This is a genomic window from Shewanella waksmanii ATCC BAA-643 (assembly GCF_000518805.1).
GTDB classification, from domain to species: domain Bacteria; phylum Pseudomonadota; class Gammaproteobacteria; order Enterobacterales; family Shewanellaceae; genus Shewanella; species Shewanella waksmanii.
On record NZ_JAEH01000045.1, the window covers coordinates 1 to 44,926 of the forward strand.

Here is a 44,926-nt window from a genome sequence, read left to right on the forward strand (position 1 = left end):
ACTAGACAGGGCTCTATCTTGGCAAAAAAATGTACTAAGTCTTTACGCTTAATCACCTTTTTTCTGACTAACTTTCCAGCCTGATTCACGCCAACAAAATGAAAAACAGACTTTGCGATATCTAAACCAACTGTAGTAATCTTCATAGTGGAACCGTCCTCTTTCTGATGAGTTGTAGCAACTACATCGTGGCCCATTGCGAGGCCGATTTAAAGTGGATGGGTCCATTCCATTATCCCTCGCTGGAGGCGCAGTTTTTCGACTTATCATCAGCATGATGATTGTAAGATCTCGTTGGAGGCGATAACTCCAACCAATCATTGGCACGATAACCTGCTAACCCTCTGCATTCAAAAACCGATCAATACGCTGATAGGTTGTTTGGCACTCTTCACTGACTAAATCCTGCAACAACATGTAGGCGTGGATCATGCCGTCTAAATGGCAGTGTTCAACGCTCGCACCGGCATCTTGCATAGCATTAACATAGGCGATGCCTTCATCACGCAACGGGTCGCATCCGGCTGTGAATACCAAGGTGGCGGGCATATCGGCATCGAAGGCGCCAAACAGTGGTGAGGCACGTTTGACTTCCTCTTCGTTGGCTAAGGCATGACGGAAGTATTGTTGAAAGTACCAACGTACCCGCGCTTGTTCTAGTAAGAAACCTTGGCCATTGCTGCTTATCGATGCGCTACTCATGGTGTAGTCGACACTGGGGTAGATTAATATCTGTTTGTCGATACGTATGGCGGGATTTTTAAGGCGGTTCATGGTTAGGGTGGTACAAATAGCGCCGCCGGCACTGTCGCCCATAATGGCGATACTGCCGTCATGGGCAATGCCCGATAGTACGTCTTGATAATGAATGAGTGCATGTTGGCAATCGTGTATTCCCGCAGGGTAGGGGTGCTCGGGGGCGAGGCGGTATTCAACACAAATCACCACACACTGTGCCGTGTGGGCCAGCTGACGGCTCACCGGGTCGTATAGAGCTACACTTCCGCACATATGACCGCCGCCGTGAAAGTGCATCACTACAGGCAAGGGCTTGGTTGGATTGGGGCTGTACACTCTGGCCTGCAAGCTACGGCCATCGGCCATTGTAAAGGCCCTGTCTTCAATAAAATCTATGCTGGGTTTTACATTCATCAATGCGGCAAGCTTGTCTAAGTTGGCTCTTACCTGCGTTGGGGTGTATTGAATACCTTGCGCTTTTGCGTCGGCAATGGCTTTGTTGGTGGCAGCTAAAAAATCCTCCAGCTTAGGGGAAACTATGCCTCGCATGGTGATAACTCCTTAGTTTTACCTGTTTCAGGTAACAAATATCCGCCAATGAAAAAAGTGCAACTGAGCAAGGCTATCATCATAAATGACAGGCGATAGTCTCCCTGGTTAATATCCACTAACTTGCCAAAGACCCATAAGATGATGGTAGAGAACAGGTAGCTAATTGAGTAGAACAGGCTGAATGTCACCGTGATGCGCTCGCCTGTCATGTTGGGGAGCTCATGGGGAATAGACACTAAGGCCGTTACGGGGAAGAAGATAAAGAACCCCAACACAATCGCCGACAGGGTTTGCAGCCAAGGTAGCTCAATAAAGGATAAACCAATGATGTTAAGGGTGATCATGACACCCGAAAACCGGATCACCGGCAGACGCAGCGGCTGGCGCTTGCTATAGATGATGCCAGCGATGGTGCCAATAATACCAAAGCCAATCACCCACTTGCTTTGGCTGATGCCAGCTTCGGGATAAAAGGTAAATAGGCAGATGTAAAACGTTAGCAAGCCCGAGTAAGTAAAACCGTAAACCCAATTAAAACGGTCTTTTAGCCCCTGCCAGTAAGGTTGACTGCTAGCGCTGTTTTGCCCATCGGCACTGTTATTAGCGCTTTGAGTCTGTGGCTGAAACTGTACCGTTAACCACAGTAATGCTAGCACTAAACTGGCCAGTGAAAATCCAATTAATGTGGTCTGCCAGCTGCCGGTAAGCTGGTTAATATCTGCCATCATCCACAGCACAATGGCGGTACCTACGTTAAACGCCACGGCATTAATGCCATTGATCACCGGGCGCTCTTCAAGGCTAAAGAACTGCATCACAATGGGATTAAAATACACAATCATGAATGCTCCGCCTAATCCCATTAGAAAGCGGCTTAGCAGTAATAGCTCGTAGTTGGGGGCGTAGGGGGTCAATAGCCCCATCACTATCAACAATGAAGCGATGAAAAAGGCGTATTTGACGCCGTACTTTATGGATATCCATGCCGCGCCGAAGGTACCGACAATTTTGGCGAGTGTCACCGCGCCGCTAATAAAGCTGGCTGAGGCTAGGCTGTCTATCTGCATGGATGCCATAATTTGGCTCATGCTTGCTGTGCCTCCCACCCACGCCATTGCAAACAGAACATAGCTGAAGAACACAAGAGTTTCGACCACATATTTGTTGGTTATTTTCATGGTGAAGTGCTTCAAATCCGTTGAAAGAGAGAGTTATTAGGTTATCCAAAGGCGCGGCATAAATAAGTACTACCTTAGTGCACTACTTCATTGATTTAGCCGTGTTATGCTGGCTTTATTAACTAGTTAAATTTCTGTAGCTTACCCAGTAGTGAGTCACCGATTTTTGCCGTTGGAGATTGTGCTTGTTAGCGTGGTTATCATTAGATACTTGGTTGATTACCGGTTTGTCTATCGCCTACCTGGGGCTACTGTTTGTTGTGGCGCAATGGGGGCAAGGGCAAGCCAAAAAGAAGTGGCTGAGCCGACCTTGGGTTTATAGCTTATCCCTTGGGGTAAGCTGCTCGTCGTGGGCGTTTTATGGCACCGTTGGCCAAGCGGCAACCACTGGCGCTTGGCTGGCGCCTATTTATATTGGCTCGATTGCTTGCCTGATATTGGCATGGCCAATGCTGCTGCGCATGTTGCGGATCATTAAAGCTGAAAACCTCACTTCAATCGCTGACTTTATTGCTTGCCGTTACGACCGCTCACAAACCATTGCCGCTACCGTGGCTGTGGTGTCTATGCTGGGCACCATTCCCTATATTGCATTGCAGCTAAGGGCGATCAGTACCAGTTTTGATTTGCTAACCGGCACCTTTCAATCGGGTATTAGCACCGCATTTGTGGTGACCTTAGTATTGATTGTATTCAGCATCTTATTCGGCGCACGCCAAGTGGCAGCCAATAAGCAAAATCAAGGCTTAGTATTAGCGATTGCGTTTAGCTCAGTGGTGAAGCTGTTTGCATTGACGGCGGTGGGTATTTTTGCCACGTACTTTGTATTTGATGGCTTTGGTGCGCTACTCGACCAGCAACAAACCTTGCCGCAAGTGAGTTCACCAAACTCGCTGTATTTTGTTGTTACTCAAGTCATCCTTGGTGCCATCACTATCTTTATCTTGCCACAAGAGTTCCACATGATGATGATTGAAAATCATCATGAAAAAGAGCTCAAAGCCGCACGTTGGCTGTTTCCACTGTATCTGATTTTAATCAACGTGTTTATCTTGCCCATTGCGATTGCCGGCCAGTTAAGCTTTCCCGGTGGCAGTGTTGATGCCGACACTTACGTGCTGACGCTGCCGCTGTTTTATCAGCAAGCTTGGCTAGCGGTGGTGGTGTTTATTGGCGGTCTAGCTGCTGCGACTAGCATGGTGATTATGGCGGCCATTGTACTCAGCACCATGATATCGACCGAGATCCTCACGCCATTATTGTTAAAGCTACCTAAATTTCAGGCCCGCCAAACGCCGCAGCTGGCGGGCGTGTCATTAAACTTACGCCGGGTATCGATAGCCGTTATCTTATTATTTGCCTTCGCCTTTGAGCGTTTTGTGGACCATCAACATCACTTGGCAGGCATTGGTTTACTGTCGTTTGTATTGTTGTCGCAGTTTGCGCCCGCGGCCGTGGGAGCGCTATTTTGGCGCCAAGCGACGGCAAAGGGCGCATTGATTGGTCTCATTGTCGGTAGCTTGCTATGGCTTTATACCTTGCTGTTACCGGCTATTTTTGCCGATGCCAATTGGGTGGTGTATGGACCATTTGCGCTGAGCTGGTTAACGCCGACCGCACTGTTTGGCCTCGACTGGTTTGACCCTGTTACCCATGGGGTGTTCTATAGTTTGTCTGCAAACTTAGTGTGCTATGTGGTGATATCCCTCGTGTCGCTGCGCAGTGTCGGTGAGACTATCCAAGCTGAATTGTTTTTGAATCGACAGCAAACACAGTTCGAGCGTCATCTCAGCGCCAATGATTTATATAGCTTGCTGCATCGATTTATCGATAAGCAGGAAGCCGATGAAATGTTGCGTTTTGCCCAGCAGCAGACTCAATATGAGCCTGGCAGCATTAAGCACCAACAACAACTCATCGATTATACGCGCTTAAAACTGGCCGGAGTGTTGGGGTCGGCGTCTACCCGCATGGTGATGAAAGCGGCATCGTTCTCTCAAGATGTGCCGCTTGAAGATGTGGTGAGCATTGTTGACGAAGCCAGCCAGATTTTAGAGTTTAATCGCGAGCTATTACAATCGGGTGTCGAAAACATTGAACAAGGGATCAGTGTGGTTGATGCCGACATGCGTTTGGTGGCGTGGAACCAACGCTATATCGAGCTGCTGGATTACCCAGCCCATCTCGTGCGTGCGGGTATTGGGGTAGATGAGCTGATTCGCTTTAATGTGACCCGCGGCGTGATCACCGGTGATGAAGTCGACAGCTTAGTGGCCAAACGTATTGCCCATATGCGCTCAGGCCATGGACACCATTTTCAGCGAACCTTACCCAGTGGCATTGTGTTAGAGATACGCGGTCAAGCCATGCCTGGTGGTGGTTTTGTCAGTACCTTTTCTGATATTACTCGCCACGTTGAAGCAGAGAAAGCCTTGCAGCAAGCCAACGAAACTCTAGAAAAGCGGGTTGCCAGTCGCACCCATGAACTGGCTAAGGCCAAGGCGCAAGCTGAAGCTGCCAACAGTTCTAAGACACGCTTTTTAGCCGCTGCCAGTCACGATTTAATGCAGCCTTTTAACGCGCTAACCCTGTTTACTGACATGCTAAAACAGCGGGTGAAATCTCCCGAATTGGTTGATTTAGCCACTCACATTGAGGATTCCCTTAATGTAGTAGAAAACCTGTTATCTGACTTGGTTGAGATATCGCGCTTAGATGGCAGTTCCAGCAAAGTCGACAAACATGATTTTGCCATAGATGAACTATTAGCCACGTTAACCAATGAGTTTAGTGTGATTGCTAAGCAGGAGCAGATTGATTTTTGCTATCAGTACAGTGGTTGCATGGTCAATAGTGATCAGCAGATGCTGCGGCGAGTGATTCAGAACTTCTTATCGAATGCCTGCCATTATGCACCTGCTAAGCAGCGCCCTAATGGCGAGCGAGCCAAAGTCCTGCTGGGCGTGCGGCGTGATAAAAACAGTGTCACCATTGAAGTGTGGGACAATGGTCCGGGCATTCCTGCTGACAAACAACACAGCATTTTTGCCGAATTTGCCCGTTTAGAACAAACCCGTGAAATACCGGGTTTGGGCTTAGGATTAGCCATATCCGACAGAATAGCTAAACTACTGGGCCACCGGATTAAGGTGCGTTCAGAAGTGGGCAAGGGCACGTGCTTTTCTATTCAAGTTGACCGAGTCGCTGGGCAGCAGCGGCCGCGCAATGTGGTGTCATTTCCCCGTGAGGAAATCGTTGCCACAGCAACGCAATTTAATATCGATGTGCTGGTAATCGACAACGATGAATTAATCTTAACCGCCATGACGTCGCAATTATCGCAGTGGGGCTGTCGTGTCTTGGCCGCGAAAGATGAAGCGGCAGCATTGCAGTTATTACAGGGCGATGCCAAGCCGAAACTCATTATTGCTGATTATCATTTAGATGATGATAAAAATGGCGTCGATTTGGTGGCGTTGCTGTTAAGTAAACAACCATTGCTGAATTTAGACCATGCCAGCTGTATTATCTGCTCGGCTGACCCTTCTGAGCAAGTGCGTCAGCATACCAGCCAAGCGGGATTTGCCTTTGTTCGTAAGCCGCTTAAAGCGATAGCGCTCAAACGAATGATAAAAAAGCTGGCCTAGAGGCGAGGAAACGCTAGCAATATGTATTTCCATCGTGCTGGAAAGTGAGCGATTCATCATGATTGACTTGAAAAGTTGCCTAAATTGGATTCAATCAGTAGCAAGGTGGCTATTTTCGTAGCACAATCTTGGTAAATTTATGCCGGGTTGATTATGAAAATTAGTGATACAGAGAAAGAAGCGCTATACAAGGTTATCTATGCTCGCCGAGATGTACGGAAAGACTTCCTTGCAGATGAAATTCCTAATGATGTGTTAGCGCGAATATTGCAAGCTGGACACCATGCGCCAAGCGTTGGGTTTATGCAACCATGGGACTTCGTCTTGGTTACCGAGGAAGATACAAAGCATGCTATTAAGCAAGGTTATGAACAAGCCCGGATTGAATCTGCAGAGCAGTTCTCTGCAGACAAAAAAGTGACTATCAGCGTTTCAAATTAGAAGGCATTCTTGAGGCACCATTGGGAATTTGTGTCACTTGTGACCGTAGCCGCAATGGTCCTGTTGTCATCGGTCGCACCATCAAGCCTGAAATGGATCTCTACAGCACAGTGTGCGCTATTCAAAATATGTGGCTAGCAGCAAGAGCTGAAAACATCGGTTTAGGCTGGGTGAGCATCATTCATGACGAAGTGTTAAGGGCGGCATTGGATATCCCAGAGCAGATAGAAATCGTCGGCTATTTATGTCTCGGCTATGTGTCTCAATTCGAGACAAAACCTGAGTTGGAATCTTTCGGGTGGTTACAAAGAGAAGATATTACGCAGTTGATCCATCGGGAGAAATGGCGTCCGAAAACCTAGCGATACTAGTACTAGCTTCGCTTAATATGGTTTAAGTATTAGTCATGGTTGGCTAGCATTCGCGGCTTTGCTAACTCTTCCACCCAGTTAAGCACTAATCACTTCATTTTCTGGCGAGGTGATCATCAGCTGTTGATAGACTAAGCCAGCTTGGGTGCGGTTGTAGACCTCAAGTTTAACTAAGATTGCTGATACGTGTTTTTTCACTGTGGTTTCTTTAATATCGAGATCATAAGCAATTTGCTTATTCAGTTGGCCGTCGGCAATGCAGGCTAGTACGGTATATTGCTGAGGAGTTAGCTGGGCTAATTGCTTGGCTAAGCGCTGGTGTTCAGCCGCACTTTGCTGGTCGATATTAATGTCGGTGTGCTCTGGTAGCCAAATTTCACCATCTAATACCTGATCTATCGCTTCACCAATCACTGTTAGGTTGGCAGATTTAGGGATAAAGGCACTGGCACCGAAATCGATGGCTTTGCGCATTATCTCAACCTGATCATCCGATGAAACCATAATAACCACTAGATCGGGAAAGTGATTTTGCAATAAAGTCAGCCCTGTGAAACCGTCATTTCCCGGCATGTGCAAATCTAAAAAAACCACCTCCAAACTGGGGGTGGCTTTTACCAACTCAAGTAACTGCTCAAAGGTCTCAGCCTCTAAAATGTCAGTTTGTGCAAAGCTCTGTTCTACCGCTTGCTTTAGGGCAGCGCGAAACAGTGGATGATCATCGGCGATGGCAACTTTGGCATATGACATGGGCAACTCCTTTAGCACTCATTAAGTAGTTAACTCTATACTACTGGGTTAATGACTGAACACAAGCGATTGAAATCTAAATTCTTATCGCCTGTATTCAGTCGTTTACATTGGTTTAGAAGGTGTAACCAACAGTCAGTGAAATGGTCTGTGGATCACCATAGTAACCAATTAAGGTATTATCACCACCTAGCCCTGGTAGGTAGCCGCCATCATCGGTTGGCGTGACAAAGGCATAGGTACCGACTATGTATTCTTCATCGGTGACATTCTTCCAATGTAGACCGGCAGTCCAATTGCCTTCATTGCCGTACCAATTTAGGCCGAAGTTCAGCAAGCCGTAGCCTTCTTGGGTCAGCAAACTGTCTGTTACGGTGAGGTCATACTCGCTGCGGTAGTAGTAGTTACCGTTAAAGACAAACGCACCAATGTCGGTATCGAGGTTGTAGTTAAAGCCAACATTGGCCGTAGTATCAGGGGTGTTGGCAACGGTATAGCTGTCACTAATATCAATTTGGTTGCCATCTTCATCGTATGAGATCACCTCTTCGAACGAGGAGTCAATTAAACCTAGGGTACCAAACAGGTTAAGGGATTCGGTTGCTGCATATTGTAGCTCTAGCTCGATACCTTGAGCCGTAGAGGTACCGATGTTACCTAAGCGCTGATTCAGATCCGCGGCATCTTCCCCCGGTAATACTGTGACAAACTGTCTATCTTTATGGTCGAGGTAAAATGCAGTGAGGTTAACGCGTAAATTGTTGTTCCACTCACTTTTAACCCCAACTTCATAGGAGTCGACCACCTCTGGATCTACCGCGGGCTCTGGCCCCTGTGCTCTGGGGTTGAAGGTACCGGACTTAAAGCCTTGTGAGTAACTGGCAAAGAACATCATATCTTGGTCGTACTGGTATTCGAAGCCGACACGCGGGGTGAAGCGTGACCAATCTTCACTGTCATCAAGTACCGTTGGAATACTCGCCTCAATTAAGTCTTCATCACGGACAAAACCTGGGTACCAACCAGTTTTAGGATAGATACTGTCGAAGATAACGCCGTTGTTCACTGTGGCTTGTTTCTCTTCTTGGGTGTAACGGGCACCCAAGGTTAGCGAGAATTTGTCAGTAAAATTGTATGAGCCTTGTAGGTAGGCAGCGTAGCTCTCGCTATTATTGCAACCACTGACTTCTCGAGTGAGTCCACCATAAGCAATAAAGGCTTCTTCTAAAATGGCATCAAACTGGCCGCAAGAGTCACCTTTAAAGTAATACAGTCCAGAGACTAATGTTAGGTTGTCAGAGTCGTAGTTAACCTGAAATTCTTGTGATACTTGCTCATCTTCATAAATGGCGGGTACATCGAATATGCGCAGATCGGTATTATCAAAATCGATATTAGTAGGCGAGTAGCTTTCGCGTGATGCGGTAACAGACTTAAAGGTCCAGTTGTCGTTTATGAAATACTCTAAGGTAAAGCTAAGTCCTTCGGTTTCGACCTTATTCCAGGTTGGCATACTGGTGTAAGAATCGTAAACGCTGTCGGGAACCGGGGCATCGGTTAGCAGGCTAGGCAATAAACGGTAGCCGCCTTTGGCATTGGACTCATCTTCGGTTTTGTCATAGTTCAGTCGCATGAACAGGTTGTCTGTGGGGGTGTACTCTAAGGTTAATCTGCCTGCTAGCACATCTTTGTTATAGTTCTCTTTATCTTGATCTGGTAGCGCAGATTTTAGAAATTCGCCGTAACCGTCGCGTTGCAGACTAGCAAGCGCAAACCCGATGTAGAGTTTATCTTCGATTAATGGATATTGGCCGGCCACTTTAAAATCTGTTTGTGCATAGCTACCAAACGTACCTTGTAAGTTAAGCTCGGCATCACCACTCATTTTGCGGGTCACATATTTGATGGCACCGCCTATGGTATTTTTACCGTATAGGGTTCCCTGTGGTCCACGTAATACCTCGACACGCTCAACATCAAGAATATCTAGTACAGCCCCTTGAGGGCGGGCAACGTAAACATCATCAATATAGATACCGACACCAGGCTCATATCCCCATAATGGATCTTCTTGGCCAACACCACGAATAAAAGCGGTTAAGGTCGAGTTGGTACCACGGCTGCGCTGCAATGTCGTGTTAGGGGAAAACTGTTGGACCTCTATGACTTCGGTTATGCCGCTTTCAGCTAACTGTTCGGCATTGATTGAGGTTACCGCTACTGGCACATTTTGTAAGCTCTCAGCGGTTTTACGCGCGGTGACTTCAATACGCTCCAGTGTGGCTTCATTCACGATGATTTCTTCATCTTGAGCGTGCAATACTGGGCTGGTTAGCGCGGTAGATATGGCCAGTGCGAGGCTGCTCAATTTAACTATTTTCTTGTCCATAGAGGTTCCCTGTTTAGTACTTGTAATTGGTTAGGTACTACTTGGTCTTAGTTAGCAATGACTCTATAGCAATGGTTAATTAAATTAATCGGTACTATAGTAGTATATGTTATTAAGTTGTTGTTTTTAAGTGTCTATATGGTGTTTTTTTATGTTTGCTACTACGCTGGTAGCAGTCAGTTTTAGGCTAAATTTGCCAAAATTCTGTAATCGCAATTGCGGCACTAATAGGGCTTGGAAGTAAGAATGCCGCTGCCGTACCACCGCCCTGTTTGCTGGCATCAATGGGAAAACCGTGGCCCAATTTTTCTATGGTGACCAACTGCAAAACTGCCTGGTTATCCTGGTACCAAGTTTGGGTTTGATAACCTGATGTTGATGTCTCTTCTAACGGCTGTTGAAGCTGCTTTAACTGCGCCCATTGCTGCGCAATTACCTGCGCATTGATGGGGTTGACTATTTTATCTTGGCTACCGGTCCATACTGATAAACTGGGCCAGTTGGCGGAGGTGGCAGGCTGGGGACTTATTTGCTTTGCCAGTTGCTCGGCGGATACTGCAGGACCGGTGCGCATGCATGAAATAGCTTTGGTGAGCGAGTCGGCACAAGGATAGGCTAGGCCGCCAACAATAGCACCCGAGCTAAACATTTCTGGGTAATGGGCTAGCATGGCACTGGCCATAGCTCCACCGGCAGAAAGCCCGACAATATAGGTTGCTTGGCTTTGTGTTTGTTGCTGCGCGTGCAGTAGCATGTTTTTCAGCGACAGCATTTCGCCGCTGTCTTTGTCGGTATCCTGTGCGGAGAACCAGTTAAAGCAGCGCTTGATATTGTTACTTTTAGCTTGTTGCGGCAGCAGTAAGTTAAAACGCTTAACAGCGGCGAGGGTTTCGAAGCCACTTTGTTTAGCGAACGTGAGAGCATCTTGCTCGCAGCCATGTAACACCAACACCAAAGGCGCTGCGCCGCGGTCAGCTTTTATCAAGTGTGCCGTCAGTTGACCCGGATTGTCGCCAAAGTCTTGCAATGGTTGACTATGCGCACTGCTGGCGATAGCAAGTAACATTGGGAGGCCTAACATCAGTCGCCGCAGAAGGCGGCTAAACGAAAGAGTGCTGGGACAATTGAGCTGTAATGGCATAGTGCAGGTTCGCTTTTTTACTGGGTGTTGTGTCGAACTTGCTGAAAAAAAGCCCATGAAACAATGGCACTTTAGATCTATTGCTAAGTTCGATGATGGCTAAAACAGCGAAACTTGGATTTGTTACTATACTCAAGACTCCTATTACAGCGCCTTTGGAGCACCCAATGAGTCATACTTACAAGAAGATAGAGTTGGTAGGGTCATCGCCATTGAGTTCGGACGATGCGATTAAAAATGCTATCGATACTGCGGGGCAGTCGTTAAAGCACTTACGCTGGTTTGAAGTGGTAGAAACTCGCGGTCATATTGAGGCTGGTGTGGTTGCCCACTGGCAGGTGACCATAAAAGTAGGCTTTACTTTAGAAGCGCACGAGTAATACCAATCAGTATAAGAATTTGATCTACTCAGCGCGCTTTGGGCAAACTAATTCAAGGCCTGCTAATTCAAAGTAAGTATTGAAACAATGGTTGTTCCCTTGTGAAATTATTCAACGCAGAAGTAGGCAGCCTAAAACGCGCCAGAATGGCGAGTTTTAGCGATTCTGATGCTGTGTTAACGAGCTTAACCGTAGAATAACTATGCTCTTCACTCGTTGCAAACCACAGGGTCTTGACTGTTCCTGACAGTCATAAGACATTTCCTCCGTCCTTGGAGGTCAGATGTGGTGAATGTCATTAATGCACGACTATAGGGATATAGGAGGTAGGGTAACGCAGGAGCAGTTACCGAGGAGCATTTAAGGACCTACCTCAGAACCGCTAAATTCTCGCTGAGTGACTAAATGTTTATACTGATTGGTATAAGACTAAATAGAAAAAAGCCAACAATAATTGTTGGCTTTTTACTATTAATCAATTACTTGATGTGGTTGAGTAATTGCTGTTTAACCGCAGGTGAAGCAAAAGCTTGCTCGACACTGGTGCGGTAAATTTTGTAGTAATCTTCTATTGTTAGATTAAACGTTTGCATGACCTTGCGCACTTCATCAGTCATGGTGGTATTGGATACCGTACGGTTGTCTGTATTGATAGTGGTGGGCAGATTGTCGTCGAAAAACGCCTTAAAAGGGTGCTCGCTCAGTTGCGCTACCGCTTTGGTTTGAATATTACTGCTTGGGCAGGTTTCTAAACCAACGTTATGCTGCTCGACTTGCTCATAGGCAGCCTGATGACCGGTAATATGGATACCGTGACCCACTCGCTGGGCATGTAACATGGTAATGGCATCGTAGACGTTTTGCCCGACACCTTGCTCCCCGGCATGGATGGTAATGTTGTAGCCTTTTTGCTTGGCGTAGTCAGCATAGGGAATAAATGCTTCACAAAAGCCCGGTAACTCTGCGCCAGCAAGATCGAATGCTGCAACACCGTTATTGAGGAAAGCCGCACCGGCATCAATAACATCATAGATATTGTCTTTCGGGAAAGTTCGCAGAATCGATAAAATGTAGTTGCCCTTGATATCATATTGGGCTTCAGCGCGTTGCATGCCTTTCACCGCGGCGGCGATGATATCGGTAAAGCTAAGCCCTTGTTGTTGGTGGAGCTGCGGGCCAAAGCGAACTTCAAAATACTTTACATTTTCCAGTGCTGCGTCTTCAAACAACTCGAACGAGATACGTTCAATGGCGTCTGCGGTTTGCATTACCGATAGCGGTAAATCAAAGCGCATTAGGTATTCTTCTAAATTAGGACAGGTTTCCGGCGCAATCATCAGCGTATTGATTTCGTTGATATCTTGGCTGGGTAATGACACATTTTGGGCTGCTGCAAGATCAATAATGGTTTGTGGGCGTACGCTGCCATCGAGGTGACAATGAAGATCGATCTTGGGTAAGCTTAAATAGTTCATGAGTCTCTACCTTTATCTATTAGCGCCATAATAGTGATCAGTTAATACTGCGAAAAGTCGAAACGATTGCGCACCATTAATAGATAGACCATATCTGGCAGGGTATAAAGTTACAGACTTCATAATCAAGAATTTAAGGCTCTTGGTAGAAACTCCCAAACCATATTATTGGGATTATACGAAGCGATTTTTCGGGACTATACCATCACAGATGCGGCCATGCAATGTCCGTAATTAGACAATACTAATGGAATGTGACGCCATAGTGATAGTCATTGTTGAAATTAGGCGTCTCTTGATAAGCCTTTTTCTACCGCGCGGATCACGCGGGCAGTTTTACGACTACTGCTTAAGCTAAGTTGCTGACGCGCCAATGCCCAGTCGATATGTTCAATCACCATGTCGTCGACTTCTGCCGACAACTTTCTTTGCTCAAGTGCGCTGACAATACACTCAGACTGCGGTGCATTGCCCAATGCAACGGCAATGTTTCTAAGCCAACGTTTGTGACCAATGCGTCGAATTGGACTACCTTCAGTGAGCGATAGAAACTTAGCCTCATCCCACTGAAAAAGGCTGACTAAATCGGCCTTAGACAATGAGTCGCGAGTGTGAAAGTCGCTTTCTTGGGTGAGGGGAGCTTGGCTATTTACCGGGCAGACTAACTGACAATCATCGCAGCCATAGATGCGGTTACCCATTAACTCACGAAACTCAACTGGAATTGCACCCTGAAGCTCAATTGTTAAGTATGAAATGCAGCGTCTAGCATCTACGGTGTAAGGAGCGACGATGGCATCGGTCGGGCAAGACTTAATACAAGCAACACAAGTATTGCACTGCTCTGCCACCGGAATATCAACCGGTAGCGGTAGATCAATGAGTAACTCACCAAGGAAGAACCAGCTGCCCGCCTGTTGGTTTAGAATGAGTGAATGTTTGCCGGTCCAGCCCAGGCCCGCCTTTTCCGCTAGTGGTCGTTCTAATATCGGTGCCGAGTCAACAAAAGGGCGAGAGTGGCTTTTGTTATAGCCTAACTCTGTCAGCTCTTGGTCGATGCGCTGGCCCAGTTTTTTAAGGCGGTTACGCATCATTTTATGGTAATCACGCCCGCCAGCGTAACGGGATATATAGGCTAAATTAGGATCGCGAAGGTGGGTAGCAAACATGGTATTGGGCGGTAAATAATCCATGCGCACACAAATGACCCTTTGGGTGCCAGGATGTAGCTCGTGGGGGCGCGCCCGCATCATACCATGGTTGGCCATGTAGCTCATTTCACCGTGGTAACCTTGGTCTAGCCAAGCTTGAAGCTTAGGTTCCTCAACAGACAAATCAATATCACTAATGCCGACCTGCGCGAACCCTAGCTCTTGACCCCATAGTTTTAACTGTCGAGCAAGCTGTTGCAGACTTGCTGCATCTATAGAGGTGAGGGGTTTTAGCGATTCGGCCATCGGATTTTATCGAAAATTGAGTATCGCGAGGATCATATCAGAAATGGATAGTTTCGTCTTGAACTGTGTGTTAGGTGCAAGTTTTGCATCAATGTCGAACACAGTTTTCGTTTTTTAATGCAAAATTGGCGACTGTTTACGCGCAACTTGTTAACATTTTTCTGGTGAATAATTCTGTGTGTTTGGGTTAAGCGTTGTTTTTTATAATAAGAATTAGGGTTGCTCGACATAATATTTTGCAAAAGCAAGTAAATGGCGTTGATACAATTTTCAGCATAGATATTGTTGCCAAAATGTAGATTTAAGATCTGGAAGCTCTATTATATTTAGATGACATTTTAATCTGTAGGCAAAGGTATATGACGCTCAGGCTCAAAATTATTGCATTTGTAGGTGTACTGTTTTTATCTTTTCTGATGATCGCCTTTTTAGGGTTACAGGCTTTGTCTCAAGCGAGCGAGAATGACAACATTGCTCGCATTAACCAGCTGATGAAAAGCACCGTCAATATTGTTGAAGAGTTCGAGTTGTTGGCAGCATCTGGTGAACTCACTGATGAAAAAGCCCAAGCTTACGCCAGTAAAATGCTGCGTGAAAACAAGTACCACGATTCTGAATATGTTTATGTGGTTGATAAGCAGCTGAACTTTGTCGCCACTCCCCATGACCCGCAGCTTCACGGCACCAGCTTTAATGATTTTAAAGATGCCAGTGGTAACAGTATTGGTCAAATGGTCGAGCGACTTGTGGGTAATACGACTTCACAAATTATCACTTATCATTGGGATTCAGAGCGAGATGGCACTGTGGTCGATCTCACCTCTGTAGTGCAAAAGACCCCACGCTGGGGTTGGTATGTAGGTACCGGTATCAGCTATGCGGAGGCCGACGCTCGTTATTGGTCGGTGGCCAGCTGGCTGTTGACGTTATCGGTGATTATTGCAGTGGGTCTGTCTTTTGCTTTGGCGCGTTTTGGCCTGAAAATGCGCAATGCCCTGGGGGCGGAAATTGATGATGTGCACCGTATTGTCACTCAAGTATCTCGCGGTAATTTAAAACAAAACCCTGATTTCCAGTCTGCCGACGATAAAAGTGTACTGGGCGCGATGAATTACATGCAGCAAGGGCTACAAGGCGTGGTGGTGGGGATTAAAGGTGTTGCAGACACGCTTAATTCACAAACTAAAGATGCCGAGGCTCGCGCCACAGAGCTGGAAAACTTAACCCGCAGTATGAACGAGGAAACCCAAATCGTCGCCTCAGCGATTACTGAGCTTACGGCTTCATCAACTACGGTAGCCGATCATGCCCGGCAGGCAGCGGAGTCAGTACAAGAAGCTGAGGAGCAGGGGCAAAGCGCTTACTTATTAACTGAAGAGTCTTCAAAAACCATTGCACTGCTGGAGAGTCAAATTGAGGACGCCGGCGCTAATATTCAAATCCTTGATGATGAAGTAAATAACATTGCTAATGTACTGTCGGTTATTCAAGGGATTGCCGAGCAAACTAACCTATTAGCACTTAACGCTGCAATTGAGGCCGCCCGAGCCGGTGAACAAGGTCGTGGCTTTGCGGTAGTGGCGGATGAAGTGCGTCAATTGGCGCAGCGGACCCAAAGCAGTACCGGTGAGATCCATCAAATGATCTCTAAACTACAAAGTGCCACTCGAGATGCCAAAGCCTCAGCAAATGAAAGTATCGATACCAGTGAGCAGACGGTGACTAAATCACAGCACGTGGCGCAAGAGTTAAAAAATATCGCACAGTCTTTGTCGGCGATCTCCTCGATGAGTCATCAAATTGCTGAGGCAGCTACTGAGCAGTTAGCTGCAGGCGAAGACTCTGCTAAGCGAATAGTAAATATCTCGGAAACGGCAGCCAATACGGCAACTGTTTCGCAAAATGCCCATGAAGCTAGCGATCAAGTGCAGTCGCTTACGCGCAACTTGGAAGTTGAGATCAAGAAGTTCACTATCTAACGGTTTAACGCACTTAATCGATACTCGCTTAGTGAGTTATTTATTCTGAAAACAAGTCACGGTGCTATTGGGCTGCGTGGCTTTTTTTAGCGCTGTCGAACAAGGGCAGGTGACGCCTTAGTTGTTGACGGTCAATGCTAGTCTGCTCTGTTGCAATTTCTACTAACGACCCTGCTAATTTATCTCAGCGGCGTAGCTCATTGTATCAAGGTTTCGATATGGCTAACCTTGCTCGTTGCAGTAGTCGCTATCTACGGGTTAAGTAGATAGCGACTTGAAAATGACTCTATACGTATCAAGGTGAGGTTGTATTCACGGTGTGCAGTTAGTGATGATGGCGACCTAAATAACAAATAAGCTAAAGCGGGTTCCATCACTCGCAAGTTGATAACACTGTGGGATGTCAGCATGGGTGGGGCTTTTTTGCCATAAAAAAAGGAAGCCATTAGGCTTCCTTTTTATTTAGGTTTTTAGCCGCTGTTTATTGCGGTGTACCTTGGTTGATGGTTACTGAGTTACCAGAGCCCATTTGCATTACTGTGGCATTGTTAGCCATATCAGTTTGCGTGATAGCGGCATAGTTGGTTGCACCACCAGTTACGGTTACGTCAGCCATGTTGCCATAGCCCATTTGGTCAACATAGATTTCGTTTTCTGAGCCCCAGGTTGAATTAACATCAGCAGTATGTAACTCACCGTCTTGAGCGATATCGACTATTGAACCATTATGCGCCGCATTGGCAGAAGCACGGTTATTAGTACCGGTTTGAACAATTGTTAAAGTGTTCCCACTACCATTAACAGTTGCACCTACGTCACGGCCACTGTCTGCTGCAGAAACACGGTTACCTGTACCTGTTTGAGTCACAAACATTTGGCTACCTGCACCGTTCATAGAACCTGCACCAGTATAGTTACCATCACCTGTTTGAGAGATAGTTAAGCTATTACCAACACTTGACGCATCTTGTAGTACGAAAACGTCATTAGTTAAACCATTTTGATTAATGGTTGCAGTATCATTGTTACCATTTTGGAAAACTTCAGCATTGTTAGCTGTTTCAAAACCATTACTAGTGATTTGGTCAATCGTGGTGGTGTTGCCGTTACCATTTTGGTTAACACTTGCGACTTGCTGGTAGTCTTGAGTAACGGTTGAGTTATTGCCATTACCTTGCTGGTTAACATTAGCTTGGTTAGCCGACGTTTGAGAAACAGTTGATTGGTTATTATTACCATTTGCTTGCACTATAGTCGCTTGGTTGAACCCACCAACAAAACTAGAATCTTGAGAAATCGTTGACTGGTTGTTGTTGCCGGCCATTTGAGTGACGGTTGCAGCATTAAGTCCACCAATAAAACCACCACCATTTTGAGTTACGGTAGACTGGTTACCATTACCCTGTAGCTGTGCAACAGTTGCAGTATTCAGGCGACCGTTTTGGGTCACTGTCGAGTTACCGTTAGATGCATCACTTTGTGTCGTTGTTGCAGCGTTGAAGCGACCTGTTTGGTCGACTATGGTGCTGTTACCATTGCCACCAGTTTGAGTCGTAGTGGCCGTGTTATTACGATTTTGGGTGATATCAGCGTAGTTACTGTTACCAGTAGTTTGAGTCACATTGGCGGTGTTGTCTTCATTTTGATCAACCCAAGCAATATTACTATTACCTGCGGTTTGAGTGACATTTGCAGTGTTGTCTTCGTCTTGGCTTACATCAGCATAATTGCCGTTACCAGACGCTTGGTAGACAATCGCGCTATTGTCATCATTTTGGTCAACAAACGCTTCATTGTTATTGCCTGACTCTTGGATGATGGTTGCTTGGTTTTCATCTTCTTGAGTGACATCAGCGTAGTTGCCATTGCCAAATGCTTGAGAGATAAATACCGTGTTTTCATCGTTTTGTTCAACAAATGCTTCGTTGTTGTTACCAAAGTTTTGGCTGATGGTGACTTGGTTATCGTCATCTTGCAGAACGTCTGCGTAGTTACCGTTGCCGCTACTTTGGCTTACAATAACCATGTTGTCATCATCTTGCTCAAGCCAAACTTCGTTGTTATTACCAGCAACTTGATTAATATTGACTTGGTTGTCATCATCTTGGTCAACATCCGCATAGTTTCCGTTGCCCGCGGTTTGGTTTACGGTTGTAACGTTGTCGTCGTCAGAGTCGACATAAACAGTGTTGTTATTACCATTAGTTTGGCTTACTACGGCGTTGTTATAGTCTTCTTGGACAACTTCAGCGAAGTTACCGTTACCATTTAACTGGTTTACCGTTGCGCTGTTATCTTCGTCGTCACTTTCATCAGCTTGGTCAACGATAGCGACATTTCCATTACCATTGATTTGGTTAACAAAGGCTTCGTTGTTGTCACCTTGGTAAACTTCAGCTTCGTTGTTGTTGCCAGTCTGATTGACTATCGCATTGTTGGCTAGGAATTGTTCGACGGTAGAGATGTTACCATTCCCAACTTGCATCGCAGATGCAGTGTTTTGACCAATGGCGTCATCACCTGTTTGAAAAATTGTGCTTTGGTTATTATTGCCAATTTGGGTTGATGTTGCGTTGTTTTCGGCTGCATATTGCTGAATATCAGCCATGTTGCTAGCACCAGTTTGGCTAGCTAATGCAAACGTGGTATCGGCACCAGTTGCATCGGTATTTTGATATATCGTACTTTCGTTTCCTGCACCATTTTGCACTGACGTAGCGCTTGCTGAGTCAGAGTCTATTTGCTCGATTCGTGCATTGTTATTCTGGCCGATTGTTTGCACGACATTGGCAAGAGCCGCGTCGGCATTATCATTGATAATTGTCGCTAAATCACCGTTACCCAATTGAGTAACAGTGCCTATTGCCGACGTAGCGTTCTGCTGTGATACGCTTGCGGTGTTGTTATTTGCGAGTTGTTGTACGTTAGCAAGGTTTTGATCGCCAGTAGCTTGGTCGATTTGGCTATCATTGCCATTGCCCTGTTGATTGACGAAAGCTGTGTTGTTCTCGCTTTCGTCAACTTGGTTGACGACTGCAACGTTAGTATTGCCGTTTTGCGTTACATTGGCATTATTGGTGTCGCTGGCAGCAGAAGCCGAGCTAGATGCCAAAATGGCTGCGGAAACGAGTAATGCGATATTTGAATGTTTCATTGATGTCTATATCCCTGTGAGCATGATGATTTAGATATTGGCAATAAAGCTAATCCTGTACTTCGGTCCCAATAGAAACAATTTTGCCTACTTCGCTATGCCAAAATCGTTTTCTTTTTAAAGATACAGACTGTGCGCCAATGTCAATTTATTGACGGGAAGTATGAAGTGTTAACGCAGATTCAACGTCATTCGTAGGTATTAATCGATCTAGGCTCAAAGTCTATAAAACTTTCGTTCAATAATACTTTCTTACTATGCATTGAAGGTTTGAAATGTGTTTTTCTAAAGCCAATTAGAGTTTCGGAAATCAACTTGTCTATAAGTTTTTGTATTTACTTGTTTTAATTTCTATCTTTTTAAAAGTTTTTCAGCGAGCAGTTTAAATGGGCAGTGTTGCTGACAACGGTCCTTTCAACCTTCTTGTAGTCCTAAAGTTGTAATGGTGGTGATATTCAGTGTTTATAGTGGTTGAGCGCCCGCTCAAGTAGTGACTTATCCTGAACAATAGAGCCGTAACGTCTGTTTATACCTATCTAGTGTTGAATACAACATGCTGATGCTATTTTTGATTTGGATATAGTAAGCTTGTTTAAGGCTGTTCACTGATGGCTATTCACTCGCCATGGAAAAGGATGACTTATTTGATGAGGCTTGGCCTTTTTATTATCGCTAGTTTGATTATTGCTGGGCACTCTGTTGCGACGGCGGCTTCCTTGAGGCTATTGACGGAAGAGTGGGCGCCGATGAGTTACGAGCAAGACGGATTACCCCATGGTTATATGATTGAACTGGTTAACTTGTTAAAAACAGAGTTTACCTTGCCGCCTAGCCAGAATATTGAGATTTTGCCTTGGGCAAGAGGATATGCAATTGCCCAATCTTCTTCAGATGTGATGTTGTTTGCGACTTCAATTAATGATGAGCGTCTGCAGATGTTTGATTTTGTTGGTCCTGTGGCGACAACAAATATCTATCTTTATACGAGTGCTGATGATCCAATCATGCTTAATAGTGTAGAAGATATCCCTGCAACCGACACAGTGGGTGTTTACCGAGATTCTATTGGTGGAGGTATTTTAGAAAAAGTAGATGGACTAGAGTTGTTGGTAGCAAGTTTCCCCCATCAATCTGCTCGGCAACTGGTGCGCAAAAGAGTCAGATTTTGGTCCCAAGCTGATGTAGCTGTGGAGATGCTGCTTAAAGAGATTGGCAGTGATATTAGTCAAATCAAGCCTGTACTCAAACTTAGCCAGATTGAACTTTATTTCGCTTTTTCTAGAGGGACTGACAAACAAGTGATTGAGGCTTGGTATCAGGCACTTTTGGCTGTACAGCAGTCGGGTCAGTTTGATGAGTTATATCAACAATGGTTCCATAACTTAAGCCCGCCACAGCAAGCTGAGATTATATGGCGTCAGTAAGCGGTTACTTGTCTTCACTAGGACTTAACACTGCACAGTTTCTACCATTGGACTTTGCTTGATACAGCGCGCTATCGGCTTTCTGCAGTAACGCACTAAAGTCGGCATCATTGTGCTGTGTGGCCACACCCGCACTGGCGGTTAAGAAAAAGTCATCACTAATGTCAGTAATTGCGGTTTTAGCAATAGCTTGTATTAAACGACGAGCAACTAATAGGGCTTGTTGAGCATTAGTATTAGGCAATAGCACCAGGAACTCTTCACCGCCGACACGGCCCACCAAGTCATGTTCTCGCATCAAGGTCACACTAATATTAGCAATACCAATGAGTGCCTTGTCACCAATATCGTGGCCATATTGGTCATTAGTTTTCTTAAAATTATCTACATCAAACAGAATCAGTGACAGCTGCTGGCCGCTATCAGGTAGCTGTTTGAACAGGGCTTCACCTTGTTTGTAAGTATGACGGCGATTGGGGAGTTGAGTTAAGTGATCTGTCATCGCTAAAGTCGACATTTTTTTGGAGCGTTTAGTTTGCTTATAAGCAAAGAAACTGACAACGAGCATCAACAAAAATCCCATTACTATTACGGCACGTTGTAGCAGTCGGTTCTGCTCATAGATCTGTAATTCATGCTCCTTAATTTTTTGCAATTGCAGCAAATGTTGGTTTTCATCCTCAATGCGTTCGGTATTAAAGCGGGTACGCATCTCTGTCGTGAGGTTGGTTTGACGTTTAGCGTCTAATTCGTTGTGGACTTTTAGATATTGCTCCAGTGCAGCAAGCGCTTCAATAGGCTGGTTGAGCGCTTTGTATACTTCAGTTTTGACTTTGAATAGGTGCAGTAAGCCGCGTTGATTCTTAATCGTCTCAAACGTATTCTGGGCCTTAGCTAAAAACTCTAATGCTTGTTGTGGCTTAGTATTGATAAGTGCTATTTCAGCGTTGAATAAATTTAAATAACTATAGAAAGGTCCGAGTTCGGCTTTCACATGGGGCTCAGCTTGAGTCAAAAGTTGCTGGGCGACGTTGATTTCGCCGAGTTTGATTAATGTGCCGGCAAGGTTAACTGCAACCAGACTTTTACGTAGATCATCTTGCTTATCTTCCCAATAATTAAAGGCCTTCATGTAGTTGGCTTTAGCTTTTGGGTACTCATTAATCTCTTCTAATGCTATGGCCATTTCAGTGGTCATCAAAATAGCATCATCGAGTTCACCCATAGCAATGTATTTTTGTTCTAATTTTTCATAATGCTTAAGGGCCGTTTGCGGATCGCCAAATCGTCTATAGCTGGTGGCAATATCTGAGAGGTTATACAAGCTCCAATACTTAAGGTTTAATGAATCATAGAGATCTTGTGAGGTAATCAAATCTTCTAACGCTTGGCCAAAATTACCTTGGAAAGAGTACATCCTGCCTCTTAAGCTTCTGGCGTCGGCAATGAGTCGCGGTAATTCTGCTTTATAGGCCGCTAATATGACGTCGTTGTAGCCAGCTAAAGCCTCATCAATATTATTCAAGCCTTCATTTAGCCATGCACGACAGAGTTTTAGGTCAATCACTGTTTCGGCTGATTTTGTGATTATCTCGGATGAAAGCTGTAGCTCGACAAATTTTATGCCGTCGCGCAGTGAGCTAGGGTCGGTGAGATCATGTGCCCAGCATAGTGTGCGCTGCAATCGTCGATAGTTAAGCGGGGTGTGAATATCGATATTCGATTTAAGGTAGCCGAGGTGTTTATCGATACTCTCTTGGTTGAGCGGTTTGCCACTTTCAAGTAATTCAAAGGTAGCATCAATGCTTAACTCTGAAGCCAAAGTTTTTACAGGCAGCGCAAAAAGACTACAAGCGAGTAGCACGCCGCTAGCAAACTGACGATAGCTGTGGGCAAGTAGCTTCAAGGTAATCATGTCCTTAATTTGGCAAAGTAATGCGTAGAATCCATCCGTAAAGCGTATCAACAGCATAGTTTATTTTTATCATATTTGGCTGAAATATCGGAGTATATTTGCATATCTTTAACATTATAATACAAACTAAGCAGCTGTATATATCACTGTCTTGATTGTTGTCAGCTTTGCATTTTGATTGGTGTGCGCGTATAAAGGCTGCTTTTAAAGGACTAGCGATAGAGATAAGCGCAATGAAACGGTGGCTGATAGGTCTGCTTTTAATCGTATCAATACCGGCGACTGCTGGATCAAATTTGGAAAAGTCAGGCGATATTTTGCATTTACTTATTCCTGCTGCCAGTTTTGGTGCGAGCCTATATGTAGAAGATGACTTTGAGGGCAGCTGGCAGTTAATTAAAACTGGCGTGGTGTCGCGACTTGTCGTTGAAGGCTTAAAATATAGTGTTGATAAGGAGCGTCCTGATGGCTCTGGCGATGACTCATTTCCATCTGGGCATACGGCGGATAGTTTTGCAGCAGCGACCTTTGTTCAGCAACGCTACGGTTGGGAGTGGGCGATCCCCGCCTATGTGGGCGCCGCTTACGTGGGTTATACTCGTGTAGCGAGCGACAAACACCACGTAGAGGATGTACTGGTTGGAGCCGCAATTGGTGTGTTATCTGGGTTGTATTTTACCGAGCCCTATAAAGGCATGACTATCACCCCTATTGCTGGAAATGGTCAGTATGGCTTATACATTAGCGGCAAATTTTAGCAGTAAGACAATAGAAGAGAATTATGAATCAAGACAGTTATCGTACCCAAGCCGAGCAAGTGGCGCTAAATGTATGTAATAGTGTTATCCCTATGGATAAAGTGCCGGAGAGTTTGCTCGAGGCCTACGCTAACCTGTGTAATGAGTTGCTTGAAGATAAAGAGCAAAAGTTTCAAACCACTTGGACTGCGTTGCCAAACAGCGCACAAAAGCTGCTTCCGCAAGCTGATTTTCATGGCTTTTATATCGCCAATGCGTGGTTACAATTATCTCGAGTCGCACAAGATATCGCTGAGTTAGCCGATAGCGATGAAGCAATTGATGAAAATGAATACAACGGTATTTTTACTCGTTTGTCTGACGCTTCTTTAAAAGAGAGTGTTAAAAAGCTTAAAAAAGCACGAACAGATCGTGCCATGCTAAACAGCATCAAAACTGTCATTGCAGGAAAGTAGCTCAAGAGATAAAAGGCCATGATGTACATGGCCTTTTTAATTGACCTTGTTAGCGCAAGCGGGCGTAGATAAATAAATCCGTGGTCGCTTGCGCGGTATTCGCCGCGAACGCTTTGCGTTCAATTTCGATAATATCAAAGCCATTGTCGATAAGCAGCTTTTCCAGTACTGGGTATTGATGGTAGTAAATAAATACTTGGTCGCCCGCACTGGATGTTTGTATACCGGAACGCTCTGGTGTGTCTTCCATGGTGCTGAGATACAACAGCCCACCGCGGGTTAGTACTTGGGCAACTTGTTGTATTAGCTGTGCCACTTCCGATGTTGATAAGTAAGGCGTGCAAAAGCCACTGAACACGGCATCGAATGTACCCAGCTCATCTATCTGCAAACAGTTATGCACTGAATACTGGGCTTGTGGGTTGTTTTGCTGAGCCAGTTCGACCATGTTCGGTGCTAAATCGATGCCGAGAAGCTGAAGCGCTGGTTGTTGTTTTAATAAATACCGGCTGACATTGCCCGGACCACATCCAATTTCCAATACCTGCGCATCGTGCTGTGTCAGCAATTGGCCAAATCTATCGTAGGTATCGAGATAGAAGTCAAAATCCATATACTTGTCTTGGTATTGCTTCGCGAGTTTGTCGAATGTGGCAACAGAGCCTAAATAGCTTTCCATGAGTGATGGCTTTCCGTTAGTGATGATTTTCCGTTGTTGATAACTAACCATCAGTATTGATGCACGCTCTAGATGTTTACATTATTGTCTGTTTACTAAATATTCCCTTGCTGGAACCGATAAAGCAACTGTTGATACGCAAGTTTCTCAATCTTAACAGTACTGCGAATAAGCAATAAAAAAGCGACTCTCAGAGTCGCTTTTAAGTTTAAAGGTATCTAACTGATGAACTAGAAAGAGGTACGCTTGTAACGGCGGTACTCAGCAGTCCAGAAGTTAGCCTCGATGGCTTGCAAGAGCAGCTCATCACTACAAGGTAGCGCGTGGCCTTGCTCAATTGCCACTTTACCTACGGCTAAGGCGATGTGCTTACTGACTTCATGAATCGATTCAAGCTCTGGCAGTAACGAACCTTCACCATGTTTTGCCAAAGGTGAACACTCGGCTAGTGCACGGCTTGATGCCATTAGCATTTCATCGCTGACACGCTTGGCGCCAGCAGCTAATACGCCTAATCCAATGCCTGGGAATATGTAGCTGTTATTACACTGAGCGATTTCAAAAGTTTGCTCGTCTATCACCACTGGTTCAAATGGGCTGCCAGTTGCGACGAGTGCTTGGCCTTGTGTCCAATGCAGAATATCTTTAGGTGTTGCTTCCACACGGCTAGTGGGGTTAGAAAGCGGAAAGATTATCGGACGTGGGCAGTTAGCGTGCATAGCCTTGATGATCTCTTCACTAAATAGCCCAGGTGCGCCAGACACGCCAATTAATACCGTTGGTTTTCCATGCTGCATGACATCTAATAGGGACACATTGTCATTATCAGTTTGCCAGCTGGCGATATAGTCTGCCTGCTGTGCAAGCTTTTGCTGGAAAGGCAGTAAATTTGGCATATTATTTTGCAATAAGCCCCAGCGATCGACCATATAAACTTGGCTGCGGGCTTGAGTCTCGTCAATCCCTTCAGATACCATCTGTGCCACAATGGCTTCTGCGATACCACAGCCTGCTGAACCTGCACCTAAAAAGGCGACAGTTTGCTTGCTTAGCTGGGTATTTGCGGCTTTACAGGCTGCCAGTAAAGAGCCAACAGTGACGGCTGCAGTGCCTTGAATGTCATCGTTAAAGCAGCAGTATTGATCTTTGTAGCGCTCTAGCAAAGGCATGGCATTCTTTTGTGCGAAATCTTCAAACTGAATTAGTGCATCTGGCCAGCGGCGATGAACGGCTTGCATAAAGGCTTCGACAAATTCGGCATATTCTTCACCGCCGATACGTTGGTTGCGCCAGCCCATATACATTGGATCTTCAAGTAGGTGCGGGTTGTCAGTTCCCACATCTAAAGTAATCGGGAGGGTATAAGCCGGACTGATACCACCACAGCTGGTGTATAGCGATAGCTTACCAATTGGGATCCCCATGCCGCCAATCCCCTGATCGCCTAACCCTAAAATTCGCTCGCCATCGGTCACTACAATAATTTTTACTTTTTGGCGGGTCGAATTATTGAGAATGTCATCAATACGATCTTTATTTGGATAAGAGATAAACAGGCCGCGGTTGCGACGATAATCTTTAGAGAAACGCTCACATGCCATACCGACCGTAGGGGTATAGATAATTGGCATCATTTCGGTAATGTGGTTTTGCACTAGTCGATAGTAAAGCGTTTCGTTAGTGTCTTGAATATTACGCAAGTAGATGTGGCGATCGAGATCGTTACTGAAATTTTTATATTGATCGTAGGCGCGCTCGGCTTGCTCTTCAATGGTTTCAATGACGTGAGGAAGTAGGCCTTCAAGGTTAAAAAAGATCCGTTCCTCTTCAGTAAAAGCGCTACCTTTGTTAATCAAAGGCGCTTCAAGAATGGCCGGTCCAGCAAAAGGAAGATATAGCGGGCGTTTATTATCGTCCATGGGTAACCTTAATGTTTTTTGTTATTGGGTAAGCTGTCTTTTAAAGTTTGGCAAGATTAACACAAAGTGTGATCTTTGTTGTCTTTTCAGTGAGGAAATTAGTGAATATTTTTACTACCGATGGGTGGGCATATTGTTTTAAACGCATAGGCAGTGCCTAAGCTTGTACGGCAACAAAAAAAGCACAGCGGTGCTGTGCTTTTTAGTGGATGTTGTCAGGGGCTATTTACCGCGATGCTTAATCGACAGACCAGCCAAAAAGTTACGTAGAACTTGATCGCCACACTCTTTAAAGTGTTTGTGGCCAGGCTTTCTAAATAGTGCGCCTAACTCTGATTTGCTCATATTAAAATCTGCGAGCGCAAGTGTTGAAATAATATCGTCTTCTCGCATTTCTAAGGCAACGCGCAGCTTCTTAAAGATCAGGTTGTTGTTTAACTGAGATACCGGTTCAGGGATCTCTGCACCTTCTCTAAGGCCACGCTTTTCTATAATGAGGCCATCTAAAAACAAACACATGGTTTTATCATTGCATGGCTGGTAGCCTTCTTCAGACTCTTTCTTGAGCATGTCGAGTAAGGTCTCTTGAGGCATTTCGTGTTTTACTTTGGCGAAGATTTTTATCATCTTGGCGTTTTTGTAATCAAACACAAAGCGAAGGCGGCGTAATATATCGTTGTTAATCATTGCAAGTTTTGCTCAGTAGTGGATTCCGCGGCGGCGGGATCTCGTCGCCATAGTATAACTGACTCGCCACCGCCTATTGAATTATTTTTCTACATCTAGCAGCAATTGGCGGGTTTTTTCTCGCAAATGATCGTGCAGCGCAAAGGCGCGATCGATATCGTCAAGTGTCAAACTGGTGTTTTCTAGCAATACCACAGCGAGTTGCTGACGGGGGTAGTACAGTGTGAGGCTGCTATAGCCTGCAATATAGCCACCATGACTATATTCCATCAACTGATCTTGCTGATGGATTTGTAGACCATAACCATAGCGAGTATTCCCCCAACGGTGTGGGCGTGCTGTGTGGGGACTAACCATAGCTTGGTAGCTGGCTGCACTGAGTAATTGGCCATCATGCAGTTGGTGCATAAACTGACTGAGTGTGGTTGCCGAGGCTTGCAGGCCGCCAGCGGCAAGCAGTCCCTGATTGATATGAATATCGCTTGGTATCAGTTCATCGCCAGTTTCATGTCTGCCGATGGCAAGGTTGGCTTGCTGCTGTTTGATCTCAACTAACGAGCCTGTATCGCTATATAGCTGCGGTAAAGAAGATTGGCGAGCAAACTCAGCGACTTGAAGCTCAAAGGGTTTATTTTCCACTTTGATGAGTATTTGCGCTAACAGTTCATAACCCAGCTTGCTATAGCGAAACTGCGAGCCCGGAGTGAATTGATTGTCTTGACCTGTTGGCGTCACGCCAGATGTATGGCTGAGTAAGTGGTGAACTGTGATGGCTTCATCGTAGGGCTGAGGCGATGTTTTTGTGCCAAGGTATTGGTTGATGGGAGCGCTGAGTGAAATCAGTTGCTTGTCGACCGCGGCAAGTACTAATGCTGCAGTGATCTGTTTTGACTGTGAGGCAATCACATAGCTACTGTTGGCGTTGATACCATCACCGGCGACCCAGCTTGCTAGTGGCTGCCCAGCTTGCTCGATAACCACAGTACCACTAAAAGGGTGACCTGAAAGTGCCTGTGCTGTCACGGCAATTTGCTCTGTTAACGCTTGCGCCTTAGCGACAGAAATCACTGTCACTTGCTTGTTTATGACTTGCTTGTTTGTGGCTGTCGTTTGAGCAGGCGCGCTGGAGCTGGCACTGTTAAAACTAACTAGCAGTAATAAGCTCACTGCCAAGCGGTTAAAAGCCCAGTTGTTTAATAGACTATATTGTCGCATCGAATTTCCATGGTTAATGGCCGCTTGGCATCTTGCCTAGCAGGAACCTGTGTTGATAGTCGGTTTAGGGGGCAAAGCTACTTGGTGCCAAGCCAGTATAAGAAAAGCAGCGCAAAACTAATGAGGTAGATGAATCCTAGTGCTGATAATACCTTCATTCTAGTACCGTATTGCTGAGCTTTAGGCAGTGCGTCACAGGTCATCAGTTTATAGTTGAGCCAAGCGAAGACCACTGTGGTCAAAAACGCCAGAATCATCACAAATTCTAGTAACGGTAATAACGCCCCTTTGAAGAACAAAATGATCCCCAATCCAAGGGCGCTGACCGTTAACATTGTTATCGTTAAGCGGCTATTGCTGCTATTTTGCTTAGATAGCAACTGATAGCCATGATCTAATGTGCGGCTATAACCATCAATGACAGTGACCGTGGTGCTAAAAATGCACAACAGCGCCACGGAGCCAATCAGTAAACGGGTTTCTTCACCAAGTACATGGGTGTACATATCAATGAGTTGAGCGGCGAACTTGACCCCAGAGGCTGAGAACTCTTCACCACTGCCATGCATAACCAAGGCACCCAATGCTAAAAACACCACCGCTAACACCGCCGTTGTGGCGTAGCCTAAATTAAAATCAAATAGCGATTGTTGCGGACTGATATGATGGGTTTTTTGTTTCTCCAGTAACCAAAGCGAATTCCAAGTCGATACTTCGATTGGGGCAGGCATCCAGCCCATCATGGCCACAAGAAAGCCAATTTGCGCCCACTGCCACGGAGAGGCTGAAGCGATTTCAGGAGCTATGCTGGCGCTAGAATTAAAAGCTAACATTACCGCAATTAAGGTGGTAATGGTGAGTAGCAACATGATCACTTTGGTGACTTTATCTAGCAGCGCATAGTGACCAAGAGTAAGTAGCAATAAGCTTGACACTAAAACTATTAGTGCGAGTACATCGATAGCCAGTGGCACAAATAAACTCAGCATAGCTGCGGTGAGCATTGCCACCCCCGCAGTACTTGCCACCGCCGCAATACTGTTTAAGACCATAAACAGTAGCAAGTAGCCGCGACCTTGCTGTAAATAGCCTTGCAGTAGGCTTTGGCCTGTTGCCGCGGTATAACGCGCACCTGCCGCAAAAAATGGATATTTAAGTAGATTAACGGCCAATATCAGCCAAGCTAATTGCCAACCAAATTCTGCGCCGGCACGGGTTGAGGCCACTAAGTGGGATGCGCCAATGGCAGCTGCAGCCATTAATATACCGGGGCCAATTGCCGTTAACAGTGAAACAGGCTGAGAGGGAGACGAGGATTGGGTTGAGGCTGATTTTTCCATGCTAAAACAACGTTTCCTTGATTTAAATGCAGGCAAGCAGTCTAACTTACCCGCTTCAAGGTTTTTTTCAACGATAAAATTGTTAGCGTGGATGGTTTCAACCAACAACTCAGCTTGAACTCGCGCCATGCATGATTGAAATATCTGCGGTGATGTCGGGTTTTATCGTCAGCCACAAGGCTAGCTATATTGGCTCAGTATCGATTTAAAATCTTTACGATTGAATGGTTTAGTAAAGCTTGCCACAATATTCACTTTGGTCAGTTTAAGCACTGCAATCGTCGAGTCTAGTGTTTGCTCATCAAGACCTGAAATCACTACTACGGGTTTGCGCTGCGCAAGCTGAATTATTTTATCGATATGCGCAATACCGGAAATTTTTGGCACATTGATGTCAGTGATAATCAAATCGGCTTGTTGATAGTCATCATCACTGGGGAGATCGTCTTTGACCAATAGGTTTGTAAACCCTACCGCCGCAGACAACTGGGTGATCTGCTTAATCATAAACTCGTCGTCTTCAATCACTAACAGTGTTTTGATGCTCATTTAAATGACCTAGTTGACGTTCAGTGGCACTAAGTTATCAGCAGTGCTCACTCTTGTTAGTCGTTAATTAATTATTGAGAGCATTAACTAATTATGCAAGCTGAACTTTATCTCGTGAAGGTTTTGTATTTAGGGCTGAGCGTCATAGCCTTGTTAGCTTGTCATCAATTGTTTACTGCCGGAACAGATTGCTTATTTGACTTTTTCTAATTTAGGCGATAGTTTAATTACCGCGTAGAGCATTACGCAGTTGACTGCAGTTTGTTGTAGTCAAGTTATTGAAAAATAATAATATCAAAGGATGATTACAATGAACCTAGTAACAAAAGTGCCGACGCTGTGTGCGTTGGCTGTCAGCGCTGTATTTGCCAATGACCTCTTGGCTGCAGAAGAAGAAATCGAACGTATTGAGGTCACGGGCTCCCACATTAAACGTACCGATATGGAAGGACCTTCCCCGGTAACATCACTGTCAGAAGAGGACATTGCCAACTCGGGGGCAACGGATCTCATTGGTTTGTTTTCAAAGCTCCCTATATCTGGACAAGGTACCTTTTCAACACAAGCAAACAGTAGTGATGACACCGCTAATGGTGGCTCAAGTGTGTCATTAAGGGGGTTAGGTGCAGACTCGACCTTGATTCTGGTCAATGGGCGCCGTGTGTCGGTCAGCCCATTTGCGAAAGGTATCGATACGGCTTTTGTCGATGTGAATAATATTCCCGTATCGGCGATTAAGCGGGTCGATATTCTCAAAGATGGCGCGTCGGCCACCTATGGTTCGGATGCGATAGCCGGTGTTATCAATATCATTTTGCGTGATGATATTGACGGTGCGGAAGTGAGTGCCAAAATTGGTGATACCAGCCAAGGTGGCGGCCAAGAAGAGAGTGTGAGCTTAGTGTGGGGCAATAACACTGACAATAGCAGTCACACCTTTATTCTTGATTATTTTAATCGTGAAGAAGTGCTTTATGGCGATCGCGATTATTCAAAATCTTCTAATCAATCGGCGTTGCGCCCTAATGACCCATTTGCAGAAGATATGCGCAGTTCCTCTGGCTTCCCAGGCACTATCGCGCTCAAGTCAGACCCCACCAATCGTTTACCCGATACTTTTGGTAATGATGTTTGTGCGCCTGAGGGTATCGATTTAGTCAACAATCTGTGTCGATATGACTATGCACCCGTTATGACGATGGTGCCGGCCAATAAACGCTTTAGCGTTAATTACCTAGGTAAGTATGACATAACCGATAACCTTCAAGGTTTTGCAGAGTTTAATGGTCAAAGCGCCAAGACCATAGTTAAAGGCGCGGGCAGTCCGAGCTTTAACGAGTTGTTTATGTCTGCCGATAACCCCAACCATCCTTTTGCCAACATGGCAGATCATGAGTTCCATAATCAAGATTTAACTATGCGTCGTCGTATGGTGGATATTGGTAATCGTAAAAAGGAAGTTGAATCAGATTATTATCGCACTGTCGTGGGCATAAGAGGGCAAGTTGGCGAATGGGACTGGGAGACGGCCTTCAGTTACATTAACAGCAAATCTGTAGAAAGAGGCGTCGATGGCTTCCCCAATGCACGCCGAGCACAAGAGTCGATTGATAACGCCAGCTGGGATCCGTTTGAACCTTCATCGAACAGCCAAGAAGTGCTAGATTATATCGAGACCACCACCACCCGTGTGGGTGAGTCAACCAATAAATCGCTAGATGCGAAGGTGTCCGGTCCCTTGGTGGCAATGCCGGCCGGGGATCTGATGATTGCTATCGGTGCGGAATACCGCGAAGAGTCTATTAGTGATAACCCAGATGACCAGTTCTTGCGCGGAGAAGTCTTTGGCACCGAAGCAACACAGGCAAATGGTGAGCGCGATAATATGGCTATTTACGCCGAAGTTGCCGTACCTGTTGTGGATGCGTTAGAAGTACAGCTTGCGGTACGTTATGAAGATTACAGTGATTTTGGTACTACCACTAACCCTAAGGTGTCAGTGTTATGGTCGCCAACTGATGATCTCGCCTTTCGAGGTTCTTGGGGCACGGCTTTTAGAGCGCCATCTTTAGCACAATTAGGCCTAGGGCGGACTGACGAGTCACCGAATTTAGTTGATACTATCCGTTGTGAAGCCGTGGGGAATATCAACAAAGCTTGTGAGTCGCAAGAATATACCGCGATTTTTGAGGGTAACCCTGAATTGGGGCCAGAGGAGTCTTCGAGTTATAACGTGGGCATGATTTTTAATGTGACCGACAATCTTAACTTCTCACTTGATTACTATATGTATGATATTGAAAATATTATTGATTCAGATACTCAATATGTATTCAGTAACTATGGTGATGATCCTAATGTCGTTGAACGACTCCCATCAACGATACCGAACGATCCCGGTGAAGTGGTGCGTATCTACGACTCATTCCAAAATATCGGTGATTTAACCACAAGCGGTATCGATTTAGATGCTAAATATCTGCTTGAAACTGGTGTTGGTGAGTTTAAGTTTAGTTATGTAATGAACTACATGCTTGAATATGAAGATAAACGTCCGGATGCTGATGGTGGTCAACGTATCAATATTAGCGCGGGGGATTTTGAACAGCCTGAAGTGCGCTGGACTGCTGGGGTTGATTGGCAGTTGACTGATTTTAGAACCTACCTAGGTGTTAATTACGTTGGTGAGTTTGAACAAAAAGAAGCGGTTCAGAAAGAGGGGATGGATAAGGTTGATGCCATGATGACGGTTGATGCTTCGATTAATTATCTAGGGTTGGACAATACTGTGCTGACACTCGGTGCAACCAACTTACTGGATGAGGAACCACCCTTCTCTTATCACGACTTCATGGGCTACGTTCCGACCGTTCATAGCGGCCAAGGGCGATTTGTCTATCTGCAAGCTAGCTATAAGTTCTAGTGTAATTGCACCTCAGGTCGGCTAATGGCCTGAGGTGTTTGTTTACAAATGAGATCAATTTCTCTGTTATTGACAGCTACCTTTTCTGGGGCGATGCGGTTATGTTAAACCTTAATGTTTCATTACTGCGTTGCTGGGAGTTTTATGATCAAGTTATTTGGTATTCCGCGTAGCCGTTCACTGCGGGTTTCTTGGACACTGGAAGAGTTGCAGCTCGATTGGCAGTATCGCCATATTAATTTTGCTAATGGTGATGGCAAAGGTGCCGAATTTTTAGCGGTAAACCCGTGTGCAAAAGTACCGGCTTTACGAGATGGTGATATGTGTCTGTCAGAGTCCGCAGCGATCGTACTCTATCTTGCAGAAAAGTATGGTGATGGTGCGTTATTACCTGTACCAGGCACCGCGGAGGCAGCGACCCATCACAAATGGGTAAGCTATATTATTTCTGAGTTAGAACAACCGCTATGGACCATAGGTAAACATAAGTTTGCTTTACCTGAGGCCCTAAGACAGCAAAGCATGTTTGCAGTGGCAAAATGGGAGTTTGATAAAGCCGCGGCCATTGCCGAATCCTGGGTGCCTGAATCTGGCTACCTATTGGGTGAACGCTTTAGTGTTGCAGATATTTTATTGGCGCATACGCTTTTGTGGGCGACTCGGTTTGAGCAAGATATTCCACCTAAGTTAGTCGCGTACCGTGATAGAGTGACGGCACGACCAGCAATGCAGCGCGGGTTAGATAAGGAAATGGCCGCTAGCCAATAGTGCAGCGGTAATAAAAAAGCATCGTTATCGATGCTTTTTTATTGTTGATTTAAAGCTGGGTTGCAGCCCATTTAGCCCGACTTTCAGGGTTTTCTTTTAACCCTTGTAAGTCTCGATATTCACGGTATGCCTGTGCATCCATAGGCACCAATGTAACATCAACCTCTAGCACTAGCTTACACTCTTTTTTGATCCGCCATGCCGAGGTGTTATACAGCTCAGCCAGTGGCAGCGCGCCAATAAATTCAGCGTTGTATTGCAGATAGGTTGCTTGATTATCGTAAACAACAAAGCTCAAGGTGCGCTTAGGCTCTTTTTCGAATAGTGCTTCAATTCCGTCACAGGTATTGAGTACTTGCATCTCAATTGTTTCATCAAATTCAAGTAGTTTTTTAGCGGCCAAGCCCGAGACTTCAGCTTCGCCAGCCTCCCATGCTTCAACCGCTTCTGCGCTGACGTTAACCAGATCTGCAACTTGTGCGGTACTTAAACCTAAAGATAGACGTAAATATTTAATTTCGATTGCATTGAGGCTGCTATTGTTAGCCATGATAATTTAACTCTTTTTCCGGTAAATATAAGATAAGTGTGTCGTTAAACCGTGACGCTTTAATGACTAACTTTGAATCCACACTTCTTCGGCCCACTGCCAAAAAGATTCCCAAGTTTCACTTTCCAACTCGTCTTCACTCCACAACAACACCTGACCTTCTTGGTCGATGCTGTAAAAGTTGTTGCCCTGCTGACAAATGGCAATGTATTCCCGAGGCATACCAATAGACCAGGCATACGAAGTGACTTCCGGCAAATAAGTATGCGAATAAGGATCGCTGGCGGTGACTGGCTCAATCGTGCCATGAATAACATCGCTGGCGTATAACAGGTACTCTTTGAGCTCTGCAGGAAGCGGGATGAGGATCTCTTCTTCTACTTGAACTAGCTGATCAAAGGTCGGCAGGGTTAAGGGAACAGGAACTGTTTCACTAAGGTCCCTAAGGCGCTCTATGATGTCGTGCATCGTGGTTTCGCTATAAAGTGATTATTAGCGCAAGTATATCTGGTCTTGCGCTAATTTGTTAGTTGATTGATGGCCACAAAAGCGGTTTATGCTGCTTGGGCTGTGAGGAGTGTCGCACGGTCAGTGCGTTTATATTGCAGCCAAGCTTTGTGATAAAGCTTGTGTGAATCTTGTCTAAGTTGAATGATTTGTTGTTGCTCTAAATCGTTGATTGGTCGAGCTTGCTGTTTGGCAAGTAACTCAATCGCTTGAATTTGCTCATAGACCAAATGTTCGTCGCCGCTTTTGATATCTGCGATGGCACCAAGATGCAACTGCACTTCTGCAATCATGTCGGTGTCTGGGAGTTTGACCAATAGGTTAATGTCTCGGTAGCCAGATTCTTTGGGGCTAGCAAAACGATTTTTTACTTGCACTATCTTAGCTTGATGGCTTAAACCTTCATAGACAGAAACCAGATCGGCAATGTTATGACTTACCACGCTAGCACGAACGATATCGGTCAGTTGGCTGGCGTCACCGTCAAATTTGTTAGCGATTTTTTGTTGCGCACGAGAGTAACTTTTAATGTCAGGGCTGATAATTTCACCGGGAATTGAGCCGGTGAGGTTATCCAGCATAGTCAACAGCTCTGACTGCGCCTCTGGAGCGTGTAGATAAAGCTCATCGATATCGTGGCTAAACTGACGTGTTAAGTAGGTTTGCGATGGGGTAGACAGTAATCCGTCGAGGTCTTTATTGAGGGATTGGCGAACCACGTAGTGGTCGTTAGCTTCTTTAACTTGTGCTTGAATGTCTACCGGCGTGGCAAAGGCTGAGCGCGTCGATAGCAGGAGAAGAAAGATACTAAAGGTACGAAATAACTTGTTCATGAAGATCCTCATTACTCGTTAGGAACCTCACTGTAACTGGCCATTACTTAATCTATGCTGAATGGCAGGTGAACTATAGTTAATCTTGATCACAATAAACAAAAAGAGCGCCTAAGGCGCTCTTTTTAAAGGTAATATATTATCGGCTAATTACCAGATTTTGACGCGTTTTTCTGGCGCTATATACATAGCATCTCCTTCTTTTACATCATAAGTGCTGTAAAATTCAGGCATATTCGATAGTGCACCAACAGCTCGGAAATGAGCAGGTGAATGCGGATCTGTGGCTACGCGGTTACGCATTGATTCTTCTTTAATTTTGGCACGCCAAATTTGCGTGAAACCAATAAAGAAGCGCTCGTCACCGGTTAAACCATCAATAACTGGGGCAGGCTGTCCGTTCAGCGACATTTTATAGGCTTTATATGCAATCGTTACACCGCTGAGGTCGCCGATGTTTTCACCTAAGGTGAGTTCGCCGTTGACATGCAAATCATCAAATACTGCATAGTTATTGTATTGCTCAACCAATGCCTTACCACGCGCAGCGAACTCTTTTAGATCTTGCTCGGTCCACCAGTCACGCATGTTGCCTTCACCATCAAACTTGGCACCTTGATCGTCAAAGCCGTGACCCATTTCGTGGCCAATAACTGCACCAATGCCGCCATAATTAACCGCGTCATCTGCTTTCATGTTAAAGAAAGGAGGTTGTAAGATGGCTGCTGGGAATACAATCTCATTCATTGTTGGATTGTAATAGGCGTTAACCGTTTGCGGTGTCATGTGCCATTCCCACTTGCGGATCGGGCCACCTAATTTCTCTAGCTCTTTTTCATGGGACAGTTCACTGGCGCGGATGCTGTTACCCAACAGATCGTCAGCCTTAATGGTGAGTTTGTCATAGTTTTCCCATTTATCGGGGTAACCAATTTTCGGGTCAAACTTAGCCAATTTATCTTTGGCGGCGACTTTAGTATCGGCGCTCATCCACTCAAGGTTGTCGATGCTTTCACCGTAAGCTTTACGTAGGTTTTCGACTAACACTTGCATACGCTCTTTCGCTTCTGGCGCAAAGTGACGTTTAACGTAAACTTTACCGACGACTTCACCCAGTACTGAACTAACAGTGCTCACACCACGCTTCCAGCGCGGTTGCTGCTCTTCTTGGCCATTTAGTGTTTTCGAGAAGAATGCAAAATTCTCTTGATCCAGCGCTTCACTCATATTACCGGCAAAGTGAGTCAGCAGTTGCCATTGCATATAGGTTTGCCATACAGCAAGGTCATTGGCTTTGAGTACTTCGTTGAAGCCTTCAATAAAGCTAGGTTGATTGATAATAATGTCTGACTGCTTGTCTGCACCTAAGGTACTTAGATAGCCTGCCCAGTTAAAATCAGGGGCGAGTTTAACTAAGTCACTGGTTTGGTATTTGTTGTAGGTTTTGCTGCTGTCGCGGGTTTCAACCACATCCCAATGACGCTCTGCAATGGCTGTCTCAAGGGCAAGGACCTGCTCGGCGCTGGCTTTGGGGTTAGCTAACCCAGCTAAGGTAAACATCTTTTCGATATGTTCTACGAAAGCTTGGCGAATATTAACAAAGCGCTCAGAGTCATTAAAATAGTAGTCTTTCTCTGGCAGGCTCAAGCCATATTGCCAAATGTGAGTGGCATAACGACTTGAGTCTTTTGCATCGACGTTAATATAAAATGCTAGCGGTGTACCACCACCAATCACTTGACTATGAGCAAAGTAGCTAGCTAATTCATCTTTAGATTTTAGCGCTGCAACTTTGTCTAGCTCTGCTTGAATGGGTTTAACACCGAGTTTATTCAGGGTGTCGACATCCATGAATGAGCGATACAAATCAGCGACTTTTTGCTCATCGCTACCAGCTGTTAGGTTAGGGGTCGCCGCAACGTCTTCAATGATGGATTTTACGTCATCGCGTGCTTGCTCGCGTAAGTCATAAAATGACCCCGTGCTGGTTCGATCGCTCGGGATTTTAGCATTTTTAAGCCAGGTGCCATTAACGTACGAATAAAAGTCATCTTGTGGGCGCACTGACTTATCAAAATTTGCAAAATCAATACCTGATCCCAGTGCTTCTGTGACCGCTTGTGCGGTGGCTGTTGGCTCTGGTGCTGCCACTTCGGCTTCTTTATTGTTGCAGGCTGTTAATCCCGTCAGCAAGGACGCGCAAAGTCCGCCTATGATTACTTTTTTCATGTTTATTCCCTATAAAGTTCTTGGTTTTGCAAATCAATAGCATGCTATTGAAAGTCACCGACATCAGAGGCCCAACAGCGCGCAGCGTCGTGGTACACGGTGAAAGATTCGTTATTGTGATTCTCAAGGTGATACCTTGGTGGCGAATATGTTATAGCGGGTGCGATGTTATTAACAAGCACAAGGGGCAAGGAAATCAGCATTTTGACTGCTTCAACTGTAACCAAAGGTTTCCTAGCACAGCGATTACTTCGGTGTGACATGAGCCTAAGCTGTGTTTAACGATGGCAAGGATTCGTTGCGCAATAGCAGGTGAAGACTCATAATAGCCGCTTTCCTGTCGAGTTTAGAGTCAAACTGTGCGCCTAGATAAATTTTTGTGTGAATCGAGCTATTTTACCCGGGCTTTAGCCAAAAGAGCGATAAAGTCAGGCAAAGTGACCTGTGATGGCGTAGTAGTAAAAGATGCCGGCTTTAAAGTGCAAACCAAGCATCGCATATGCTATGAGGGTGATGAGCTTAACCTGGTAGGTGAGCGCTTTTTAATGTTACACAAGCCTGATGGTACTGTCTGTGCCACGGTCGATGATGTACACCCCACAGTGATAGACCTGCTGGATATTGAAAAGCCAGAGGCTTTGCATATCGCAGGGCGGTTAGATATGGACACCACTGGCTTAGTATTAATTACTACTGACGGGCAATGGTCACATCGAATTACGTCACCGAAAAAAGAGTGCGGTAAATGCTATTTAGTTACCGTTGCCGATCCGCTTGATGCGCAGCTAATCGAAACATTCGCAGCAGGGGTTGCGTTACGCAATGAAGATGGCCTGACTAAACCCGCTCGTTTAGAAATTATCGATAGCCATACTGCGCGCTTAACGATCACCGAAGGTAAGTATCACCAAGTTAAACGAATGTTTGCTGCTGTAGGGAACAAAGTGGTTGGCTTACATCGAGAATCGGTTGGCAGCATAGTACTTGATGATGATTTAGAGCCAGGTGAGTGGCGTTACTTAACTGAAGATGAGATTAAATCGGTTTAAAAAAAGGCCCTCAATTGAGGGCTTTTTTGTGGTTGTTCATACAATGGTTGTCAGCAACAAAATGCTATTTTAGGTCAATATCACCACTAATGGTTGAGATGCGGATATCGGCTTGGCCATTACCGAGTTGAAATTGTATTGATTCACTTCGGGTGTACTTGGCTTTCATCGGCTTGTCATGACTGAGTTTGTTATTGATATCGCCACTTGGACCGCCATCAATCTGAAAACGCGCATTGGTATCACTTGGTAAGCTAAGGGTGATATCACCACTGACGCTGTCTAAGCTGGCTTTATCTTTCAGTTCAGTGGCTGTTACGTCAATGTCGCCACTGACAGTTTTAAGATCCATTGATTCAACTGAAGCCAGTTTAAGCTTACCACTGCCCGAAACGAGATCTGCTTGTACCATGCTGGCACTGCTGCGGGTAGTTAAGTCACCACTGACTAATGTGAAGCGGGCTTTGCCACTGCTATCGTTGTCCTTAATGTTGCCTGAAACTGTTTCTAGTTGCAGGTTGCCTGCTAATGATTGGCTGCTAATATCACCAGAAACGGTTTGTAAAATCACATCTTGCTGCAACGCGTTAGCGACGATATCACCGCTTACTGTGTCGATGGCGATTTTGCCATTGAGCTGCTTAACATCGTAGTCACTAGAGACGCCGTCGACATTGAGGGTAAGGTGGCTTGGCACCATAAAGGTGAGTTGTGAGCCTTTGTTATTGCTGCCTTGATAGCGACGGGGCATTTTATCTTCAAGACTGACAACATTACCATCTTGTTCGATGATAAAACCTTCACTAAGTTCATCAAGCGTCCCCTTGATACTGATTGATTGCTTATCCCATGAGGAAATGGAGACGGCGCCACGTTGTACGGTAATATTGAGCTTTAAGTCTGGTTTTACATCGATAGTTTTATCGATGCTCTCTACTGCGTAGCTTGGTGCCGTGAGCAGCACTAAAGGGAGCATTAAGCGGCCAATATATAGTCCTAGTTTCATATTAAATCTCCATTTTTACGGTATTTTTGGGAAGTTGTTGCATCTGTTTAAGTAGTTCTATTTCGCGTTTTTGAGTCCACAGCCACATCTGCCACAACTGCTTATCGGTCGGATTTAGGGTTAAATTGTTATACAGCTCTTTCGCCGCAGCTCGCAGTTGTTCAATGCCATCATTGAATATCGGTTGATAGTGATTGTCTCTTAGGTCAACAAGGTGATGACCCTCGGTTAATGAGGCCACCTGAGCCTGATGTTGCAGCTCGATGGCCTCTATAGTGGCGATAAGTTCTGCATTGGGCTCGGTGAGACCCAGTGGCCGCATTAAGTAACCAATAGCCAATCCAAGTACAAGTACTGCAGCGAGTGCAAATTGTGGCGATAATCTTTGCTGTTGTGGTGTTAAGCGGTGCTCTATATCACTCCACTGCGAATTTGCGGGCTCAATTTCTTTAGGTAGTGCATTAACCATTTGCTCAAGTTGCTTAGCTTTATCACTCATTAGATTAACTCCTGCAGCAGGGCTTTTGCTCTGTGATACTGGGCTTTACTTGTACCTACAGCAATATTTAACAGCTTGGCTATTTCATCATGCTGATAGCCTTCAATACTAAACAGCACGAAAACAATGCGAGTACGTTCGGGTAATCGTAGTAGTAGCTTGTCTAAGTTTTCATGCTGTATTTCTTTGCTCAACGGCTCGAACTGTTCCTCTATCGGAATAAATCGCGCCCAGAAACTACGGTGTTTCTTTAAGGTACTGAGCGCCTGGTTGACCGTTAATCGATGCAGCCAAGTGCCAAACTGACTTTTACCATCAAATAGCGATAGTTTTTGCCAAGCTCTGACAAATGCATCTTGCAGCGCTTCTTCAGCCAGTTGTGAGTCACCACACAAGCGCAAACAAAGCGCGTACATATGGCGGTGGTGTAGCTCATAAAGCTGTTTAAAGGCGTGCTTATCGCCCTCTTTTGCACTGGCTACAATCTGTGACTCATTCGGTGTTGATAATGCCGTTATCGGCAAACTGGCTGTCAAAGTCATATCCTTATGTTGTCGTTCATATTGATTAGACATACCGAAGATAGGAAAAGGTTTACAACAATGTAAATTAAATTATGGGTTAGGCAAAGAGCAGGGAAGTTGGGCTGTTGCCAGATGCGGTGAGTGACACAGCAACTGGCAACGATAAGTTAATTGATTTGTGCGTAGATGAGTTGAGCGCCAACCAGATCAGCAAGCGCAGTACCAACGGTTTTAAACAGCGTTATTTCAGTGTCGTTTGAACGGCCCGTGACGCTATTTGAGCATAGTTGCGCGAGTTCACCTTTGACATCCTCTAGTTGGAATGTTCCCTCCTCTACAGGGATAAGAAGCTCACCTGCTTCAGCGAATACATTGATTTTTGAATCCACGTAGACGTTGGCTTGATTGATCAAATGGCTATCACACTCGCGTCTGTCATGGTTATGGTTGCCGACAAAGTCGGTATGGGTGCCAGATTGAACCCAGTCGCCAGGAAATAAGGGGGTGGCTGATCCTGTCGCACAACTGATTATATCTGCTTGTTTGACGCTGGTTTCTAGGTCTCGACATACTTCTATTTGGATGTCTGGTCGTTGCTGCTGTATTTTCTGAACGGTGATTTGCGCTTTTTGGGAATCTCTTCCCCATACACTAATCTTGTTAATTGGGCGGACAGTCGCATGGGCTAATGCCATAAAAGAGGCGAGTTTTCCGGTGCCGCACAAAAGTAAATTATTTGCATTTTTACGGGCTAGATAATCACTCCCAAGTGCTGAAATCGCTGCGGTGCGCCAGTAGGTGACACTGGTACCGTCAACGAGTGCTTGAGGTACACCTGTTTGGCGGTCAAAAATCATAATTTTTGAATATAGGCTCGCTAATTCCGCAGACTTTTTCGGGTTATCAGGAAAATATGTGAACGCTTTTACTGCAATGGTTTTTTCGTTCCATGAAGGCAGTACAGCAAATGCATCATGGTTGCCCGGGTCTTCATCGAGGGTAAACACTTGTCGTTGCGGCATACCAGCAGGTTTAGAAAATGTTTCTCTGAGTGCTTCAATTAATGCTTTAAAGTCCATGGAATCGTGAACTTGAGCAGATTCAATTATCTTCATAGTTGCTCCTTTTGGTATATTGTATTCACTTGTTGGGGTGGGAGTAAATAGCCACAACATTTTTGTTCCAAAAATACAATTGGTTTCGTTTTAACCACAAGAGAGTGTAATTATCAAAATAATAAGCATAAACAGCTAAATATCCTTCCCATAGGGTCGATATAGGTCTATATATCTATAAGCGAATGTGACGGTTTTGTGACGTGTCATGATTTTTTTCGCTTTCTATCGGTTTACTACTATTTTTAAAAGAAGTTTTGGCTTTTAAGGATTTACCTATGCTCATACGCCATAAGTTACTGTTAAGTGCTGTTGTGTCGATTTTGTCACTCATCGCTATGTTTGTTCTACAGCGTTACTCCAACACCACTTTGTCTGAGTTGTCTTTTGCAGCGCAGAAGGTTGTAGAGTTAGAAAGAGAAATTTTAGGACTGCGCAAAGATGAGAAAGATTTCTTTGTCCGCTTAGATATGAAATATGCTGAGCGTCACCGTCAGGATTCAGCCAAAATTGAGTCCATAGCATCAGAGCTCAATGATGTGCTCATAGCCTACAATATTCCAGTAACCGACTTGGTAAACTTTCGTCAGGGTTTGGGGCAATATAAAAACTCGTTTGAAACCGTTGTTGCCATGCAGCAAGATATCGGCCTGACTCCGACTACAGGCTTGTATGGCACACTGCGCAAAGCTGTTCATAATGTAGAAACCCTCGTGAAGCAGTACAACCGCCCCGAGTTGATGGTGACCATGCTGCAGCTTCGCCGTAATGAAAAAGACTTTATGCTACGTAAGGATATGAAATACCTATCGCGGTTTGAAGGCAATGTAGAGACTTTTCTAACGCTGTTAAATCAATCCGGGCTATCGAGCGGTGTGACCCAAGAGGTCGCGAGTCTGATGAAAGCCTACCAGCGAGATTTCACCTCACTAGTCAATAAGCAGCAAGAGCTGGGCTTAGATGAATCATCTGGACAAATGAAGGTGCTACGCGAAGCGATATTTAAAGCAGAAGATGATGCTAAACGATTAGAAGAAGTTGCGTTGGTTATGATTGCCGATGCAGAAAGCTCAGCGACCATGTGGAGTTTGATCATCTTCTTTTTGATTGCTGCAATTGTTATCGGTATCACCGTGGTGATTCTACGCAGTATCATGGAACCAGTGCAGCGGCTAACCGATACCATTACCCGGATTGAAGAAAGCAAAGATCTGACACTACGTTGTGATTACGACGCTAAAGATGAGCTTGGCATGATTTCAACGCACTTTAATAGCATGGTAAGTAGTTTCCAAGAGTTGATTGAAGAGGTATTAGCATCGGTTGAGACTGTCACTAACTCATGCCAAGAGCTATCGCACAATGCTATGCAAGCTTCTGAAGGGGTGGGGCGTCAGTTAAACGAAACCGATATGGTGGCGACAGCAATTACAGAAATGGGTGCCACTATTGACGAGATTGCTAAAAATACAGAGCTTGCGGCTGACAGAGCCAGTAATACCCATGACAATGCACAGAAGGGTCAAGAAGGTGTTGAGCAAACCATAGAGAAAATACAGGCGCTAGCAGAAAGGCTAGATGGTTCGGCACAAGTGGTGAGCGATTTAGAAAAAGACAGCGAGACCATCGGTAGCGTGTTAGATGTGATTCGAGGGATTGCTGAGCAAACCAACTTATTGGCGTTAAATGCGGCGATTGAAGCTGCGCGCGCCGGTGAACAAGGTCGTGGCTTTGCGGTCGTAGCGGATGAGGTTCGTAGCTTAGCGATGCGTACTCAAGAATCGACCGAGGAAATAGCCGGTATTATTCAAACATTGCAGAGCCGCACGCGTTCAATAGTGCAGTTGATGGAAGCGACGCAGAAGCAAGGTGGCGAGAGTGCTGAGCAAGCGGCAAGCGCGGGTACGCTGCTACAACAAATTAATACTGACGTGACTAACATTATGGACATGAGCACGCAGATCGCTGCGGCGATTGAAGAGCAAAGTATGGTGGCCTCAGAAGTGAACAAGAATGTGGTGATTATTCGTGATATTGCGCAAGAGTCGTCAGTAGCGGCAGATGCTAACGCCGCTTCATCTGATGAAGTACGCTCTCGGGCAGAGTCGCTACAAAATGCGGTAGCCATGTTTAAGATCTAATCTGGCCAGCGCAGACATTGTTTATTAAAAAGCCGATATATCAATATCGGCTTTTTTGTTGCCTTAATAGTGATAAAGGCGAGTTATAGCAATCAGTATAAGAATTTGATCTACTCAGCGCGCTTTGGGCAAACTAATTCAAGGCGAATGATTGAAACAATGGTTGTTCCCTTGTGAAATTATTCAACG

The 44,926-nt window shown here is 45.3% G+C and carries 36 protein-coding genes, 1 pseudogene and 1 riboswitch; of the genes and pseudogenes, 12 read left to right on the plus strand and 25 right to left on the minus strand.

Annotated elements, in window-relative coordinates; genetic code table 11:
- From L865_RS24025 to L865_RS0115885, 3 genes and pseudogenes are all read right to left on the minus strand, one after another.
- Positions 1–146: pseudogene (locus L865_RS24025) on the minus strand (IS110 family transposase); the annotation flags it as partial.
- A 190-nt stretch (positions 147–336) separates the two neighbouring features.
- Positions 337–1,287, minus strand: coding sequence for an alpha/beta hydrolase fold domain-containing protein (locus tag L865_RS0115880; protein WP_028774138.1), 951 nt, complete (start codon positions 1,285–1,287; stop codon positions 337–339).
- Entirely contained in the window at positions 1,275–2,468 is a 1,194-nt protein-coding gene (locus L865_RS0115885; RefSeq protein WP_028774139.1) for an MFS transporter, read from the minus strand. Before L865_RS0115885 ends, L865_RS0115880 begins: the two co-directional genes overlap by 13 nt.
- Before the next feature lie 185 nt (positions 2,469–2,653).
- Here L865_RS0115885 and L865_RS0115890 point away from each other — a divergent pair, with 185 nt between their 5' ends.
- The 3 genes from L865_RS0115890 (at position 2,654) to L865_RS26040 (ending at position 6,918) form a co-directional block, all read left to right on the plus strand.
- On the plus strand, positions 2,654–6,115 hold the full coding sequence (locus L865_RS0115890) for a hybrid sensor histidine kinase/response regulator (protein ID WP_028774140.1): 3,462 nt from the start codon (positions 2,654–2,656) through the stop codon (positions 6,113–6,115).
- A gap of 153 nt (positions 6,116–6,268) precedes the next feature.
- Positions 6,269–6,556, plus strand: a complete 288-nt coding sequence (locus L865_RS26035; RefSeq protein WP_281171126.1) for a nitroreductase family protein — start codon at positions 6,269–6,271, stop codon at positions 6,554–6,556.
- Positions 6,557–6,576: 20 nt separating this feature from the next.
- The gene (locus tag L865_RS26040; protein WP_281171127.1) at positions 6,577–6,918 is read left to right on the plus strand and encodes a nitroreductase family protein; all 342 of its coding nucleotides are present in this window, start codon (positions 6,577–6,579) and stop codon (positions 6,916–6,918) included.
- Positions 6,919–7,005: 87 nt separating this feature from the next.
- Here L865_RS26040 and L865_RS0115900 read toward each other — a convergent pair whose 3' ends face one another.
- The 3 genes from L865_RS0115900 to L865_RS0115910 form a co-directional block, all read right to left on the minus strand.
- A complete protein-coding gene (locus L865_RS0115900; RefSeq protein WP_028774141.1) occupies positions 7,006–7,677 on the minus strand; it encodes a response regulator transcription factor in 672 nt (223 codons plus the stop codon).
- A 115-nt stretch (positions 7,678–7,792) separates the two neighbouring features.
- Positions 7,793–10,066: a TonB-dependent receptor gene (locus L865_RS0115905; RefSeq protein WP_028774142.1), complete on the minus strand. Its 2,274-nt coding sequence runs from the start codon at positions 10,064–10,066 to the stop codon at positions 7,793–7,795.
- 187 nt (positions 10,067–10,253) lie between these two features.
- Positions 10,254–11,132, minus strand: a complete 879-nt coding sequence (locus L865_RS0115910) for an extracellular catalytic domain type 1 short-chain-length polyhydroxyalkanoate depolymerase (RefSeq protein ID WP_028774143.1) — start codon at positions 11,130–11,132, stop codon at positions 10,254–10,256.
- A 242-nt stretch (positions 11,133–11,374) separates the two neighbouring features.
- Between L865_RS0115910 and L865_RS0115915 the strand changes: the two genes are divergently transcribed.
- Complete coding sequence (locus L865_RS0115915) at positions 11,375–11,587, plus strand: dodecin (RefSeq protein WP_028774144.1); 213 nt, start codon at positions 11,375–11,377, stop codon at positions 11,585–11,587.
- 479 nt (positions 11,588–12,066) lie between these two features.
- On the opposite strand, the gene add is transcribed toward L865_RS0115915, so the two are convergent.
- Positions 12,067–13,062 carry an adenosine deaminase gene (gene add, locus L865_RS0115920; protein WP_028774145.1) on the minus strand — a complete coding sequence of 332 codons (996 nt, stop codon included), beginning with the start codon at positions 13,060–13,062 and terminating at the stop codon, positions 12,067–12,069.
- Positions 13,063–13,164: 102 nt separating this feature from the next.
- Positions 13,165–13,264: riboswitch (purine riboswitch) on the minus strand.
- Positions 13,265–13,346: 82 nt separating this feature from the next.
- Positions 13,347–14,519, minus strand: coding sequence for a tRNA epoxyqueuosine(34) reductase QueG (queG, locus tag L865_RS0115925; RefSeq protein WP_028774146.1), 1,173 nt, complete (start codon positions 14,517–14,519; stop codon positions 13,347–13,349).
- Between the two features lie 359 nt (positions 14,520–14,878).
- Here queG and L865_RS0115930 point away from each other — a divergent pair, with 359 nt between their 5' ends.
- Entirely contained in the window at positions 14,879–16,498 is a 1,620-nt protein-coding gene (locus tag L865_RS0115930; protein ID WP_028774147.1) for a methyl-accepting chemotaxis protein, read from the plus strand.
- A 251-nt stretch (positions 16,499–16,749) separates the two neighbouring features.
- Here the strand turns inward: L865_RS0115930 and L865_RS25585 are convergent, their stop codons facing one another.
- Positions 16,750–16,944, minus strand: a complete 195-nt coding sequence (locus tag L865_RS25585; protein ID WP_157577617.1) for a hypothetical protein — start codon at positions 16,942–16,944, stop codon at positions 16,750–16,752.
- A gap of 35 nt (positions 16,945–16,979) precedes the next feature.
- Positions 16,980–19,652, minus strand: coding sequence for a beta strand repeat-containing protein (locus L865_RS24620; protein WP_028774148.1), 2,673 nt, complete (start codon positions 19,650–19,652; stop codon positions 16,980–16,982).
- Positions 19,653–20,368: 716 nt separating this feature from the next.
- On the opposite strand from L865_RS24620, the gene L865_RS0115940 reads away from it, so the two are divergent.
- A complete protein-coding gene (locus L865_RS0115940) occupies positions 20,369–21,076 on the plus strand; it encodes a substrate-binding periplasmic protein (protein WP_245608452.1) in 708 nt (235 codons plus the stop codon).
- A 4-nt stretch (positions 21,077–21,080) separates the two neighbouring features.
- On the opposite strand, the gene L865_RS0115945 is transcribed toward L865_RS0115940, so the two are convergent.
- The gene (locus L865_RS0115945) at positions 21,081–22,991 is read right to left on the minus strand and encodes a diguanylate cyclase (protein WP_051484655.1); all 1,911 of its coding nucleotides are present in this window, start codon (positions 22,989–22,991) and stop codon (positions 21,081–21,083) included.
- 233 nt (positions 22,992–23,224) lie between these two features.
- Here L865_RS0115945 and L865_RS0115950 point away from each other — a divergent pair, with 233 nt between their 5' ends.
- Positions 23,225–23,749: a phosphatase PAP2 family protein gene (locus L865_RS0115950; protein WP_028774151.1), complete on the plus strand. Its 525-nt coding sequence runs from the start codon at positions 23,225–23,227 to the stop codon at positions 23,747–23,749.
- Between the two features lie 23 nt (positions 23,750–23,772).
- Positions 23,773–24,204 carry a DUF3069 domain-containing protein gene (locus L865_RS0115955; protein ID WP_028774152.1) on the plus strand — a complete coding sequence of 144 codons (432 nt, stop codon included), beginning with the start codon at positions 23,773–23,775 and terminating at the stop codon, positions 24,202–24,204.
- A 49-nt stretch (positions 24,205–24,253) separates the two neighbouring features.
- Here the strand turns inward: L865_RS0115955 and L865_RS0115960 are convergent, their stop codons facing one another.
- The 6 genes from L865_RS0115960 to L865_RS0115985 all read right to left on the minus strand — a co-directional run bounded on the left by L865_RS0115960 (position 24,254) and on the right by L865_RS0115985 (position 30,593).
- Positions 24,254–24,883 carry a class I SAM-dependent methyltransferase gene (locus tag L865_RS0115960; RefSeq protein WP_028774153.1) on the minus strand — a complete coding sequence of 210 codons (630 nt, stop codon included), beginning with the start codon at positions 24,881–24,883 and terminating at the stop codon, positions 24,254–24,256.
- A 230-nt stretch (positions 24,884–25,113) separates the two neighbouring features.
- Positions 25,114–26,802 (minus strand): NAD-dependent malic enzyme, encoded by a 1,689-nt coding sequence (locus tag L865_RS0115965; RefSeq protein WP_028774154.1) that lies wholly within the window; start codon positions 26,800–26,802, stop codon positions 25,114–25,116.
- Positions 26,803–27,024: 222 nt separating this feature from the next.
- On the minus strand, positions 27,025–27,489 hold the full coding sequence (locus tag L865_RS0115970) for a YehS family protein (RefSeq protein ID WP_028774155.1): 465 nt from the start codon (positions 27,487–27,489) through the stop codon (positions 27,025–27,027).
- Between the two features lie 81 nt (positions 27,490–27,570).
- Positions 27,571–28,704, minus strand: a complete 1,134-nt coding sequence (locus L865_RS0115975; protein ID WP_051484656.1) for a serine hydrolase domain-containing protein — start codon at positions 28,702–28,704, stop codon at positions 27,571–27,573.
- Between the two features lie 77 nt (positions 28,705–28,781).
- Positions 28,782–30,044 (minus strand): Nramp family divalent metal transporter, encoded by a 1,263-nt coding sequence (locus L865_RS0115980; protein WP_028774157.1) that lies wholly within the window; start codon positions 30,042–30,044, stop codon positions 28,782–28,784.
- A gap of 180 nt (positions 30,045–30,224) precedes the next feature.
- Positions 30,225–30,593, minus strand: a complete 369-nt coding sequence (locus L865_RS0115985) for a response regulator (protein WP_028774158.1) — start codon at positions 30,591–30,593, stop codon at positions 30,225–30,227.
- A gap of 310 nt (positions 30,594–30,903) precedes the next feature.
- Here L865_RS0115985 and L865_RS0115990 point away from each other — a divergent pair, with 310 nt between their 5' ends.
- Positions 30,904–33,516: a TonB-dependent receptor plug domain-containing protein gene (locus L865_RS0115990; protein WP_028774159.1), complete on the plus strand. Its 2,613-nt coding sequence runs from the start codon at positions 30,904–30,906 to the stop codon at positions 33,514–33,516.
- Between the two features lie 144 nt (positions 33,517–33,660).
- Positions 33,661–34,284: a glutathione S-transferase family protein gene (locus L865_RS0115995; RefSeq protein WP_028774160.1), complete on the plus strand. Its 624-nt coding sequence runs from the start codon at positions 33,661–33,663 to the stop codon at positions 34,282–34,284.
- 49 nt (positions 34,285–34,333) lie between these two features.
- Here the strand turns inward: L865_RS0115995 and L865_RS0116000 are convergent, their stop codons facing one another.
- The 4 genes from L865_RS0116000 to L865_RS0116015 all read right to left on the minus strand — a co-directional run bounded on the left by L865_RS0116000 (position 34,334) and on the right by L865_RS0116015 (position 38,403).
- Complete coding sequence (locus tag L865_RS0116000) at positions 34,334–34,834, minus strand: DUF4447 family protein (RefSeq protein ID WP_028774161.1); 501 nt, start codon at positions 34,832–34,834, stop codon at positions 34,334–34,336.
- Between the two features lie 66 nt (positions 34,835–34,900).
- Positions 34,901–35,302 carry an SMI1/KNR4 family protein gene (locus L865_RS0116005; protein WP_028774162.1) on the minus strand — a complete coding sequence of 134 codons (402 nt, stop codon included), beginning with the start codon at positions 35,300–35,302 and terminating at the stop codon, positions 34,901–34,903.
- 86 nt (positions 35,303–35,388) lie between these two features.
- Positions 35,389–36,174 (minus strand): RelA/SpoT domain-containing protein, encoded by a 786-nt coding sequence (locus L865_RS0116010; RefSeq protein WP_028774163.1) that lies wholly within the window; start codon positions 36,172–36,174, stop codon positions 35,389–35,391.
- Positions 36,175–36,324: 150 nt separating this feature from the next.
- Positions 36,325–38,403: a M13 family metallopeptidase gene (locus tag L865_RS0116015; protein WP_028774164.1), complete on the minus strand. Its 2,079-nt coding sequence runs from the start codon at positions 38,401–38,403 to the stop codon at positions 36,325–36,327.
- 359 nt (positions 38,404–38,762) lie between these two features.
- Between L865_RS0116015 and rsuA the strand changes: the two genes are divergently transcribed.
- The gene (gene rsuA, locus L865_RS0116020; RefSeq protein WP_028774165.1) at positions 38,763–39,452 is read left to right on the plus strand and encodes a 16S rRNA pseudouridine(516) synthase RsuA; all 690 of its coding nucleotides are present in this window, start codon (positions 38,763–38,765) and stop codon (positions 39,450–39,452) included.
- Positions 39,453–39,516: 64 nt separating this feature from the next.
- On the opposite strand, the gene L865_RS0116025 is transcribed toward rsuA, so the two are convergent.
- The 4 genes from L865_RS0116025 to lhpI form a co-directional block, all read right to left on the minus strand.
- Positions 39,517–40,458, minus strand: a complete 942-nt coding sequence (locus L865_RS0116025) for a DUF4097 family beta strand repeat-containing protein (protein ID WP_028774166.1) — start codon at positions 40,456–40,458, stop codon at positions 39,517–39,519.
- 1 nt (position 40,459) lies between these two features.
- On the minus strand, positions 40,460–40,957 hold the full coding sequence (locus L865_RS0116030) for a hypothetical protein (protein ID WP_028774167.1): 498 nt from the start codon (positions 40,955–40,957) through the stop codon (positions 40,460–40,462).
- Positions 40,957–41,493 (minus strand): RNA polymerase sigma factor, encoded by a 537-nt coding sequence (locus L865_RS0116035; protein WP_028774168.1) that lies wholly within the window; start codon positions 41,491–41,493, stop codon positions 40,957–40,959. The genes L865_RS0116030 and L865_RS0116035 overlap by 1 nt, the downstream gene beginning before the upstream one ends.
- 155 nt (positions 41,494–41,648) lie before the next feature.
- Complete coding sequence (gene lhpI / locus L865_RS0116040; protein ID WP_028774169.1) at positions 41,649–42,596, minus strand: bifunctional Delta(1)-pyrroline-2-carboxylate/Delta(1)-piperideine-2-carboxylate reductase; 948 nt, start codon at positions 42,594–42,596, stop codon at positions 41,649–41,651.
- A 278-nt stretch (positions 42,597–42,874) separates the two neighbouring features.
- Here lhpI and L865_RS0116045 point away from each other — a divergent pair, with 278 nt between their 5' ends.
- Positions 42,875–44,737: a methyl-accepting chemotaxis protein gene (locus tag L865_RS0116045; protein WP_028774170.1), complete on the plus strand. Its 1,863-nt coding sequence runs from the start codon at positions 42,875–42,877 to the stop codon at positions 44,735–44,737.
- The last annotated feature ends 189 nt before the right edge of the window (positions 44,738–44,926 follow it).

What these genes read in the sequence shown, in the direction of transcription:
- L865_RS0115880 (WP_028774138.1), bottom strand. Translation starts at nt 1,287, where the DNA reads ATGCGAGGCATAGTTTCCCCTAAGCTGGAGGATTTTTTAGCTGCCACC.
- L865_RS0115885 (WP_028774139.1), bottom strand. Translation starts at nt 2,468, where the DNA reads ATGAAAATAACCAACAAATATGTGGTCGAAACTCTTGTGTTCTTCAGC.
- L865_RS26035 (WP_281171126.1), top strand. Translation starts at nt 6,269, where the DNA reads ATGAAAATTAGTGATACAGAGAAAGAAGCGCTATACAAGGTTATCTAT.
- L865_RS0115900 (WP_028774141.1), bottom strand. Translation starts at nt 7,677, where the DNA reads ATGTCATATGCCAAAGTTGCCATCGCCGATGATCATCCACTGTTTCGC.
- L865_RS0115905 (WP_028774142.1), bottom strand. Translation starts at nt 10,066, where the DNA reads ATGGACAAGAAAATAGTTAAATTGAGCAGCCTCGCACTGGCCATATCT.
- L865_RS0115910 (WP_028774143.1), bottom strand. Translation starts at nt 11,132, where the DNA reads ATGTTACTTGCTATCGCCAGCAGTGCGCATAGTCAACCATTGCAAGAC.
- L865_RS0115915 (WP_028774144.1), top strand. Translation starts at nt 11,375, where the DNA reads ATGAGTCATACTTACAAGAAGATAGAGTTGGTAGGGTCATCGCCATTG.
- add (WP_028774145.1), bottom strand. Translation starts at nt 13,062, where the DNA reads ATGAACTATTTAAGCTTACCCAAGATCGATCTTCATTGTCACCTCGAT.
- queG (WP_028774146.1), bottom strand. Translation starts at nt 14,519, where the DNA reads ATGGCCGAATCGCTAAAACCCCTCACCTCTATAGATGCAGCAAGTCTG.
- L865_RS0115930 (WP_028774147.1), top strand. Translation starts at nt 14,879, where the DNA reads ATGACGCTCAGGCTCAAAATTATTGCATTTGTAGGTGTACTGTTTTTA.
- L865_RS25585 (WP_157577617.1), bottom strand. Translation starts at nt 16,944, where the DNA reads ATGGCTTCCTTTTTTTATGGCAAAAAAGCCCCACCCATGCTGACATCC.
- L865_RS24620 (WP_028774148.1), bottom strand. Translation starts at nt 19,652, where the DNA reads ATGAAACATTCAAATATCGCATTACTCGTTTCCGCAGCCATTTTGGCA.
- L865_RS0115945 (WP_051484655.1), bottom strand. Translation starts at nt 22,991, where the DNA reads ATGATTACCTTGAAGCTACTTGCCCACAGCTATCGTCAGTTTGCTAGC.
- L865_RS0115950 (WP_028774151.1), top strand. Translation starts at nt 23,225, where the DNA reads ATGAAACGGTGGCTGATAGGTCTGCTTTTAATCGTATCAATACCGGCG.
- L865_RS0115955 (WP_028774152.1), top strand. Translation starts at nt 23,773, where the DNA reads ATGAATCAAGACAGTTATCGTACCCAAGCCGAGCAAGTGGCGCTAAAT.
- L865_RS0115960 (WP_028774153.1), bottom strand. Translation starts at nt 24,883, where the DNA reads ATGGAAAGCTATTTAGGCTCTGTTGCCACATTCGACAAACTCGCGAAG.
- L865_RS0115965 (WP_028774154.1), bottom strand. Translation starts at nt 26,802, where the DNA reads ATGGACGATAATAAACGCCCGCTATATCTTCCTTTTGCTGGACCGGCC.
- L865_RS0115970 (WP_028774155.1), bottom strand. Translation starts at nt 27,489, where the DNA reads ATGATTAACAACGATATATTACGCCGCCTTCGCTTTGTGTTTGATTAC.
- L865_RS0115975 (WP_051484656.1), bottom strand. Translation starts at nt 28,704, where the DNA reads ATGCGACAATATAGTCTATTAAACAACTGGGCTTTTAACCGCTTGGCA.
- L865_RS0115980 (WP_028774157.1), bottom strand. Translation starts at nt 30,044, where the DNA reads ATGGAAAAATCAGCCTCAACCCAATCCTCGTCTCCCTCTCAGCCTGTT.
- L865_RS0115985 (WP_028774158.1), bottom strand. Translation starts at nt 30,593, where the DNA reads ATGAGCATCAAAACACTGTTAGTGATTGAAGACGACGAGTTTATGATT.
- L865_RS0115990 (WP_028774159.1), top strand. Translation starts at nt 30,904, where the DNA reads ATGAACCTAGTAACAAAAGTGCCGACGCTGTGTGCGTTGGCTGTCAGC.
- L865_RS0115995 (WP_028774160.1), top strand. Translation starts at nt 33,661, where the DNA reads ATGATCAAGTTATTTGGTATTCCGCGTAGCCGTTCACTGCGGGTTTCT.
- L865_RS0116000 (WP_028774161.1), bottom strand. Translation starts at nt 34,834, where the DNA reads ATGGCTAACAATAGCAGCCTCAATGCAATCGAAATTAAATATTTACGT.
- L865_RS0116005 (WP_028774162.1), bottom strand. Translation starts at nt 35,302, where the DNA reads ATGCACGACATCATAGAGCGCCTTAGGGACCTTAGTGAAACAGTTCCT.
- L865_RS0116010 (WP_028774163.1), bottom strand. Translation starts at nt 36,174, where the DNA reads ATGAACAAGTTATTTCGTACCTTTAGTATCTTTCTTCTCCTGCTATCG.
- L865_RS0116015 (WP_028774164.1), bottom strand. Translation starts at nt 38,403, where the DNA reads ATGAAAAAAGTAATCATAGGCGGACTTTGCGCGTCCTTGCTGACGGGA.
- L865_RS0116025 (WP_028774166.1), bottom strand. Translation starts at nt 40,458, where the DNA reads ATGAAACTAGGACTATATATTGGCCGCTTAATGCTCCCTTTAGTGCTG.
- L865_RS0116030 (WP_028774167.1), bottom strand. Translation starts at nt 40,957, where the DNA reads ATGAGTGATAAAGCTAAGCAACTTGAGCAAATGGTTAATGCACTACCT.
- lhpI (WP_028774169.1), bottom strand. Translation starts at nt 42,596, where the DNA reads ATGAAGATAATTGAATCTGCTCAAGTTCACGATTCCATGGACTTTAAA.
- L865_RS0116045 (WP_028774170.1), top strand. Translation starts at nt 42,875, where the DNA reads ATGCTCATACGCCATAAGTTACTGTTAAGTGCTGTTGTGTCGATTTTG.